Origin of the sequence: Bradyrhizobium sp. CCBAU 11430 (genome assembly GCF_028128855.1) — a bacterium.
Classification (GTDB): Bacteria; Pseudomonadota; Alphaproteobacteria; order Rhizobiales; family Xanthobacteraceae; genus Bradyrhizobium; species Bradyrhizobium ottawaense.
The window spans coordinates 230,687-286,905 of sequence record NZ_LBJV01000074.1 but is presented as its reverse complement, the minus strand read 5'-3'; the positions used below and the strand labels follow the sequence as shown (position 1 = coordinate 286,905).

The 56,219-nt window shown below is 65.7% G+C and carries 54 protein-coding genes (2 of these 54 running past the window's edge); 30 read left to right on the top strand and 24 right to left on the bottom strand.

Features of this window, described 5'->3' with window-relative positions; all coding sequences use genetic code 11:
* Together XI04_RS38060 and XI04_RS38055 are read right to left on the bottom strand one after the other, a co-directional pair.
* Positions 1-472: the 5' portion of a transketolase gene (locus XI04_RS38060; protein ID WP_271609384.1), read on the bottom strand. It extends 374 nt beyond the left edge of the window; the window shows 472 of its 846 coding nt (coding positions 1-472); its start codon is at positions 470-472; its stop codon lies off the left edge, out of view.
* 17 nt (positions 473-489) lie between these two features.
* Positions 490-1,251, bottom strand: a complete 762-nt coding sequence (locus tag XI04_RS38055; RefSeq protein WP_038947833.1) for an SDR family NAD(P)-dependent oxidoreductase — start codon at positions 1,249-1,251, stop codon at positions 490-492.
* Positions 1,252-1,384: 133 nt separating this feature from the next.
* Between XI04_RS38055 and XI04_RS38050 the strand changes: the two genes are divergently transcribed.
* Positions 1,385-2,302, top strand: a complete 918-nt coding sequence (locus XI04_RS38050) for a LysR substrate-binding domain-containing protein (protein WP_049801714.1) — start codon at positions 1,385-1,387, stop codon at positions 2,300-2,302.
* Positions 2,303-2,346: 44 nt separating this feature from the next.
* On the opposite strand, the gene XI04_RS38045 is transcribed toward XI04_RS38050, so the two are convergent.
* Together XI04_RS38045 and XI04_RS38040 are read right to left on the bottom strand one after the other, a co-directional pair.
* Complete coding sequence (locus tag XI04_RS38045; protein ID WP_038947832.1) at positions 2,347-3,108, bottom strand: hypothetical protein; 762 nt, start codon at positions 3,106-3,108, stop codon at positions 2,347-2,349.
* A gap of 15 nt (positions 3,109-3,123) precedes the next feature.
* Entirely contained in the window at positions 3,124-3,312 is a 189-nt protein-coding gene (locus tag XI04_RS38040; protein WP_018315770.1) for a hypothetical protein, read from the bottom strand.
* Positions 3,313-3,565: 253 nt separating this feature from the next.
* Between XI04_RS38040 and XI04_RS38035 the strand changes: the two genes are divergently transcribed.
* Positions 3,566-4,543: a DUF2336 domain-containing protein gene (locus tag XI04_RS38035; protein WP_271623915.1), complete on the top strand. Its 978-nt coding sequence runs from the start codon at positions 3,566-3,568 to the stop codon at positions 4,541-4,543.
* Positions 4,544-4,746: 203 nt separating this feature from the next.
* Here the strand turns inward: XI04_RS38035 and XI04_RS38030 are convergent, their stop codons facing one another.
* The 4 genes from XI04_RS38030 to XI04_RS38015 form a co-directional block, all read right to left on the bottom strand.
* Positions 4,747-5,091 carry a DUF1491 family protein gene (locus XI04_RS38030; protein WP_028142953.1) on the bottom strand — a complete coding sequence of 115 codons (345 nt, stop codon included), beginning with the start codon at positions 5,089-5,091 and terminating at the stop codon, positions 4,747-4,749.
* Between the two features lie 53 nt (positions 5,092-5,144).
* On the bottom strand, positions 5,145-5,354 hold the full coding sequence (locus tag XI04_RS38025; RefSeq protein WP_028142952.1) for a hypothetical protein: 210 nt from the start codon (positions 5,352-5,354) through the stop codon (positions 5,145-5,147).
* Positions 5,355-5,500: 146 nt separating this feature from the next.
* Complete coding sequence (locus XI04_RS38020; protein WP_028142951.1) at positions 5,501-6,211, bottom strand: peptidoglycan-binding domain-containing protein; 711 nt, start codon at positions 6,209-6,211, stop codon at positions 5,501-5,503.
* A complete protein-coding gene (locus XI04_RS38015) occupies positions 6,204-8,069 on the bottom strand; it encodes an ATP-binding protein (RefSeq protein ID WP_271609382.1) in 1,866 nt (621 codons plus the stop codon). The genes XI04_RS38020 and XI04_RS38015 overlap by 8 nt, the downstream gene beginning before the upstream one ends.
* A 411-nt stretch (positions 8,070-8,480) precedes the next feature.
* Between XI04_RS38015 and XI04_RS38010 the strand changes: the two genes are divergently transcribed.
* Positions 8,481-8,915 (top strand): DUF5330 domain-containing protein, encoded by a 435-nt coding sequence (locus XI04_RS38010; protein ID WP_038947827.1) that lies wholly within the window; start codon positions 8,481-8,483, stop codon positions 8,913-8,915.
* 67 nt (positions 8,916-8,982) lie between these two features.
* Positions 8,983-9,411 carry a SufE family protein gene (locus XI04_RS38005; protein ID WP_028142948.1) on the top strand — a complete coding sequence of 143 codons (429 nt, stop codon included), beginning with the start codon at positions 8,983-8,985 and terminating at the stop codon, positions 9,409-9,411.
* 160 nt (positions 9,412-9,571) lie between these two features.
* On the opposite strand, the gene XI04_RS38000 is transcribed toward XI04_RS38005, so the two are convergent.
* Positions 9,572-9,988 carry a MucR family transcriptional regulator gene (locus tag XI04_RS38000; RefSeq protein WP_028142947.1) on the bottom strand — a complete coding sequence of 139 codons (417 nt, stop codon included), beginning with the start codon at positions 9,986-9,988 and terminating at the stop codon, positions 9,572-9,574.
* A gap of 136 nt (positions 9,989-10,124) precedes the next feature.
* Positions 10,125-11,018: a hypothetical protein gene (locus XI04_RS37995; protein ID WP_038947826.1), complete on the bottom strand. Its 894-nt coding sequence runs from the start codon at positions 11,016-11,018 to the stop codon at positions 10,125-10,127.
* 312 nt (positions 11,019-11,330) lie between these two features.
* Here XI04_RS37995 and XI04_RS37990 point away from each other — a divergent pair, with 312 nt between their 5' ends.
* Positions 11,331-12,980 carry a glycosyltransferase family 39 protein gene (locus XI04_RS37990; protein ID WP_028142945.1) on the top strand — a complete coding sequence of 550 codons (1,650 nt, stop codon included), beginning with the start codon at positions 11,331-11,333 and terminating at the stop codon, positions 12,978-12,980.
* Positions 12,981-13,166: 186 nt separating this feature from the next.
* On the top strand, positions 13,167-13,946 hold the full coding sequence (locus XI04_RS37985) for a class II aldolase/adducin family protein (RefSeq protein WP_028142944.1): 780 nt from the start codon (positions 13,167-13,169) through the stop codon (positions 13,944-13,946).
* Positions 13,947-14,181: 235 nt separating this feature from the next.
* On the opposite strand, the gene XI04_RS37980 is transcribed toward XI04_RS37985, so the two are convergent.
* The 3 genes from XI04_RS37980 to XI04_RS37970 all read right to left on the bottom strand — a co-directional run bounded on the left by XI04_RS37980 (position 14,182) and on the right by XI04_RS37970 (position 18,678).
* The gene (locus XI04_RS37980; RefSeq protein WP_028142943.1) at positions 14,182-15,576 is read right to left on the bottom strand and encodes a M20/M25/M40 family metallo-hydrolase; all 1,395 of its coding nucleotides are present in this window, start codon (positions 15,574-15,576) and stop codon (positions 14,182-14,184) included.
* Between the two features lie 25 nt (positions 15,577-15,601).
* Complete coding sequence (locus XI04_RS37975; RefSeq protein ID WP_246554801.1) at positions 15,602-16,885, bottom strand: glycosyltransferase family 87 protein; 1,284 nt, start codon at positions 16,883-16,885, stop codon at positions 15,602-15,604.
* Positions 16,886-17,055: 170 nt separating this feature from the next.
* The gene (locus tag XI04_RS37970) at positions 17,056-18,678 is read right to left on the bottom strand and encodes a helicase HerA-like domain-containing protein (protein ID WP_028142941.1); all 1,623 of its coding nucleotides are present in this window, start codon (positions 18,676-18,678) and stop codon (positions 17,056-17,058) included.
* Positions 18,679-19,029: 351 nt separating this feature from the next.
* Between XI04_RS37970 and XI04_RS37965 the strand changes: the two genes are divergently transcribed.
* The 9 genes from XI04_RS37965 (at position 19,030) to XI04_RS37925 (ending at position 27,225) form a co-directional block, all read left to right on the top strand.
* Positions 19,030-19,395 carry a hypothetical protein gene (locus tag XI04_RS37965; protein WP_018315753.1) on the top strand — a complete coding sequence of 122 codons (366 nt, stop codon included), beginning with the start codon at positions 19,030-19,032 and terminating at the stop codon, positions 19,393-19,395.
* A 26-nt stretch (positions 19,396-19,421) separates the two neighbouring features.
* Positions 19,422-19,829, top strand: a complete 408-nt coding sequence (locus tag XI04_RS37960; protein ID WP_028142940.1) for a DUF4332 domain-containing protein — start codon at positions 19,422-19,424, stop codon at positions 19,827-19,829.
* A gap of 265 nt (positions 19,830-20,094) precedes the next feature.
* Complete coding sequence (gene folP / locus XI04_RS37955) at positions 20,095-20,955, top strand: dihydropteroate synthase (RefSeq protein WP_028142939.1); 861 nt, start codon at positions 20,095-20,097, stop codon at positions 20,953-20,955.
* The gene (gene folB / locus XI04_RS37950; protein ID WP_027533885.1) at positions 20,952-21,320 is read left to right on the top strand and encodes a dihydroneopterin aldolase; all 369 of its coding nucleotides are present in this window, start codon (positions 20,952-20,954) and stop codon (positions 21,318-21,320) included. The genes folP and folB overlap by 4 nt, the downstream gene beginning before the upstream one ends.
* A complete protein-coding gene (folK, locus tag XI04_RS37945) occupies positions 21,320-21,811 on the top strand; it encodes a 2-amino-4-hydroxy-6-hydroxymethyldihydropteridine diphosphokinase (protein WP_028142938.1) in 492 nt (163 codons plus the stop codon). The genes folB and folK overlap by 1 nt, the downstream gene beginning before the upstream one ends.
* Before the next feature lie 81 nt (positions 21,812-21,892).
* Complete coding sequence (locus tag XI04_RS37940; protein WP_271609381.1) at positions 21,893-23,764, top strand: methylmalonyl-CoA mutase family protein; 1,872 nt, start codon at positions 21,893-21,895, stop codon at positions 23,762-23,764.
* Complete coding sequence (locus XI04_RS37935) at positions 23,761-24,225, top strand: GFA family protein (RefSeq protein WP_095425343.1); 465 nt, start codon at positions 23,761-23,763, stop codon at positions 24,223-24,225. Before XI04_RS37940 ends, XI04_RS37935 begins: the two co-directional genes overlap by 4 nt.
* A 16-nt stretch (positions 24,226-24,241) precedes the next feature.
* Positions 24,242-26,398 (top strand): methylmalonyl-CoA mutase, encoded by a 2,157-nt coding sequence (gene scpA / locus XI04_RS37930; protein ID WP_038947823.1) that lies wholly within the window; start codon positions 24,242-24,244, stop codon positions 26,396-26,398.
* Positions 26,399-26,436: 38 nt separating this feature from the next.
* On the top strand, positions 26,437-27,225 hold the full coding sequence (locus XI04_RS37925) for an RsiV family protein (protein WP_028143171.1): 789 nt from the start codon (positions 26,437-26,439) through the stop codon (positions 27,223-27,225).
* Between the two features lie 7 nt (positions 27,226-27,232).
* Here XI04_RS37925 and XI04_RS37920 read toward each other — a convergent pair whose 3' ends face one another.
* A complete protein-coding gene (locus XI04_RS37920; RefSeq protein WP_244439130.1) occupies positions 27,233-27,811 on the bottom strand; it encodes an SRPBCC family protein in 579 nt (192 codons plus the stop codon).
* A gap of 104 nt (positions 27,812-27,915) precedes the next feature.
* Between XI04_RS37920 and XI04_RS37915 the strand changes: the two genes are divergently transcribed.
* From XI04_RS37915 to XI04_RS37890, 6 genes are all read left to right on the top strand, one after another.
* Entirely contained in the window at positions 27,916-28,908 is a 993-nt protein-coding gene (locus XI04_RS37915; protein WP_028143173.1) for a tripartite tricarboxylate transporter substrate binding protein, read from the top strand.
* 224 nt (positions 28,909-29,132) lie between these two features.
* The gene (locus XI04_RS37910) at positions 29,133-29,624 is read left to right on the top strand and encodes a tripartite tricarboxylate transporter TctB family protein (protein WP_038947818.1); all 492 of its coding nucleotides are present in this window, start codon (positions 29,133-29,135) and stop codon (positions 29,622-29,624) included.
* Positions 29,625-29,630: 6 nt separating this feature from the next.
* The gene (locus XI04_RS37905; RefSeq protein ID WP_038947817.1) at positions 29,631-31,142 is read left to right on the top strand and encodes a tripartite tricarboxylate transporter permease; all 1,512 of its coding nucleotides are present in this window, start codon (positions 29,631-29,633) and stop codon (positions 31,140-31,142) included.
* A gap of 51 nt (positions 31,143-31,193) precedes the next feature.
* Positions 31,194-32,183, top strand: a complete 990-nt coding sequence (gene meaB / locus XI04_RS37900) for a methylmalonyl Co-A mutase-associated GTPase MeaB (RefSeq protein WP_038947816.1) — start codon at positions 31,194-31,196, stop codon at positions 32,181-32,183.
* The gene (locus tag XI04_RS37895; protein WP_038971537.1) at positions 32,180-32,836 is read left to right on the top strand and encodes a pyroglutamyl-peptidase I; all 657 of its coding nucleotides are present in this window, start codon (positions 32,180-32,182) and stop codon (positions 32,834-32,836) included. Before meaB ends, XI04_RS37895 begins: the two co-directional genes overlap by 4 nt.
* A 201-nt stretch (positions 32,837-33,037) precedes the next feature.
* Positions 33,038-34,408: a TIGR03808 family TAT-translocated repetitive protein gene (locus XI04_RS37890; protein ID WP_271609380.1), complete on the top strand. Its 1,371-nt coding sequence runs from the start codon at positions 33,038-33,040 to the stop codon at positions 34,406-34,408.
* 128 nt (positions 34,409-34,536) lie between these two features.
* Here XI04_RS37890 and XI04_RS37885 read toward each other — a convergent pair whose 3' ends face one another.
* From XI04_RS37885 to XI04_RS37870, 4 genes are all read right to left on the bottom strand, one after another.
* The gene (locus XI04_RS37885) at positions 34,537-35,283 is read right to left on the bottom strand and encodes a TIGR03809 family protein (protein WP_271609419.1); all 747 of its coding nucleotides are present in this window, start codon (positions 35,281-35,283) and stop codon (positions 34,537-34,539) included.
* Positions 35,284-35,808: 525 nt separating this feature from the next.
* Complete coding sequence (locus XI04_RS37880; RefSeq protein WP_212429503.1) at positions 35,809-37,524, bottom strand: S8 family serine peptidase; 1,716 nt, start codon at positions 37,522-37,524, stop codon at positions 35,809-35,811.
* 16 nt (positions 37,525-37,540) lie between these two features.
* On the bottom strand, positions 37,541-38,236 hold the full coding sequence (locus XI04_RS37875) for a hypothetical protein (protein WP_028143181.1): 696 nt from the start codon (positions 38,234-38,236) through the stop codon (positions 37,541-37,543).
* Positions 38,233-38,802, bottom strand: a complete 570-nt coding sequence (locus XI04_RS37870) for a sigma-70 family RNA polymerase sigma factor (protein WP_018315733.1) — start codon at positions 38,800-38,802, stop codon at positions 38,233-38,235. The genes XI04_RS37875 and XI04_RS37870 overlap by 4 nt, the downstream gene beginning before the upstream one ends.
* A gap of 438 nt (positions 38,803-39,240) precedes the next feature.
* Between XI04_RS37870 and XI04_RS37865 the strand changes: the two genes are divergently transcribed.
* Together XI04_RS37865 and XI04_RS37860 are read left to right on the top strand one after the other, a co-directional pair.
* On the top strand, positions 39,241-40,398 hold the full coding sequence (locus XI04_RS37865) for a GGDEF domain-containing protein (RefSeq protein WP_028143182.1): 1,158 nt from the start codon (positions 39,241-39,243) through the stop codon (positions 40,396-40,398).
* A gap of 63 nt (positions 40,399-40,461) precedes the next feature.
* Positions 40,462-41,565: a DUF2336 domain-containing protein gene (locus XI04_RS37860; protein ID WP_028143183.1), complete on the top strand. Its 1,104-nt coding sequence runs from the start codon at positions 40,462-40,464 to the stop codon at positions 41,563-41,565.
* A 12-nt stretch (positions 41,566-41,577) separates the two neighbouring features.
* On the opposite strand, the gene XI04_RS37855 is transcribed toward XI04_RS37860, so the two are convergent.
* Both XI04_RS37855 and XI04_RS37850 read right to left on the bottom strand, forming a co-directional pair.
* Positions 41,578-42,216 (bottom strand): NrsF family protein, encoded by a 639-nt coding sequence (locus XI04_RS37855; RefSeq protein ID WP_095424620.1) that lies wholly within the window; start codon positions 42,214-42,216, stop codon positions 41,578-41,580.
* Positions 42,217-42,218: 2 nt separating this feature from the next.
* On the bottom strand, positions 42,219-42,764 hold the full coding sequence (locus tag XI04_RS37850) for a sigma-70 family RNA polymerase sigma factor (RefSeq protein ID WP_095424621.1): 546 nt from the start codon (positions 42,762-42,764) through the stop codon (positions 42,219-42,221).
* 291 nt (positions 42,765-43,055) lie between these two features.
* Between XI04_RS37850 and XI04_RS37845 the strand changes: the two genes are divergently transcribed.
* The 5 genes from XI04_RS37845 (at position 43,056) to XI04_RS37825 (ending at position 47,679) form a co-directional block, all read left to right on the top strand.
* Entirely contained in the window at positions 43,056-43,742 is a 687-nt protein-coding gene (locus XI04_RS37845; protein ID WP_038971539.1) for a hypothetical protein, read from the top strand.
* 134 nt (positions 43,743-43,876) lie between these two features.
* Positions 43,877-44,656, top strand: coding sequence for an enoyl-CoA hydratase (locus XI04_RS37840; protein ID WP_271609379.1), 780 nt, complete (start codon positions 43,877-43,879; stop codon positions 44,654-44,656).
* A 220-nt stretch (positions 44,657-44,876) separates the two neighbouring features.
* Positions 44,877-46,274 carry a TolC family outer membrane protein gene (locus XI04_RS37835; protein ID WP_049801717.1) on the top strand — a complete coding sequence of 466 codons (1,398 nt, stop codon included), beginning with the start codon at positions 44,877-44,879 and terminating at the stop codon, positions 46,272-46,274.
* A gap of 106 nt (positions 46,275-46,380) precedes the next feature.
* Positions 46,381-46,665 (top strand): hypothetical protein, encoded by a 285-nt coding sequence (locus XI04_RS37830; RefSeq protein ID WP_370091933.1) that lies wholly within the window; start codon positions 46,381-46,383, stop codon positions 46,663-46,665.
* Positions 46,666-46,716: 51 nt separating this feature from the next.
* Positions 46,717-47,679 (top strand): amidohydrolase family protein, encoded by a 963-nt coding sequence (locus XI04_RS37825; RefSeq protein ID WP_038947807.1) that lies wholly within the window; start codon positions 46,717-46,719, stop codon positions 47,677-47,679.
* Positions 47,680-47,682: 3 nt separating this feature from the next.
* Here XI04_RS37825 and XI04_RS37820 read toward each other — a convergent pair whose 3' ends face one another.
* From XI04_RS37820 to XI04_RS37810, 3 genes are all read right to left on the bottom strand, one after another.
* On the bottom strand, positions 47,683-50,799 hold the full coding sequence (locus XI04_RS37820) for an efflux RND transporter permease subunit (RefSeq protein ID WP_028143190.1): 3,117 nt from the start codon (positions 50,797-50,799) through the stop codon (positions 47,683-47,685).
* A 38-nt stretch (positions 50,800-50,837) separates the two neighbouring features.
* Complete coding sequence (locus tag XI04_RS37815; protein ID WP_038947806.1) at positions 50,838-52,088, bottom strand: efflux RND transporter periplasmic adaptor subunit; 1,251 nt, start codon at positions 52,086-52,088, stop codon at positions 50,838-50,840.
* Positions 52,089-52,233: 145 nt separating this feature from the next.
* Positions 52,234-53,634: a CoA transferase gene (locus XI04_RS37810; RefSeq protein WP_038971542.1), complete on the bottom strand. Its 1,401-nt coding sequence runs from the start codon at positions 53,632-53,634 to the stop codon at positions 52,234-52,236.
* Positions 53,635-53,692: 58 nt separating this feature from the next.
* On the opposite strand from XI04_RS37810, the gene XI04_RS37805 reads away from it, so the two are divergent.
* Together XI04_RS37805 and XI04_RS37800 are read left to right on the top strand one after the other, a co-directional pair.
* On the top strand, positions 53,693-53,980 hold the full coding sequence (locus tag XI04_RS37805; protein WP_008136644.1) for a hypothetical protein: 288 nt from the start codon (positions 53,693-53,695) through the stop codon (positions 53,978-53,980).
* Positions 53,981-54,182: 202 nt separating this feature from the next.
* A complete protein-coding gene (locus XI04_RS37800) occupies positions 54,183-54,953 on the top strand; it encodes an SDR family NAD(P)-dependent oxidoreductase (protein WP_028143193.1) in 771 nt (256 codons plus the stop codon).
* 153 nt (positions 54,954-55,106) lie between these two features.
* Here XI04_RS37800 and XI04_RS37795 read toward each other — a convergent pair whose 3' ends face one another.
* Positions 55,107-56,219, bottom strand: partial view of an error-prone DNA polymerase gene (locus tag XI04_RS37795; protein ID WP_271609378.1) — the end only. It continues 2,268 nt past the right edge of the window; the window shows 1,113 of its 3,381 coding nt (coding positions 2,269-3,381); the start codon falls outside the window, past its right edge; the stop codon is at positions 55,107-55,109.

The window sequence follows — 56,219 nt, the reverse complement described above, 5'->3', positions numbered from 1 at the left end:
CCTCGTCGAGCTCGCCGTCCGAGAACAGGGTGAAGATTCGCGCCGCCGAATTCTTGCGCTTCAGCCCGAGCGCCATGCCGACGGCGATGCCGAGGCCAAGGCCGAGCGAGCCGCCGGACATCTCCATGCCCGGGGTGTAGGAGGCCATGCCCGACATGGGCAGACGGCTCTCGTCGAAGCCATAGGTCGCGAGCTCCGCCCCCGGAATGATCCCGGCCTCGATCAGCGCCGCATAAAGTGCGATCGCATAGTGCCCGTTCGAGAGCAGAAAACGGTCGCGGCCTTCCCAGACCGGATCCTCGGCGCGAAAGCGCATCGCGTGGAAATAGGCCACCGCCAGCACGTCGGCGATATCGAGCGCCTGGGCGATATAGCCCTGGCCCTGGACCTCGCCCATCAGCAAGGCGTTGCGGCGGATATTGCGGGCGCGCTGTGCCAGCGTCGGTGCGTTCGGGAGTGTCGGTCTTGCCATGTATATCTCCTCCTCGCCTAGTGGATCAGCATGCCGCCGTTCACGTCGATGACCGCACCGGTGACGTAGGCCGACAGGTCCGAGGCGAGGAAAGTGTAGATGCCCGCGACGTCGGCGGCCTCGCCGAGGCGGCCGAGCGGTATGCCCTCGAGGATCTTCGTCCGCATCTCGTCGGTGAGCTTGCCCGCGGTGATATCGGTGCCGATCAGGCCCGGCGTCACGCAGTTGACGCGGATACCGTCGGGCCCGAATTCGCGGGCCATCGCCTTGGCGAGGCCGAGCACGCCGGCCTTGGCTGCCGAGTAATGCGGTCCGCCGAAGATGCCGCCGCCGCGCTGGGCGGAGACCGACGACATGCACGCGATCGACCCGCTCCTGCGCTTGCGCATATGCGGGATCACCGCCTGCGACAGGAACAGGATGCCCTTCAAATTGACGTCCTGGATACGGTCCCAATCTTCAGGGGTGATGTCGAGAAGCTTCACCGGCTGCGTCACGCCCGCATTGTTGATGAGGATGTCGATCTGACCGAATTTCGCGATGACCGCTTCAACGGTCTTGATGCAGGCCTGCTTGTCGGTGACGTCCAAGGCGAGGCCAAGATGCGGCTCGCCAGTGCCGGATTCGAGTCCGCGCGCGGCGGCTTCCGCGGCTGAACCGTCGATGTCGAGAATGGCGACCCGGGCGCCTTCGGCCGCAAAGCGGCGGGCCGTTGCAAGGCCGATGCCCCGCGGCGAGGCCGCTCCGGTGATGATGGCTGTCTTGCCGCGTAGCAGCATTGTGATCCTCCCTGAATGGCTGTTGCCGGCACCGACGGCGCCACTGTTCTTGACCCGTTGATTATGCCCCTGCCTCGTTTCCGACAAACGCGCTGTTGTCTTGCATAGGTGAATTTGGTTCACTCGTCGGATGCTGCTGTCCAGTATTCCGATATCATCCATCCGCGCGTTCGAGGCGGCCGCACGCACCGGCTCGTTCCGGGATGCGGCGAACGAACTTCATTTGACGCCGAGCGCGGTGAGCCACGCCATCCGCAAGCTCGAAAGCGCGATGGGCACGATATTGTTCGAGCGGAGCGCCCGCGCCGTCCGTCTGACGCCGGCGGGCGAGAACCTGATGCGTCATGCCGGCGCCGCCTTCGACAATCTGCGCCGCGGGATCGAAGAGGTCGCGGGCCGCGGCCCGCAATTGCTGAGAGTGCACTGCGCGCCGAGCTTTGCCGCGCAGTGGCTCGCCCCGCGCCTTGCCCGCTTCATGGCCGCAGAGCCCCAGCTCGAGGTCCGGCTCGCCGCCAGCACGGAATATGCCCGGTTCAGCAACGACGATTTCGACATCGACATCGTCTACGGGCAGCCGAGAGCCGAGGGAGTCGAGGTCATTCCGCTCGGCGAAGAGACCGTGACGCCGCTCTGCACGCCCGAGCTCGCGAAGAAAATCCGCAAGCCGAAGGACCTGCTCGATCAGGTGCTGATCCGCTCGGAAGTGAAGCAGGTGCAGTGGCACCAATGGTTCACCGCCAACGGGCTCGAGGCGCCTGCCATTCATGGCATGCGCTTCGATCGCAGCTTCCTGGCGATTGCGATGGCGTCGAGCGGCCTCGGCGTGACGCTGGAGTCAACCCGGCTTGCCGAACGCGAGATCGCCACAAGGCGGCTGGTTGCCCCCCTCGCCGGACGCTCCGTCGACATCCGCTATATCGGCCACCATCTGGTGTTCCCGCGCGCGAGCCAGCAGCGGCGACCGATCCGCGTCTTCGCCGAGTGGATCACGCGGGAGGTCGCGGTTGCCGGCCCGGCTTCAAGCCGATCGAGAGTCAAGTCGACGGGCTGACGGCTCCGACCGCTCAATACGTGCCGCCGAAGCGTCTTTTCTGCTCAGCCCTTCGAAACCACCGCGCGCCCATAGGGCGGTTGTGCCTGGACCGGCGGATTGGCGGTCTGGGCGGCGAGCTCGCCGATCAGGCGGTCGGCATCGGCGGCCATGCCGTCGGGGGCCTGGATCACCAGGCGCTCCAGTGCCCAGCGATAGGACGAGATGCGCTGCTCCAGACATTGCTGCACCCACTGCACGATCAGCGAGTTCTCCTGCATCCGCGCGACCGCGTCGTCCCTCTCTCTCGGCGAGAGCGCGGAGACGCGCGCCATGCTGGCGTTGCGCTTTCTGTCGAGGTCGATGACGCGGATCGCGGATGCGAAGAACGGCTCGAAGCGGGTGATGTCGTTGCGGACGTCCTCGATCAGCTGCGCATAGCGCGAGGAATGCGAGCGGTGCGGCTCGTCGATCAGCGTGCGGCCGTACATGGTGCGGTCGAACACGATCTTCTGCCGCCAGGGTGACGGCATCGCCTTGTAGTCGCCGAACACGCTCTTCCAGGCGGGGCGCGACAGCGGCGGCTCGATCATGGGATAGGCGAGGTCGCGCAGCTGGCGCTCCTCGTCGGTGAGCTGGAATTGCGAGGGTTTCAGACCGACGCTGGAGGTGACCTCCTCGCCGAGCCAGCGATGCATGTCGTCGCTGCGCATGTCGGCGCGGGTGCGGCCGAAATCGCCGCCGCTACAGGCACCGAGCGCAGCGCCAAGCATCGTGAGCAGCACGGCCGATCGGACAGACCGGATCTGGCGGATGGTGTCCGGCATTGCAAAAGCCCGGAATCAGCGACGGCGACGACGGCGCCCCGGCGCTGTGCCCTGCTCCGGCCCGTGATCGCCGCTGGTTTCGTCTGCCTCGCGCTCGATACGGATGACGGGAAGGATCAGGATCGTTCCCATGTCCGCGCGCGGAGCGACATCCCCCGACGAGCCCACCCGGCGACCGGCCGGAAATTCAATGATGGTCCCCATGTCAGCTCTCTTCAATTGCCGCGCGACCGAGCGCGCTCATGCAACATGCATTCATTAAGATCAGTTCATGGTTAACGGGGTGTAAACGTCGCGGTCGGACCGTAACCGCACGGGCCGCCCGCGACGTCCCGTTGCGGCACGAGATCGCTTCAAATCGAGCGTTCGGCTTCACGCCTCGTTTTCCTTAACGAGCCTTTAAAGGAGCCTGCGATAGGCTGGCGGGCAGTATCTCTTCCAGGTCGCGTATCTCTCCATGACCAAGTCGCTGTTTCCCGGATTCGACGGGCTGATGTCGCTCTCCCGTCGCGAAGGCGTCGATGTTCGGCCGACGCTGCTGCGCGTGCTGACCGACCTCTATGTGCAGACCCGCATCCACAGCGACGACGAGCAGCGCCAGTTCACCGAGCTTGCAACGCGGCTGATCGACCAGGTCGACGATGCGACCCGCGCGGCCATCAAGGCCAAGCTCGCGATCTATCCGTCGACGCCCGTCCCGGTTCTCCAGAAGCTCGGGCTGGTTGCCGCACATGAAGGCCGCAGGGTTCCGCTCGCCCGCGAGATCCCCATGCCCGCACCCGCCCCCGCGCCGGCCCGCACGCCGACCGACGCCGAGCTGCGCATGGCCGCGAACATGGCGATGCAGCCGAAGGACGCCGCCGAGATCCACGACATGTTCTTCCGCGCCGGCGCCTCCGAGCGCGCGCTGATCGTGCACAACCTGGCGCAGACCCCGCTGAAGGCGGCACCCCGCATTCCGACCGTGCGCGCCAAGCGCGCGATTCAGATCCTGGAGATGGCGGCGATCGCGGGCGACGTCGAGAATTTCACCCTCGAGCTCGGCGACAGCCTGATCCTGCCCTCGCGCGTCGCGGCCCAGATCGTCGACGATGCCGGCGGCGAGGCGCTCGCGGTCGCCGCGCGCGCGCTCGACATGCCGAGCCCCAACTTCCAGCGCATCCTGCTGTTCTTCAAGCCGGAGATCGGCACGTCCGTGAACGAGGTCTACCGGCTATCGCGGCTCTACGATCGTCTCAACGACCGCTCGGCGCTGGTGATGCTGGCAGCCTGGCGCGGCTCGACGCTCGCCGTCACCCGCGCAAAGTACCAGTCGTCACTGCATGACGGCGAACGCCAGCGCGCCCGCGCGGGCGCAAGCCAGACGCGGCCGGGCGTGCAGCCCGGCGCAATGCCGCCGCGCCGCACCGGCACCGACGGGTCGTCGGAGCGTTGAACGACTCGCGCTGAGGGAGATCCCGCGTCGTCCAAGCTCGTCATTGCGAGCGCAGCGCGCAGTCGTGCCCCGGACGCAGCGAAGCGCCCCTCCGGCGATGCGCTGCTGAGCCGGGGCCCATCTCTCCGCCTTCGTTGATGCAGCCTTATGGGTCCCGGCTCTGCACGGCAACGCTGGCGCGTCGCCGCTTGTCCGGGACACAGCTACGCCTTCGCAAGCTCGAGGAAATGCCGTCCGGCACGATCCTCGGTCTCGACGATCCAGGCGTCCGGATCGAAGCGGATTTCCTTCGTCAGCCGCTCCTCGATCGTGTGCTCGGGCAGAGGTTGCTGCGCGACCGGCACGAAGAAGCGATCGACGGGGCGGCCGTCGTCGTAAGAGGTCTGCGGCGCCGGCGCGTACAGCATCGCATGGCCGTCGAGCAGCGACACTTTCACGAACACCGCGCCCGCCTCCTCGGCACCGCGACGGCGCACCGCGCCGAACACGCCCTCGGTCTGGCACCGGCGCAGGTAAGCCGCCACCCATATGTTGGATTTCAAACGCATGAGTCGAACGATAGGCCAGCGTGACGCGCGCCGCCAGTCTCAGCGTCCGATTGTCACGCCTTGCTTACACCTTGCCCGCCGTTGATCTGGCGTGCGACGAGGTATGACAGCGGCATCGCAAGTGCGAATCCCACGGCGACCGCATAGGGGATGTTCCTGATCGCGTCGGCGGCGAAGCTCGGCACCATCAGCACGACGATCAGACTGACGCCCGCCAGCACCGTACCCAGCATGATCCAGACCAGAACCGAGACCTTGAACATGACAACCTCTCTTCTTCGTTGAAGATGAGCGATCATGTTCCCCGAAGCCGTCGGCCGTCATTGATCCCAAGCAAATCGCCCGCGCGCGGGCGCGGCGGCGCGCGATGCCCGGAATTGATCGGTGTCAATGACAGCGGGCGGTGGGGTTATTCGACGGGATGGCCGATCGCGGCGCCGAGCTCGCGCAGCAGCCGGTCGGAGAGCTGGCCGGTGACCTGCATCTTGTGCTCGCGCTCGAACTTCTGGATCGCGGCCTGGGTTTCGCCGCTCATCGTGCCCGTGATCTTCAAATTCCCGTAGCCATATTCGGACAGCGCGCGCTGAACGCCGGCGATACGCCGGGCGGCGGGGCTCTGCGGCACGGGAATCGGCGCGGGCGGACGCATGGCGGACGGCGGCGTCGAGGTCGTCGCCTTGACCAGATTGGTCATGGGATCACTGCCCGCGCGCGGCGTCGATGCGGTCGCCTCGACGGGTTTCTCCGGCGGCTTCTCGGCGGCTCGCTCGGCAGGTTTCGGCTCGGCGCGGAACTCCGTCGCGCGCGGCTCCAGCGGCGAGGTATCGGCGCCGACCGGGCGCGGACGCGGCATTGGGTTCGACAGCGCCACGGAGGACGGTGCGGGAAGATTGATCACGGTGCCGAACATCGGCGCCGGATGGCGGCCGGTCTGCAGGAACAGCGCATTGGCAACGATCGCGCCGATCGCGGCGACGGCGACGAGACCGGCCAGCGTGTCCTTGGGGCTGTGCAGCAGCACGCGCATCACGAGGTTGCGCTCGGTCTCGACATCGACAACCGCGGCCTTGGCGCCACGGCGGCGCGGAGCGGCTTCGTCCTTGGTAGACTTCCTAGGCACTTTTCTTCACCAGAGCGGGTTGGTCCTGAGACTGGTCGTGAGTTTGGTCCTGAAGATCCTGGCGCAGCACCGGCGTCAGCGTCGCGACCTTGCTTTCGACCGGCTTGACTTGCGGCGGCGTGTAGACGAGCGGCAGCCTGACGGTGACGGCGGTGCCCTCTCCCAAACTGCTTTGTACCGTCAATTCGCCGAGATGCAACGCCACGAGACTCTTCACGATCGAAAGTCCGAGACCGGTTCCCTCGTGACGGCGCTGATAGGTCTTGCCCGCCTGGAAGAACGGCGCGCCGATGCGCTTGAGATCGTCGGGCGCGATGCCGACGCCGGTATCGCTGATGCGCAGCGTCAGCTGCGAACCCGACACCGAAGCGGTCACGGAGACCTGACCGCCACGCTCGGTGAACTTGATGGCGTTGGCGACGAGATTGAGCACGATCTGCTTGAACGCCCTGGAATCGCCGGTCATGACGGGCAGATCCTGCGGCGCATCGGTGATGAGATCGATGCCGTTCTCCCGCGCCTTCAGCGCCAAGAGATTGCAGCAATGCAACAGCGAGGCCCGCGGCGCGAACGGCTCGGACGCGATCTCGAAATTGCCCGACTCCATCTTCGACATGTCCAGGATGCCGTTGACGACCGACAACAGGTGCTGGCCGGAATCGTTGATGAGCTGCGCGTATTCCTGGCGCTGGGCCGCACCCAGCATCAGGGTCTGCTCCTGCGCGATCATCTCGGAGAAGCCGATGATGGCGTTCAGCGGCGTGCGCAGCTCATGGCTCATGGTGGCGAGGAAGCGGGTCTTGGCGGCATCGGCAGCTTCCGCGGCGCTGCGCGCCTGATCCAGCGCCTGCTCGGACAGCTTGTGGTCGGTGACGTCGCGCATCACGGCGACGACCTCGGCCTCGCGCGTGACGTCACTGTGATAATTGTGGCCGATATCCCGGTCGAGCGGGCGGCAGCGCATCTCGACCCAGAGGAAATCGACCTGGCCGCGCTCCGAGCCGTCGGGCTCACGCCGCAGCCGGAACTCGATGCTGCGCACGTCGCCGCGCGCGGCATCGGAGAGCGCGGTGAGATAGGCCGGGCGATCGGCGACATGGACGCGGTCGAACAGGCCATGCCCCAGCAGTTGCGCCACCGGCATGCCGAGCATGGCTTCCGCCGCCGGCGAGATGAACTGCACCGCACCGTTGCGCTGATGCCGCGAGACGACGTCGCTCATGTTGCGGGCGAGCAGGCGATAGCGCTCCTCCTCGCGCGACAGCAGCGCAACGCTGGTGCGCGCCAGCGATTCCGCGCCGAAGGCAAGGCCGGCGGCATAGAGCGTCGCCGAGACGACGCCGCACGCCATCAGCACGCCGCGTTCAGCAGTGCTGGTGTCTGCAACCGGCAGCCAGCCGAGCTGGCCGACGAGAATCAGGAGTCCCGCACAGGACAGCGCGAGCAAGGAAGCAAAGGCCGCGACGCGGCGCGAGGCCGACAGCGCGGCTTCGAGGGGAACCACGACCAGCCAGACCGCGGCGAATGATTCGATGCCGCCCGTGGTGCCCGCGACCGCCATGATCAGGCCGGCGAGCGCCAGCGACGACAGCACATGGGCGCCTTCATAGCGGCCGGTGCGCGACAGGAACCAGGACAGCAGGATCGGCGCGATCAGCCAGGCGAACGCGGCGACCTCGACCGCGCTCGGCGCGCCGCGCATGGCGAGATAGACCGGGAATGCGGCAAAGGCGGCCAGGCTGCCGAGCAGCCGCGGCGCCATGAAGGCACGATGACGCGCCCGCATCAGCGCATCGTAACGCGCGGAGGGATGCAGCAGTGCATCGAGACAATCGCGGATGATACTCAAAACTGTCACGGGTCTCGCGCTTCGGCTCAATCGTCTTTGGAAGACGCGCCGCAACGCCTCCTTGTCGTTGAGCCACCGTGTCAGAGCGACCTTAAACGAGTGCTAAGGCGGCTCGGTGTGCGGCCGGACGCCGAGACATCGCGGGGCTTTTTAGACGATTTGGCGACGTCTTCGGCGAGGATGGTGAACACAGGGTTTCACACATCCCGGCATGGTTTCGAATTGGTGGATACGCATGCCAGCAGAATCACGGGCGCCGGCGTCAATCGAAAATTTACGACACCGTCGATCTCGAAGAATTTTGCGTAAATTTTCCGCGAATTAAGCTCAAGGCAATCACTTGCGATTTATCGAGAGTTGCTAGGTCGAAACGCGCGCGGACCATCGCCGCGGGCGGGATCTAACGAACAGGTCGATAAGATGCGCTTTCTGCTCCGCATCACATTCTGGCTCGGGCTGGTGCTGGTGCTCCTGCCCAGGGACAAGACGCCCGAATCGGAGAAGCTGCCCCAGATCGGTGCCGCCGACGCGGTGCAGGCTGCGACCGCGGCCGTCTCCGACATGACCCAGTTCTGCAAGCGCCAGCCGGCGGCCTGCGAGGTCGGCGGACAGGCCGCGACCATCATCGGCCAGCGCGCCCAGGACGGCGCGCGCAAGATCTACCAGATCATCAACGACAAGAAAGAACAGATCTCCAACGACAAGAACGAGAAGAACGACAAGAAGGCGCCCGACCATACCGGCTCGATCGCGATGGCCGGCGAAGGCGATGCCGCATCGACCGAGGCACCGCGCGATACCCTGAGCCAGGACGACCTCGCGCTGGAATGGCGCGGCCCGGCGGCGGCGAATTAGCGCCCAAACCCTATCGATTTCATCTCCTCGCATCCTTATATTGGCCCTAACGGGAACACGGGCCAACATGACGACGATCGACGAAATCAGGGACAATTTCGAGCTTCTGGACGAGTGGGACGACCGCTACCGGTACGTCATCGAGCTCGGCCGCACCCTGGAACCGATGCCGGAGGCGGAACACTCCGCCGAGAACAAGGTCAACGGCTGCGTCAGCCAGGTCTGGCTGCAGAAGCTGGTCGACCGCGGCCATGGCGCGCCGATCCTGAAATATCGCGGCGACAGCGACGCGCATATCGTGCGCGGGCTGGTCGCGATCGTGCTCTCGCTCTATTCCGGCCGCACGCCGCAGGAGATCATCGATACCGACGCGATCGCCGTGTTCAACGAGTTCGGCTTTCGCGATCATCTGACGCCGCAGCGCTCCAACGGCCTGCGCTCGATGGTCGAGCGCATCAAGACCGATGCGAAAGAGGCGCTCGCGGAAGCGTCGTGAGATGCTCTCGTAGGATGGGCAAAGCGGCTTGTCCGCCGTAGCTCGAAGAGCGAAGGCGGAAGCGTGCCCACGATCTGCGTGTGACTGGTTGAGAATTCGTGGGCACGTCGCGCAAGAGCGCGCCTTTGCCCACCCTACGAGAGCTGGCCGAGCGGACGAGCTACTTCCGCTTCCGCTGCTGCTGTCCGAGACCCATCTGCTTGGCCAATTGCGAGCGCGCCACCGCATAGTTCGGCGCGACCATGGGGTAGTCGGCCGGCAGGCCCCATTTCTCGCGGTATTGCTCCGGCGTCATGTTGTACTGCGTGCGCAGATGGCGCTTCAGCGACTTGAAGCGCTTGCCGTCTTCCAGGCAGACCAGATAGTCGGGCGCGATCGACTTCTTCAGCGAGACGGCCGGCTTGGCCGGCTCGAGCGGCGCGGTCTCGGTGCGGCCTGACGACACCCGCACCAATGCGCCATGCACCTGGCTGATCAGGTTCGGAATCTCCGCCGCAGGCGTCGGATTGTTGCCGAGATAGGCCGACACGATGCTCGCCGTCAGCTCGATGAAATTCTTAGCCCCGGCATCCGACATGGGCCCGCCCTCTCTGCACCTTGCGCTTCACGGGATAGACGACGCCGAACCTTTCCGTGTCAACAATACGTTCGGCTGAAACAAGGGACTGACGAGGCGACGACGATTGCGGCGCTTGACTGCTGCGCGGCAGAGCTCAGGACCGCTGGTCGAGATGGGCACGCAACTCGTCGATCGACGCAAAGCGCATCATGCCCTCCGGCATCTGCGCTTCGATCGAGCCGTCGGAATAGAGCGAATAGGCCATGCCGTCGACGATGCCGGATTTGAGGACGGTCACGGGCGCCTGCTCGACGGGTGGTGGTGGGGGCGGCGGCTCGGGTGCAGGCGGCGGAGCGGCCTCCGCAAAGGTCGATGGCGAGCGCGGCGGCGGCCGGCGCAGGGCGGCCGGCGGCTCCGACGGACGCATGCGGTCCGGCTTCGGCCAGGCATCGTCAAAGCTTGCAGGCGGAGTATCCAGGGCCTCACCGGGCTCCGCAGGTAGCTGCGGCGGCGCGTCCTCGATGGCCTTCGCCTCCGCACGCTCCCGCTCCTTGCGCGAGGTCGATGCGAACAACAGGTTGCGCCGGCGCGGCGCTTCCGGAGCCGCGGGCGGCGTTGGAGCTTCCGGCACCGGCGGAGCCTCGACGCGCGGACGCTCGCGCGCGGCAGCTTCGCTCTGCCACGGCGGCGGGCCTGCAGCAGGTGGCGGCGGCGGTGGCTGCTCGATCTTTCCTTCGGCCCTTCCCTCGATCCTTGCCGCCGCAGCGGCAGGCATCGGTTCGGGCGCAGCGCCTGATGCGGCGAGGCCCGGCAGCACGGGCCTGACCCGAACCTCGGACGGCGCACCGGCCAGCCGACGCGCGAGGCCCTTCAGTTCCGTGACCACGACATAGAGGCCGGCCAGTAACATTCCGGAGCAGACGGCGATCGTGCCCGAGATTATGAGGGGGCTGCCGAGGCTGAACTCCCTGACGGAGAAGCCAAACAGGATCGAAAGGAAGCCCGCCACGACGGCGAAAATCCCCGCGATCAACAATGCCAGATTCATCGAACTCACCCCCGGTCGCCATCCACACGCGACAACCGCTACGCCACGATACCGTCATCCGGTGTTCCACGCCAACGAGGAATCGTCGGTAGCGTTCCTAAAGGGAAGGAAATCAGGGACTTATTCACATTCCCTTCAGCTACGGCTCGCTACTGCTTAGACTGCTCTCAAGTAACCGGAATTGCTGCGTCGCATCAGGAATTTAGCCATAATGCCCAATTACTTGGTAATGGAACTGCGCTATAGGGAGTCCGGGGAACAGGCCCGCGCGCACCAGCAGGGCCAAGAGGGGATTCCGGGGCACCGATAGCCATGACATCCATCACGACTTCGGCGATCGACACGCCTCTGCGGCGCTCGGTCGAACGGACTTGCGACGATCTCGCCATGCTGGTGCTGGCCGCGGTCGCGGTCGTTGCAGGCCTGACGTTCCGCGACTACGGCCTCGGCTGGGACGACTACACCCACGCTGAATATGCCGATTTGCTGCTGCGCATGTTCGGTTCCGGCTTCAAGGATACTGCGGCGCTCTCCTTCGCCAATCTCTACATGTATGGCGGCGGCTTCGACATGGTCGCGGCCCTCCTGCACAAAATCATTCCGCTCGAGCTGTTCGAGACGCGACGTCTGGTCGGCGCCATTGTCGGCGTGGTCGGACTTGCGGTGACGTGGCGGCTCGGCCGTCGCATCGGCGGGCCCCTTGCCGGTCTTGCCTCGCTGCTGCTGCTCGCGCTGTGCCCGATCTTCTACGGCCACATGTTCATGAATCCGAAGGATGCACCCTTCGCGGTGGCCATGATCATCCTGATGCTCGGCCTGGTCCGGCTCGCCGAGGAATATCCCAAGCCGTCGCCGCGCACGATCCTGATCGTCGGCCTGGGTGCCGGCCTTTCACTGGGCTGCCGCGTTCTCGGCGGGCTCGCGCTGGTCTACGCCGTGCTCGGCTTCGTCCCGCTGTTCCTGGAGGAACTGCGCAGCGAGGGCCTGCGCGAGTCGGTCCGCCGCTTCGCCCATGTCGTCTATGTGCTGCTGCCCGGCTTGGCGTTCGGCTACCTCGTGATGGGCCTGATTTGGCCGTGGTCGATCATGGAGCCCGGCAATCCCTTCGAGGCGCTGACCTACTTCTCGCACTTCTTCGAGAAGCCGTGGAAAGAGATGTTCGACGGCGCGATCGTGTCCGTGCCGGACATGCCCTGGTCCTATCTGCCGACGCTGTTCGCGCTGCAGCTGCCCGAGGTGATGCTGGTGCTGATGGCCGGCGCCGTGGTCAGCACCTTCGCCATGCTGCCGCGAAGCGAGGTGCCAGCGCGGCGCAAGACCATCATGCTGATGCTGACGCTGGCTGCGACCCTGCCGCTCGCGATCGCGATGGTGAAGCGGCCGGCGCTGTACAACGGCATCCGCCATTTCGTGTTCGTGATCCCGCCAATGGCGGTGCTCGGCGGCGTCGCTTTCGCGTGGGCCATGGAGCGCCTGCGCGCCAATCACCGCACCTGGCAGCCGGTCGTGCTCGCCACGTTCTGCTTTGGCCTTGCGCTCTCGCTCGCCGAGATGATCCGGCTGCATCCCTATCAGTACACCCACTTCAACCATATCGCCGGCACCGTGCGCGGTGCCGACGACCGCTTCATGCTGGACTATTGGGGTCTCGCGCTGAAGCAGGCCTCGGACGAGCTGCGCGAGCAGATCGTCGAACGCCAGGAAGTGCCGCCGACCAATCGCAAATGGAAGGTCGCGGTCTGCGGTCCGCAGCGCCCCGCCCAGGTCGCGCTCGGGCCCGACTTCACCATCGGCTGGGATTCCAACGCGGCCGATTTCGCGATGACGCTCGGCGAGTTCTACTGCAAGGGCCTCACCGCGCCCGTGATGGTCGAGATCAAGCGCGACGACGTCGTGTTCGCCCGCGTCTACGACATCCGCGGCCGCAGCATTTCCAGCCTGCTCTCGATCCCGGCGCCGTAATAATTTTCTCTAGGGCGTAGCCCGGATGAGCGAAAGCGACATCCGGAATCCCCCTCAGAGCGGCCCCGCATGTCGTTCCGCTCATGCGGGCTGCGCTTGACTGCCGCGCGCTTGTCGCGCCTTGCTGCTTGCCACGAGCGGTACTACGCTCCCTCCCCGCAACAACGATGTTCGGAGAGATCAGCCATGTCGCCAGCGGAAGCGCGCCTGAAGGAAGTGCCGTCTGATATGACGGAGGCTGAGTGGCAGCAACGGGTCAATCTCGCCGCCTGCTACCGCCTTGTCGCGCTGTACGGCTGGGACGATCTGGTCGATACCCACATCTCCGCGCGCGTGCCCGGCCCCGACCATCATTTTCTCATCAATCCCTATGGGCTGATGTTCGACGAGATCACCGCCTCGAGCCTCGTCAAGGTCGATTTGCACGGCAACCAGCTCTCCGAGAGCGAATACAGCATCAACCCGGCGGGTTTCACCATCCATTCGGCGATCCACGAGGTGCGCGAGGACGCGATCTGCGTGCTGCATCTCCACACCCTCGACGGCACCGCGGTGTCGAGCAGCGCGGAGGGCCTCTTGCCGCTGAACCAGACCGCCCAGCTCGTCACCCACGACCTCGCCTATCACGACTATGAAGGCATCGCGCTCGATCACGACGAGCGGCCGCGGCTGCAGAAGGATCTCGGCGACCACAACCACATGCTGCTGCGCAATCACGGCACGCTCACCGTCGGCCGCTCGGTCGCCTCCGCCTTCGAGCGCATGTATCACCTCGAGCGCGCCTGCTCGATGCAGGTGCGCACGCGCGCGCTCGGCACGCCGGTCTATCCGGTCGACGATATTGCTATCGACAAGAACACCGAGCTGCTCGCAAACCGCGACCGCGCCGAGCTGCGCGCCACCAACCTCGTGTGGCCGCCGCTGCTGCGCAAGCTCGACCGCGAGCTTCCGGGCTACCGGTCTTGAGATTTTCGGGATTTGGTGTAGGGTAGCGCCCAACGAACCTCTACGCCTTTTGGAATGAAACGCCGCCCAATTCCGGGCGGCGTTTTTATTTTGGGGCGGTGGTCGCCACGACAACAGAGCCGTAGGGTGGGCAAAGCGGAGCGTGCCCACGTTCTTTCATAATCACTGAGAGATTGGTGGGCACGGCGCTGCGCGCCTTTGCCCACCCTAATGCAGCTCCCTACGGCCCCGTGCCCTACTTCACCTCCGCCAGCGCCGCGAGGATGCGGGCCCAGGAGCGGATGCCCTTCTGGAAGCTGCGAAGATCGTACTTCTCGTTCGGCGAATGGATGTTGTCGTCGTCCAATCCGAATCCGACCAGCAGCGAGTCGAGGCCAAGCGTGCGCTTGAAGTCGGCGACGATCGGGATCGAGGCGCCGGAGCCCATCAGCACGGTCTCCTTGCCCCATTCCTCCGTCAGCGCCTTGCTGGCGGCGGCGAGCGGCTTCATGTTCCAGTCGAGCGCGACAGCGGGCGCGGCGGAATGGTCGCCGAACTCGACCTTGCAGTCGCCGGGAATGCGCGCCGTCACGTAGTCGCGGAACGCCTTGCGGATCTTTTGCGGGTCCTGCCCCTCGACCAGGCGGAACGAGACCTTGGCCGAAGCATGCGACGGGATCACCGTCTTGGAGCCCTCGCCGATATAGCCGCCCCAGATGCCGTTGACGTCGCAGGTCGGGCGCGATGAGGCCTGCTCGATCAGCAGGCGTCCCTTCTCGCCAGCGGGGATCGACAGGCCGATCGGCTTGAGGAACATCTCCGGCGTCAGATTGAGCTTCTTCCACTGCTCCAGGATATCGGGCGGCAGGTCCTTCACGCCGTCGTAGAAGCCGGGAATGGTGATGCGGTTGTCGTCGTCGAACAGGCCGCCCAGAATTTTGGTGAGCACCCGGATCGGGTTCATCGCGCTGCCGCCGAACACGCCGGAATGCAAATCGCGATTGGCGGCGGTGATCTTCAGCTCTTCGTAGAGCAGGCCGCGCAGCGAGGTCGTGATCGCCGGCGTGTTGCGGTCCCACATGCCGGTGTCGCAGACCAGCACGTAGTCGGCCTTGAACTCGTCCTTGTTGGCCTCAATGAAGGGCACGAAATTCTTCGAGCCGACCTCCTCCTCGCCTTCGATCAGGAAGGTGATGTCGACCGGCAGCGAGCCCGTCACCTTCTTCCAGGCGCGGCAGGCTTCGACGAAGGTCATCACCTGGCCCTTGTCGTCCTCGGCGCCGCGCGCGACGATGATCTTGCGGCCGTCGGCATGATCGGTGACGACGGGCTCGAACGGCGGACGGTGCCAGAGATCGAGCGGGTCGACCGGCTGCACGTCGTAATGGCCGTAAAAGATCACATGCGGCCGTCCACCGGCACCGGTCTTGCCGACGATGGCGGGATGCCCGGCCGTCGGCCTCACTTCAGTGGCGACGCCGAGGCTCGCGATGTCCTTGGCGAGATGCTCGGCCGCCGCCTTGCAATCCCCGGCGAAGGCCGGATCGGCGGAGATCGACTTGATCCGGAGCAGCGCGAACAGGCGCTCCAGGCTGTTGTCGAAATCCTTGTCGATGTGGTCGAGCACGGATTGAAGCTGCGCATTGGCCATGGTTGTGGGTCCTGACATTCGAGTCTCAAGAGGTACCGGGTTTTAGCGCCGTCGCAGGCTCGGAGCCAGCCGCAACGGGCGGATGCCGGATGTGCCATGCAAGACTACCTGCAAGTACGGCGGTCGCGAGGAGATTGTTGCCCCAGGCCTGGAGGACAGTTGGAAACCACGGCAGCGCCAGCAGCATGAGAATGCCGGCCGCGCCGAGCGCGAGCCAGGTTCCGAGACGCACATTCGCCCGCTCGTCGAAGGCGGCGCGATGCATCAGCACCGTCATCGGGAAGAACAGCCACATGAAGTAGTATTGCCGTGCCAAAGGCGAGGCCACCGTGATCAGGCAGAACAGGATGGCGAGCTCCTCCGCATCCGAGCGCGCCGTTCGCCGTGCTTGCTGCGGCATGATCGCGACGAAGCCGAGCCCGAGCAAGGCCGACAGCACCAGCACGATCCAGTTCGCCGTCCTGTAGTCGACGTCGATGATGTTCATCGTGCGCGGCGGCTTGCCGGGATCCTCCAGATTGAAGTTGATCGGACGGACCAGGCGGTGCGTGACGGCGATGAGGGACTGGTTGACCCACGACCAGTTCTGCTCGTCACGCTGGCCAAAGCCCTTTTCCGAGCTCGTTCCGACCATGCCCTGATACCAGGTCGCAAGCTCGGCCGCGTTGCGCTCGAAGCCGCGGATCGGCGCCGGCACCACATAGAGAAGGATGCCGGTGAAGGCGACCGTGGCGGCGGCCGCCGCCCATTTCCGCCGCCAGACCAGATACGGCAGGACCGCGATCGGAAACACCTTGATGGCAGCGGCGAGCGCGAACATGAAGCCCGCAAGCCAGGGACGTTGGTGCCGCAAGCTCCAGAAACCGTAGAGCATCATGGCCAGCAGGACGAGGTTCGGCTGGCCGAGGTCGAACATGTCGAACACGAAGGGCACGGTGACGACGGCGGGCAGCGCCTCCAGCCAGCGGCCGGGGCTGCGCCCCGAGCCGGCCATGACCTGGGAGAACGTCCCGGTGTACCACCACGCTACGGCGTTCAGGATCGACAGGACGACATAGAGCGGGATCTTGCCGAACCAGCTCGGGATCGCCAGCAGGATCGCCGGCAACGGCGGATAGATGAACTCGAAGTACTCGACGGCCGTGGCGGGATAGAGTGGCTCACCCTGCAGGACCTGCTGCCCGGCCCACAGCCACAGCGGGTAATCCTTGGTCTTGCCGCTGCCGAAGATCTCGGGAACGAGCACGTCGGCGGCGAGCAGGACGCAGCAGAACAGAAACAGCAGATCCAGCGGCGCGCGCAGCGACAGGTGTCGGGGCGCGTCAGGCTTGGCTAACGGGGCGGGCGGGTCACGGAGTGGTCCTGTGCGGCGGCGAACAGGACGTAGCAGACCGGCGCAGGCTTGGAGAGCCCCTCACCTGAAATTGTACCGGTGGTGGCCTCGGGCAACGGCAAGCGGAATTGCCCAAAGCGGCCTGCCTACCGCCGCAGCAATCCGCCGAGCGCGCCGCGAACCAGCGTACGGCCGATCGAGCCGCCGAGCTGGCCACCGACCGACTTGCCGATATTGGCGGCCATCCCGCCGATCACCTGGTTGGTGACCGATCGCGTCACGTCCCGCGCAATGACCTGGCCGGTCGACAGGCGGCCGCGCTTGACGTTGGTGCCGAAGATGGTGCCGACGATCGAGCCGATCTGGCCGAGAAGGCCGCCGCCATTTCCGCCAGCCGGGCCGTCCGCGGTGGCCGCCGTGCCGGCAATGCGCTTCTGGATCATCTCGTAGGCGGATTCTTCGTCGACGGCGGTGTCGTATTTGCCCTTCACCGGGCTCGCAGCCATGATCGCCTTGCGCTCGTCCGGCGTGATCGGCCCGATGCGAGCCGACGGCGGCCGGATCATCACCCGCTCCACCATCGCCGGCGTGCCGTTGCCCTCGAGGAAGGACACCAGCGCCTCGCCCTTGCCGAGCTCCATGATCACCTTGGCAGTGTCGAGCTTCGGGTTGGGCCGGAAGGTCTGGGCCGCAGCGGCGACCGCCTTCTGGTCCCGCGGGGTGAAGGCGCGCAGTGCGTGCTGCACCCGGTTGCCGAGCTGTCCGAGCACGCGGTCGGGGACGTCGACCGGGTTTTGCGTCACGAAGTAGACGCCGACGCCCTTGGAGCGGATCAGGCGGACCACCTGCTCGATCTTGTCCATCAGCGCCTTGGGCGCATCGTTGAACAGCAGATGCGCCTCGTCGAAGAAGAACACGAGCTTCGGCTTGGGCAGATCGCCGGCCTCGGGCAGCTCCTCGAAAAGCTCCGACAACATCCACAGCAGGAATGTCGCGTAAAGCCTGGGGTTCTGGAGCAGCTTGTCGGCCACCAGAATGTTGACCATGCCGCGGCCGTCGCGGTCGGTCTTCATGAAGTCCTTCAGCGTCAGCGCCGGCTCGCCGAAGAATTTGGTGCCGCCCTGGTTCTCCAGCACCAGCAGCTGGCGCTGGATGGTGCCGACGGTGGCCTTGGTGACGTTGCCGAACCCCTGCGCGGCCTTGCGGATGGCTGCGAGCGGATCCTCCTCCGCGTCCGCCCCCTTCTTCCCGCTATCGGGCACGATGGCATCGAGCAGCGCGCGCAGATCCTTCATGTCGATCAGGGTCAGCCCGGCGTCGTCGGCGACGCGGAAGGCAACGTTGAGCACGCCTTCCTGCACGTCGTTGAGGTCGAGCATGCGTGCGAGCAGAAGCGGCCCCATTTCCGTGACGGTCGCGCGCACCGGATGGCCCTGCTCGCCGAACACGTCCCAGAACACCGTCGAGAACTGATCGGGCTGGAAATTCAGCCCCATTCCGGAGGCGCGCTTGACGATGAAGTCTTTGGCTTCGCCGACCTCGGAGATGCCGGAGAGGTCGCCCTTGATGTCGGCGGCGAAGACCGGAACACCGGCGCGCGCAAATCCTTCCGCCATCACCTGCAGCGTCACAGTCTTACCGGTTCCGGTTGCACCTGTGACGAGGCCGTGGCGATTGGCGAGCGCCAGCGTCAGCCAGGCCTGCTCCTCTCCCTTGCCGACGAAGATCTTGTCGTCGGTATCGCCGAGCTTGCTGTCCTGTGCGGTCATTATTCTCTCTGATCTCTTCTTGCCGGGTTTCGCGTACCGAAACTCGAATGCTCCAGTTCCGTAGTTTAACGCATGTCGCGCACCGATTAAAACGGTTCAACGCGCTCCAAGCATGCGACATTGTCGGAAACAGACGGACGGTATCAGCCGAAAGTAGGAACGAGCTGTTCGCAACGCGGCAATTTTTCGCCGATTCCATCTCCGCTCTTGCACCGCTGCAACACCTTTCGCGCGTTCGAAGGTGAATCGCCACGGCGCGTGCGTTCATCGCTTGAATTTCACATCACACCGGCTCAAGATCATTTTCGAAAGAAATACTCCGGCAAGCAAACCGGCTGAGGGGCGGGCCTTATGGACGAGCTGATCGGGCGGCTGGCGACAAACGCCAGCATAGATAGTGCTGTCGCTGAAAAGAGCGTCGGCATTATCCTGGGCTTCCTCCGCAACGAGGGTCCTTCCGATAGCGTGCAGGCCCTGATCGACCAGATCCCTGGAGCGGAAGCCGCGATCGAGGCATCCAGGAGCGGCGGCGGACTGTCGCGGCTGATGGGCGGCGGCTTGATGGCGGTCGGCACGCGCCTGATGGGCCTGGGGCTCGGCATGTCCGAAATTCAAAACGTCGCCCGTGAACTTTTCCGCTTCGGCCGAGACAAAATCGGAGCAGATCAGATGGGCAAGATCGTTGCGGGGACGCCAGGCCTCAGCCAGTTCGCCTGAAGCTTTGGCAATTCATATCGAGTATCATGACATATCCGATCTCCGAGATTGAGGGCCTGTCGGTCTTTGCCGCCAACAAGTTGAAGGCGCAAGGTATCCGCACCACCGACGGGCTGCTCGAGGCGGCCGGCACGGTGAAGGGCCGCAAAGCGCTTTCCGCCAAGACCGGCATCAGCGAGCAGCTGCTGCTGGAATGGGCCAACGTCTCCGACTACATGCGTATCCCCGGCATGGGCCGGGCCAAGGTCGGCCTGGTCCGCGCCGCCGGCGTCACCACCGTGCGCGAGCTCGCCTATCGGAATCCGGCAAGGCTCGCCCAGAGCATGCGCGACGCCAACGAGAAGAAGAAGCTGCTGCGCATCCTGCCTTCGGAGAAGTCGGTCGGCGACATCATCGCCAAGGCGAAGAAGCTGCCGCCGAAGATCACGTATTAGGGGTCTTTCGAGAACGGATTCCCGCGCCACCTTTTCGGTGTCGTCCCGGCGAACGCCGGGACCCATACCGCGGAATCTATCGGTCACAGACGGTGGCAGTACCGGACTACGAGTCTTCGCCAAACTTTACCCTGGGGGTATGGGTCCCGGCGTTCGCCGGGACGACAGCTGGGGTGATGCGCGAGAGTGCCACAATATCGATGCCGCCCGCCGACACCGCCATCCCGCCTTGACTCCCCCTCGCCGACCGCGCAAAGCCACCCACATGAATGCCTCGCCCTCCCCATCCGTCCCGCCGGCCGGCTCGGCCGGGCCAGATGCGCTGCGGAAACTGCTGGAACGACCGATCCCGGCGGTGATGGGCGTGCTCAACATCACCCCGGATTCCTTCTCCGACGGCGGCGAGTTCATCGGGCCCGAGCAGGCGCTCGCGCGGGCGCGGGCGATGATCGCGGATGGCGTCGACATCATCGATATCGGCGCCGAGTCCACCCGGCCCTACAAGGGTGCGAAGGCCGTCACGGCGGAAAGCGAGCTGGCCCGGCTCAAGCCGGTGCTGGCGGGCGTCGTGGCCCTCGGCGTGCCCGTGTCGATCGACAGCATGAAGGCGGAGGTGGTGGCCTATGCGCTCGACCAGGGCGCGGCGATCGCCAATGACGTCTGGGGTCTGCAACGCGACGCCGCGATGGCGCCGCTGGTGGCCGCAAGAGGCGTTCCCGTCATCGTCATGCACAACCGCGACGACGCCGATCCCGCCATCGACATCATCACGGACATGAAGACGTTCTTCCTGCGCTCGCTGGACATCGCCGCAAAGGCCGGCATCGCGCGCGAAAAAATCGTGCTCGATCCCGGCATCGGCTTCGGCAAGACCGCCGAGCAGAGCATGACCGCGCTGGCACGCTTGCGCGAATTCGAGATGTTCGGCCTGCCGATCCTCGTCGGTGCCTCGCGCAAACGCTTCATCGCCTCGGTGTCGCCGTCGGAGCCGAAGGAGCGGCTCGCCGGCTCGATCGCCGCGCATCTGATCGCCGCGCAACGCGGCGCGAAGATCATCCGGACTCATGACGTCGCCGAGACCCTGCAGGCGCTGCGGGTAGCGAACGCAATCGAGGGCAAGCAATGACCGATACGATCTTCGTCACCGGCCTGTCGATCCACGCCCGCCACGGCGTGATGGATCACGAGACCGAAGTCGGCCAGCGCTTCGTCATCGATCTCGAACTCTATACCGACCTGTCGGAGCCCTCGCGCAGCGACCGGCTCGCCGACACGGTGTCCTACGCCGACGTCGTGGCGACGACGACGGCGGCGTTCAAGAATACCAATTACAAGCTCCTGGAGCGCGCGGCCGGCGCGGTGGCCGACGCCATCCTGTCGCACTTCCCGCGCATCCGCGCCGTGAAGATCACCGTGCACAAGCCGCATGCGCCGATCGCCGCGATCTTCGACGACGTCGGCATCATGCTGACGCGCTCGCGGCACCCCTGATGGCAAGCGTGCTGATCGCACTCGGCGGCAATGTCGGCGATGTCCGCGCGACATTCGCCAAGGCGATCGCCCATATCTGCGGCATGGCGCAAGCTGCGCTAATCGCGCGATCCTCGGATTATGCGACGCCGCCGTGGGGCGACGAGGAGCAGGCTCCCTTCATCAATGCCTGCATCGAGATCGAGACCGGCCTCGATCCGCACGCTCTGCTGTTCGTTTTGCAGAAGGTCGAGCAGAAATTCGGCCGCACGCGGGACAAGGAGCGGCGCTGGGGCCCGCGCACGGTCGATCTCGACATGATCGCCTATGACGATGTCAGCTTGCAGAAGCCGGATCTGACCCTGCCGCATCCGCGCCTGTTCGAGCGCGCTTTCGTGCTGGTACCGCTGGCCGAAATCGCGCCGGACCGCGTGATCTCGGGCATTCCAGTGCGTGACGGGCTCGCCAGCGTCTCGACGCAAGGCATTGAGCGGCTTCCGGATACCGGTTAACCAAAAACAACCGTTTGCAGGGGCGGCCCGCCGTGGCAATTTCGCCTGCGAATAACGATACGTTTGGGAGCCCTTGGCCGCATGACCTCCGTGACCGACGACCTGCCGCTGGCGGCCGATTTTCCCAAGGCGAGCGTCGAGGACTGGCGCAAGCTGGTCGACGGCGTGCTGAAGGGCGCGCCGTTCGAGAAGCTGGTCGGCAAGACCTACGACGGAATCAAGATCGAACCGCTCTATCCGCGCGCCAAGGGCGTTGCGCCCGTGATGGGACGGCCGGCGGCGGCGCCCTGGCAAATCGTGCAGCGGATCGACCATCCCGATGCGGCGCTCGCGAATGCGCAGGCTTTGCAGGACCTGGAGAACGGCGCGACGGGGCTCGCGCTGGTGTTCGCCGGCGCCAATGGTGCTCGCGGTTTCGGTCTGGAACCGTCGGCCGAGGCCGTAGCAAAGGTGTTGAAGGACATCCATCTCGATGCCGGCATCGGCCTCGATCTCGAGATCGGTCCGCAATCGCGGATGGCCGCGATCCGCGTCGCGGAATATGTGAAGAGCAATGGCCTCGATCCCGCCGCCTGCAACATTCGCTTCGGCCTCGATCCGCTCGCGGCCGGCGCGGTGTGGGGCCACAGCCCCTATACCTGGGAGGAGATCGCTCCCGCCGTCACCGGCGCGATCAAGGGCCTCGCCGGGCTCGGCTTCAAGGGACCGTTCGCGTCCGCCGACGGACGCGTGATCCACGATGCCGGCGGCTCCGAGGTGCAGGAGCTCGCCTTCGTGCTCGCCTGCGGCGTCGCTTATCTCCGCGCGATCGAAGGCGCCGGCATTCCGCTGGAAGCCGCGCAAGGCATGGTCTATGCGCGGCTTGCCGCGGATGCCGACCAGTTTTTGACCATGGCCAAATTCCGCGCGCTGCGGCTGTTGTGGGCGCGTATCGAAACAGCGTGCGGGCTGACGCCCAAGCCATTGTTCATCGCCGCCGATACGGCCTGGCGCATGCTGACGCAGCGCGATCCCTATGTGAACATGCTGCGGGCGACCATCGCGACATTCGCGGCAGGGCTTGCCGGTGCCAACGCGATCACCGTGCTGCCGCACACGCTGGCGCTCGGCCTGCCCGACCCGTTCGCACGCCGCGTGGCGCGCAACACGCAAGCCCTGCTGCTGGAAGAGAGCAACCTCGCCAAGGTCTCTGATCCCGCCGCCGGCGCAGGCGGCATCGAGACGCTGAGCGCGCAGCTTTGCGAGGCGGCCTGGGCGCTGTTCCAGGAGAGCGAGACAGCCGGCGGCGCCTTCGCCGCGCTTCAGCAAGGCGTATTCCAGAGCAAGGTCGCGGCCGCGCGAAAAGCGCGTGACGCCAACATCGCAAAGCGCCGCGACGTGCTGACCGGCGCCAGCGAGTTTCCGAACCTGCACGAGAGCGAAGCCACGGTGCTGAAGGCAACGCCGGTTGCGCTCGCGCCTTACGGGGAACAGAAATACAAGTTCGATGCGCTGCCGCCGATCCGGCTGGCGGAACCGTTCGAGGCGCTGCGCGACAAGTCGGATGCAGCACTCAAATCGCGTGGTGCGCGGCCAAAAGTGTTCCTGGCCAATCTCGGCACGGCCGCCGATTTCACGGCGCGCGCGACTTTCGCCAAGAGCTTCTTCGAGGCCGGCGGCATCCAGGCTGTCGACAGCGAGGGCTTTGCCGATCCGGCCAAGCTCGCCGCCGCCTTCAAGACTTCGGGCGCCGAGCTTGCCTGTCTTTGTTCCAGTGACAAGGTCTATGCGGAACACGCCGAAGCTGCAGCGAAGGCCCTGCAAACGGCCGGCGGGCGACATATCTATCTGGCAGGCCGCCCGAGCGAGACCGAGGCGGCGTTGCGGGCCGCCGGCGTCACGGGTTTTGTCTTCGCCGGAGGCGATGCGCTTGCCACGCTGCAAGACGCCTATCGACGGATGGAGCAGACATGACCGAACCAGGCAAACCAGTTCTCAGCGGCGGCTGCCAATGCGGGGCCGTGCGCTTTGGCGTCACGACGGCGCCAACCAGGATTTCGATCTGCCACTGCCGCATGTGCCAGAAGGCGGCCGGCGCGCCGTTCGCTTCCTTTGCCGACATCAACAAGACGGACTTTGCCTGGACCAAGGGGCAGCCGTCGTTCTTCCGCTCCTCCACCATCGCCGAGCGCGGCTTTTGCGCGGCCTGCGGCACGCCGCTGAGCTTCGGCCGCATCGGCGGCGACCGGATCGAGATCATGACCGGCGCGTTCGACCGTCCTGACCAGATCATTCCGACGCGACAGTTCGGCACAGAATCCCGTCTCGGCTGGGTGGTCGGCATCGCCAATTTGCCGAGCCAGACCACGCAACAGAATTACGGACCGGAGAAGATGGCAACCATCGTCAGCCATCAGCATCCGGATCATGATTGAGGATATGGTTGAAACCATGAGCCGCATTCCCAATTTCGCTGATGTCGCCTTCGAGCGCGCCACGACCGCCGCGCCGTCAGGCAGCGCCGAGCCGTGGCTGACGCCCGAGGGCATCTTAGTGAAGCCCGCTTATGGCGAGGCCGATCTCGCCGGGCTCGATTTCCTCGAGACCTATCCGGGCATCGCGCCGTTCCTGCGCGGCCCCTACCCGACCATGTATGTCAACCAGCCCTGGACGGTCCGGCAATATGCCGGCTTCTCCACGGCGGAGGATTCCAACGCGTTCTATCGCCGCAACCTGGCGGCCGGACAGAAGGGCCTCTCGGTCGCTTTCGACCTCGCCACCCATCGCGGCTACGACAGCGACCATCCGCGCGTCGGCGGCGATGTCGGCATGGCCGGCGTCGCCATCGATTCCATCTACGACATGCGCACGCTGTTCGCGGGGATTCCGCTCGACCGGATGAGCGTGTCCATGACCATGAACGGCGCGGTGCTGCCGATCCTCGCGCTCTACGTCGCGGCCGCCGAGGAACAGGGCGTGCCGCCGGAAAAGCTCTCAGGCACCATTCAGAACGACATTCTGAAAGAGTTCATGGTGCGCAACACCTACATCTACCCGCCCGCGCCCTCGATGCGGATCATCTCGGACATCTTCGCCTACACCTCGCAGAAGATGCCGAAATACAATTCGATCTCGATCTCCGGCTATCACATGCAGGAGGCCGGCGCGACGCAGGACCTCGAGCTCGCCTATACGCTCGCCGACGGCGTCGAATATCTGCGCGCCGGCCTTGCCGCGGGCCTGGATGTCGACCGCTTCGCGCCGCGGCTGTCGTTCTTCTGGGCGATCGGCATGAACTTCTTCATGGAAGTCGCCAAGCTGCGCGCCGCGCGCCTGCTCTGGGCAAAGCTTCTGAAGCCGTTCAACCCGAAGGACCCGCGCTCACTGTCGCTGCGCACGCATTCCCAGACCTCGGGCTGGTCGCTGACAGCGCAGGACGTCTTCAACAACGTGATGCGCACGACGGTGGAGGCGATGGCGGCGACACAAGGCCACACCCAGTCGCTGCACACCAACGCGCTCGACGAAGCGCTGGCGCTGCCGACCGATTTCTCGGCGCGCATCGCCCGCAACACCCAGCTGTTCCTGCAGCAGGAGAGCGGCACCACCCGCATCATCGACCCCTGGGGCGGCTCCTATTATGTCGAGCGTCTCACGCGCGACCTCGCGGCGAAAGCGTGGGGCCACATCCAGGAGGTCGAGGAGCTCGGCGGCATGGCGAAGGCGATCGAGGCCGGCCTGCCGAAGCTGCGCATCGAGGAAGCCTCGGCCAAGACGCAGGCCCGGATCGACGCCGGCAAGCAGGCGGTGATCGGCGTCAACAAGTACAAGCCCACCGACGAGGACAAAATCGAAATTCTGAAGGTCGACAACACCAATGTTCGTCGGCTGCAGATCGACAAGCTGACGCGGCTGAAGTCCGAGCGCAACCAGAACGACGTCGATGCCGCCCTCGCTGCGATCACGCGCTCGGCCGGCGAAGGCAACGGCAATCTGCTGGCGCTCGCGATCGACGCGGCGCGAGCGAAAGCAACCGTCGGCGAGATTTCGGACGCGATGGAGAAGGTGTTCGGCCGGCACCGCGCCGAGATCAAATCCATCACCGGCGTCTACAAGCGGGAGGCGTCCAGCATGGGCAATCAGGTCGAGAAGGTTCAGGCGCTGATCGATGCCTTCGAGGAAGCCGAGGGTCGCCGTCCGCGCATCCTCGTCGCCAAGATCGGCCAGGACGGCCACGACCGCGGCCAGAAGGTGATCGCGTCGGCATTCGCAGACATCGGCTTCGACGTCGACATCGGGCCGCTGTTTGCGACCGCCGACGAGGCCGCGCGACAGGCCGTCGAGAACGACGTGCACATCCTTGGCGTTTCCTCGCTCGCCGCGGCCCATCTCACCGCCGTGCCGGAGCTGAAGGCCGCGCTGAAGAAGCAGGGCCGCGACGACATCATGATCATCGTCGGCGGCGTGGTGCCGCCGCAGGACTACGACGCGCTCTATGCCGCCGGCGCCGAAGCGATCTTCCCGCCGGGCACCGTGATTGCGGACGCCGCCGAGGAGCTGATCCGCAAGCTGAATGCGCGGCTCGGGCATAGCGAGGCGGCGGAATAGCTTCGCCGTCTACTTCCCGACAAGAAGGAATTTGCGTGATGTTTTTCGCGCCCACGTTCATGCGCGCGCTCGCTGCTGCCGCAGTTTGCAGCGCATTGTTCGGTCCCGCCCACGCCGCCGACCCCAAGCCAGACGCCGTCATCAAGACCAAGAGCATCGAGGCCCGCGTGTTCCTCGACGACAAGATCAAGGCGGATGCGGCGCTGGCGGCGGATTGCCTGGCCGAGGGCAAGAAATGGCTCGACAAGAACGCCGCCGAAGCGGCCGCCTCGCGCAAAGCCGATCCGCAGTTCTTCAAGGACGGCGGCTGGGATTTCGAGCGCAAATATGAGATCCGCTCGGTCGTCGCCGACCGCTACGTCAGCATCCTCCGCAACGACTACATGAACACCCATGGCGCCCATCCCAATTCGAACGTGGATACGATCCTGTGGGACAAGGCCGACAACAAGCGCATCTCGATCCGCCCGCTCTTCACCGAGACCGCCGATAACGGGGCGACGATGAAGGCGATGGTGAAGGCCATCATCGCCTCGCTCCGCACCGAGAAGAAAAAGCGCGATGCCGGCGAGACCGCGACTGACGAATGGTTCAAGGGCGTCGCGCCGAGCCTGCTCAAGGTCGGTGCGGTGACGCTCGCGCCCTCGACCGAGGCGGGCAAGAGCTCCGGGCTGACCTTCCACTATCCGCCCTACGCCGTCGGCCCCTACGTCGAGGGCGAGTATGTCGCCTTCGTGCCGTGGGAAACGCTGAAGCCTTATTGGACCGCGGAAGGCGCGCGCATCTTCGGCGGCGCGCGGCCGAAGGGTGACGCCGAGGAGCCGTGAGCGGTCGCTAACTGGCCCGCGCCAGCGTCCGCGCAAGTGAGTCCGTCCAATCGGGAATCCAGGAGGCGAATAGCGCCTGCCAGCGATCGGCATCCGCCGGCTCGGTATCAAGGGAGACCGACCATTCGATGAGGGTACGATCGCCCTCGACGATCGGGCGCAGATGCATGGTGCCTTGATAGCGCGTCGGCGCCGGCGTCTGGCTTCCGTCATCTTGCGGATACGGCAGCGCTTCGAGACCGGCATAGGTCAGGGTATGCTGCCGGTCCGAGTGATCGACCAGGCGCTGGCGGATCCAGTTTCCGAGATAGCAGAAGCGTCTGACGGCGCCGACTTCATCGCCGCGCTTGTCGTCTTCGATCTCGCTCTCGCTCACGCCGTCGATGTAAGCGGGATAGTTGTTGAAGTCGCGGATCAGCGACCAGACTTCGTCCAGCGGGCGGTCCAGCACGGCGCTGTAATAAGCTTGGGTCATCGGTGGCTTGCCTTTGGATTTCGTTACGCGCAGAGGTTGGCGAATTGCGCGGGCAAAACCCACCCGATTTCCGACTGCCCATCCGATGGGCATGCTGTTTTCACACAACATGGCGATCTCGTTGGTAGCGCTACCTTGCGGGGGCGCTGCAAAGCCGACTAGAATGGCGCATTGAGAAGAGCACCCGACGTCACGGGCGCCGCTGGGAGGATTCAATGTCCAAGATTTCGCGCCGCACCTTTGCGGCTTCGACCGCCGCAGTTGCGGCATCCGCCGCTTTCGGCTTCAAGCCAGCGCTTGCGCAAGCCTATCCGGCCCGGCCGGTCACCGTGATCGTGCCATGGGGCGCGGGCGGCGGAACCGATGCGACCGCGCGCATCGTCGCAGCGCTGCTGGAAAAGGACCTCGGCCAGCCCTTCAACGTGGTCAACCGCACCGGCGGTTCCGGCGTGGTCGGCCATAGCGCGATCGCGACCGCACAGCCCGACGGCTACACCATCGGCATGCTCACCGTCGAAATCTCGATGATGCACTGGCAGGGCCTCACCGAGCTGACGCCGAAGAGTTACACGCCGCTGGCGCTGATGAACGAGGACCCCCCGGGCATCCAGGTCTCCTCCTCGTCGCCCTACAAGACGGTCAAGGAACTCGCCGAGGCGATCAAGGCGGCGCCTCCCGGCAAGTTCAAGGCCTCCGGCACCGGCCAGGGCGGCATCTGGCATCTGGCGCTGGTCGGCTGGATGCAGGCGATGGGCCTGCCCGCCAACCAGGTCGCCTGGGTGCCCTCGAACGGCGCGGCGCCTGCAATGCAGGATCTCGCCGCCGGCGGCCTCGACCTCACCACCTGCTCGGTGCCGGAGGCGCGCGCCATCATCGAGGCCGGCAAGGCCAGGAGCCTCGCCATCATGGCCCCCGCGCGCAACCCGATCTTCAAGGACGTGCCGACGCTGAAGGAAGCGATGGGCATCGACTATGCGACCGGCGCCTGGCGCGGCATCGGCGCCCCGAAGAACCTGCCGCCGGAGATCGCAACCAGGCTCACTGCGGCGCTGAAGAAGGTCTACGAGTCCGCTGAGTTCAAGGACTTCATGAGCAATCGCGGCTTCGGCACCGTGTGGGGCGATGCCGGCCAGTTCGCAGGCTTCATGGACAAGGGCGACGCCCAGATGGGCGAAGCGATGAAAGCGGCGGGCTTGAGCAAAGCGTGACGTTTCACATAGCTCACGCGTGAGATGACTTTGATTGATGGTCACGGCACTTCTTCAACCTCTCCCCGCTTGCGGGGAGAGGTCGGATCGCATCGCAGATGCGATCCGGGTGAGGGGGAGTCTCCGCAAATCCAATTCTCACCTCCCCCGCGGAGAGCCCCCCTCACCCCAACCCTCTCCCCGCAAGCGGGGCGAGGGAGAACATCGTACGTAGGACTTCTCCCATGCGTCTTCCCGACTCCGTTACGGGATCGTTTCTCGTCGTGCTTGGTGCTGCGGCTGCCTATGGCGGCTGGATCTTGCCGCCGGTGCCGGGCCAGCCGGTCGGCCCCAACGTGTTTCCGCTCGTGATCGGCAGCGGCCTTGCGCTGTGCGGGCTCGCGATCGTGTTCGGGATCGGCCATTCCTTCGAGGAGGAGGAAGAGCTGATCCCGCTGGAGGACGGCCAGGCCGCCGCTCCACCGCCGCAGGGCACGCTCTACGGCCTGCGCGCCTTGCTGCCGCCGGCGCTGCTGCTGTTCTACGTCGTCGCCGCCGACCGGCTCGGCTTCATCATCACTGCGGCGATCATGGTCTATGTGACGTCCACCGCGCTCGGTGCGAAGTGGAAGCTGGCGCTGCCGCTTGCCGCGCTGTCGCCGTTCGCCATCCACCTCATCTTCGGCAAGCTGCTGCGCGTGCCGCTGCCTGCCGGCCTGCTGCCGACGCCCTGGTAATCCCCCATGCTCAAGACCCTGATTGAAGCATTCGCGCTGATCTCCACCTGGGAGGTCATCATCGCAATGTTCGCAGCCTCCGTGTACGGGCTCGTGATCGGCTCGCTGCCCGGCCTGTCGGCGACGATGGCGACCGCCCTGCTCGTCCCCGTCACCTTCTACCTCTCGCCGATCGCGGCGATCGCAACCATCGTCGCGGCGTCCTCGATGGCGATCTTCTCCGGCGACATTCCCGGCGCACTGCTGCGCATTCCCGGTACGCCCGCCTCGGCCGCCTATGCCGACGAGGCCTATGCCATGACGCGCAAGGGCCAGGCCGAGCTCGCACTCGGAGCCGGCGTCTGGTTCTCCGCGGTCGGCGGCATCGCCGGCGTGCTGTCGCTGATGATCCTGGCGCCGCCGCTCGCCGAGATCGCGTTGTCGTTCTCGACCTTCGAATATTTCTGGCTGGCTCTGCTCGGCCTGATGTGCGCCACCTTGGTGGCGCGCTCCTCCCCGGTGAAGGCGATCGCCGGCATGTTCCTCGGCCTGCTGGTGTCCTGCATCGGCATCGAGAATCCCGGCGGCGTGCCGCGCTTCACCTTTGGCCTAACCGATCTGTTCGGCGGCATCGAGCCGATCCCGGCGCTGGTCGGCGTGTTCGCGGTGGCGCAGGTGATGCGCGCGATGCTGACGCCGGAGCCGCCGCCGCTGCCGCGGCGAAAATTCGGAAGCATCATGGCCGGCCAGTGGAGGCTGACCAAGCTGTATCACTGGCAGATGACGCGCGGGAACATCGTCGGCATCATCATCGGCGTGCTGCCCGGCGCCGGCGCCGACATGGCCGCCTGGGTCTCCTACGCGATGTCGAAGCGCTTCTCCAAGGAGCCGGAAAAATTCGGCACCGGCCATGTCGAGGGGCTGGTCGAGGCCGGCGCCAGCAACAATGCCAGCATCGCTTCGGGCTGGGTGCCCTCGCTGCTGTTCGGCATCCCCGGCGACACCATCGCCGCGATCGCGATCGGCGTGCTCTACATGAAGGGCCTCAATCCGGGCCCGACGCTGTTCACCGAGAAGGCGTCGAGCATGTACGCGATCTACCTGATGTTCATCATCGCCAACATCATGATGATCCCGCTCGGTATCGCCATGATCCGGATCGCGGCCTACATCCTGCTGGCGCCGCGCTCGGCGATCATGCCGGTCATCATGCTGTGCTGCGCGGTCGGCTCGTTCGCGATCGGCAACAACATGTTCGGCGTCGTCACCGTCGCCGCCTTCGGCGTGATCGGCTACGTGATGGAGGCGAACGGCTACCCGGTCGCCGCCATGGTGCTCGGCATCGTCATGGGCACCATGGTCGAGCAGGCCTTCGTCACGTCGCTGATCAAGTCCGACGGCAGTATCCTGCCGTTCTTCGAGCGTCCTGTCGCGGCCATCCTTGCCGCGATGGCGATCGGCGCCCTGCTGTGGCCGGTGATGGTGTGGGTCTGGCGCAAGATGAAATCGGCGCAGACGGCGGTGGCGACAAGCAGGTGATTCCGGGCGAGCGGCCCTCGCCTGCCCCGCCTCGGCGTTGTAAAGCAGGGCATGACTGAGAAGAAGGCCTCGCTGGACATCAAATCCCTCGCCCGCGACCTGCGCGACGGCAGCCGCGCGGCGCTGGCGCGGGCCATCACGCTGGTGGAGAGCCGGCGCGGCGACCACCAGGCGCTGGCGCGCGAGCTGGTGCAGATGCTGCTGCCCGACACCGGCAAGGCGTTCCGCGTCGGAATCACGGGATCGCCTGGCGTCGGCAAGTCCACCACCATCGATGTGCTCGGGACCTATCTGATCGAGCAGGGCCACAAGGTCGCGGTGCTCGCGGTCGATCCGTCCTCGGCACGCAGCGGCGGCTCGATCCTCGGCGACAAGACGCGGATGGCGCGGCTCTCGGCCTCCGACGATGCCTTCATCCGCCCCTCGCCGTCCTCGGGCACGCTCGGCGGCGTCGCGGCAAAAACGCGCGAGGCGATGCTGCTCTGCGAGGCGGCGGGCTTCGACGTCGTGCTGGTCGAGACCGTCGGGATCGGCCAGTCCGAGACCGCGGTCTGCGACATGACGGATTTCTTCCTCGCACTGATGCTGCCGGGCGGCGGCGACGAACTGCAAGGCATCAAGAAGGGCCTGGTCGAGCTCGCCGACATGATCGCGATCAACAAGGCCGATGGCGACAATCTCAAGCGCGCCAAGATCACCGCCGCCGATTATCGCGGCGCGCTGCATATTTTGGCGCCGCGGTCCGAACATTGGCACCCACCCGTCGTCACCTATTCGGCGCTGGCCGGCACCGGCATCACCGAGCTCTGGCAGAAGGTTCTGGATCATCGCAAGGCGATGAACGCGTCCGGCGATTTCGCCGTGCGGCGGCGTCAGCAGCAGGTGAAATGGATGTGGTCGATGCTGGAGCAACGGATGCTGGCGCGGCTGCGCAGCGAGGCCTCGGTTCGCAGCAAGGTCCGGAAGATCGAAACCGAGGTCGCCGACGGCCATCTCACGCCGGCCCTCGCCGCCGAGCAGATCCTGGAGTTGCTGCAATGAGCGAAAAGCTCCGCATTCTCCTCACCGGCTTCGGCCCGTTTCCCGGCGCGCCCTTTAACCCGACCCGGCCGCTGGTCGCGCGGCTCGCGCAACTGCGCCGTCCGGCCCTCGATGATGTCGCGCTCTCCAGCCACATCTTCCCGGTCACCTATGCCGCAGTCGACCGGCAATTGCCGGAGGTGCTCGCGAAGGTGAAGCCGGATGCGCTGTTGATGTTCGGCCTCGCCGCGCGCACGCCTTACCTGCGGATCGAGACCCGCGCCCGCAACGCCGTCACCATGCTCTGGCCCGATGCCGCCAACACCCGATCGAGCAAGCGCGGCATCGCCGGCGATGCCGACGCGATGAATTTCGGTCCGCACACGGCAAGGCTGCTGCGCGCCGCGCGCCTCACCGGCATCGATGCGCGCGCCTCGCGCGATGCCGGCGCCTATCTCTGCAACTATCTGAGCTGGCGCGCGATCGAGAACGTGAAGGCGGGCGGGCCGCAGCTTGCGGCGTTCATCCACATTCCCCTGCTCGCGCGCGGCGGTGCGATGCGGCGCAAGGGCGCGCCGCGGATCACGCTGGACGAGCTGGTGGATGCGGGGGAAGCGATGCTGATGGAGATGGTGGCGTTGGCACGGAAGGGGCGGAACGCACAGGTTTCGTAGGGTGGGCAAAGGCGCGTAGCGCGGTGCCCACCATCTCGTTCCAATTGCCGTCAAGTCGTGGGCACGCTTGCGCTTTGCCCACGCTGCGGCACCGTCTCTGCGTAAACATTTAACCCTACCGCGAACAATCCTCACGACCCCGGTCGCGCTGCGCTACCTAGTCGGCGCGGATGCCCTCCCGCGTCCGCCGGAGGACGCGTCATGGACCTCAATCGCCGCCATCTCATCGGAGCTTCGACCGCAGGCATCGCGGGCGCCCTCGCCATGCCGGCCGACGCCGCGCGCGCGGCGCCGCTGACATCCCTGCTGGGCCGCGATGCCACGCAATACGGCGTGCGGCCCGGCAGCAGCGAGGATCAGACCCGCGCGCTGCAACGCGCGATCGATGAGGCTGCACGCGCACAGCTGCCGCTCGCGCTGCCGCCCGGCGTCTATCGCAGCGGGCTGTTGCGGCTGCCCAACGGCGCGCAATTGATCGGTGTGCGCGGGGCAACGAAACTCGTCTTCACCGGCGGGGCTTCGGCGATCCAGAGCGACGGTTCGGACTCCCTTGGCCTCACCGGCATCACTTTCGACGGCGGCAACATCCCGCTGCCGGCGCGGCGCGGGCTGATCCATGTCCTCGGCGGGCGCGATACGCGCATCACTGATTGCGAGATCACGAATTCAGGCGGCAGCGGCATCTGGCTCGAGCAGGTGTCCGGCGACATCTCCGGTAACATCTTCACTGACATCGCGGTGACCGCGGTGGTCTCGTTCGACGCCAGGGGCCTCAGCGTCTCCCGCAATACGATCATCGGCACCAACGACAACGGCATCGAGATCCTGCGCACGGCGATCGGCGACGACGGCACGCTGGTTGCCGACAACCGCATCGAGAACATCAAGGCCGGCCCCGGCGGCTCCGGCCAGTACGGAAACGCCATCAATGCCTTCCGCGCCGGCAACGTGATCGTGCGCGGCAACCGCATCAGGAAATGCGATTACTCCGCCGTGCGCGGCAACTCCGCCTCCAACATCCACATATCAGGCAACAGCGTCAGCGACGTGCGCGAGGTCGCGCTCTATTCGGAGTTTGCGTTCGAGGCCGCGGTGATCGCCAACAACACGGTCGACGGCGCGGCTGTCGGCGTCTCCGTCTGCAATTTCAACGAAGGCGGCCGCATCGCGGTGGTCCAGGGCAACATCATCCGCAACCTGATCCCGAAGCGCCCGATCGGCACCGCGCCCGACGACGACGCCGGCGTCGGCATCTACATCGAGGCGGATACCTCGGTGACCGGGAATTTGATCGAGAACGCGCCGTCCTACGGCATCGTCGCCGGCTGGGGCAAATATCTGCGCGACGTCGCGATCACGGGCAACGTGATCCGCAAGGCCCTCGCCGGCGTCGGCGTCTCCGTCGTGCCGGGCGCCGGCATGGCGCTGGTCAACAACAACATGATCTCCGAGACCCCGCGCGGCGCCGTGGTCGGCCTCGATCACGCGCGGGCCGTAACCTCGGATCTGTCAGCCGACGGCGCGCAACGATTTGCGCAGGTGGTGCTCGGCGGCAATGCAGTGCGAAGGTAGGCATCGGCCTGCAGCTGGGCCGTTCATCCTTCGAGGCTCCCCACGCGGCGCGTTGCGCCACGTGTCTCGCACCTCAGGATGACGGAGCAAGAGAGCCGGCTGCCTCTCCTCCATCCCCACCTTAACGGCTAGAACGCGTTCCTGAGCAGCGGGTACTTGGCTTCAAGGCCGTCGAGGCTGAACGTGAATTCGACGACGCGCTCGGGGGCTGCGACGATTTCGGCGGCCGGCGGGGCGAACTGCGGCAGGAGCGATGCCATCGCGGCAGGCGCGGCCTTCGGCGGCTTCGCGGCAGACACAGCCAGCGGCGGCCTCACTTCAGGCGCAGCGCGCGGCGCCATTGCGGCAGGCGCGGCGAGCGGTGACCTCACGGCAGGTGCGGTCAGCGGCGCCCTCGCAGCCGGAGCCTTGAGCGGCGGCATCTCGGCAGGCGCGATGAACGACGCCATCGCAGCGGAGGCTGCGGGCGCGGCGAGTGGCGCGATCGGGGCTTCGGTGATCTCGGCGAGAACGTCCGGCTTCGGGTCGAGCCTGACCGGCACGGCGGTCTCGGGGGCGATGTGGACGGCCTTTGGGTGCAGGGTCTTGGGCTGCACGATCTGCGCCTGCTGCTCGCGCGGAAACACACGGGGCATGGTCGCCGGCGACCAGCCGAATGCCGGCGTCACGCTTGCAGCGGCCTCGGCGACGTCAGCACCGGTCGCAAGCGCGCGCCAGGTCTGGACCGCGCGCTTGGCTTCCTGGATATTTTCGAGGAATGCGATCTCTGAGTGATAACGGCGCCAGCGGCCGGTCTCGAACATTTCGGAGAGATGTTGCAGCCGCTGCTCGGCGAGAGCGCACCAGCGCGCCGCGACGTCGCGGCCAGCAACCACGGCACGCGCAGACGCGCAATAAGACTCTTGGCGATGTGTCATGAACCAGCCCGTCAGGGGAAAACACGGACGCGGGGGACGCAACGCACACGAATCAATTTAGACGCGACATGAATATTTTGTGGAAAAGTTTTGACTTGTCCAGCAACGACACGCCAGTCGTCGTCAATCACCGTAGTCGTGCGGAGATTTGCTGTGTTTTCGAGTCAAGCCTCGCACAAGCATAGCGGAGGTGCGACGCGCTGAGCGAACAGCCGACTCGAACACAGGGGCGTCCGATCAACCGCAAGCTGAACGAACGCGAGGCTTCGAAGAATCGGATGCCCAAAAGAAAAGACCCGTCCGGGGGGACAACCGGACGGGTCAAGCCATATGGGCGCTTGGGGTGGATGGGCGCTCGCGCCTGATATGACTGATGGGGAGGGATGACCGCTCCCACATAATTTGGTCGTGGCAGCTGGCTGAACGTTCAATGCGGGGTTCGCTTTTTTGAGCTTGGACGTGCGCGCATCTTTGTCGCAGCCGCTATCGCGTCGCCGGCCTATCCGCCTGAGAAATCGTGGATTTATCGTCCGCACTCGACAGCGAGGGTTGTTCGATCGCGCGGGTGCCAGGCTCATCGCGACGCTTCCCGGCATCTTCACGTTTTGTTGTACCGGACGCAGCCGCAACCGGCGTCGCGCTGTCGGCGGGAACAGCCATGACCGCGGCAAACGCATCGGTCTGGCCGTCGCCGAAAAGCTCGTCACGCCCGGGGGAGCCGAGGTCGCGCGCGGTCTTCGCCAGCGTCATGCGCAGCGCCTCCGGCTTCAAGGTGTAATTGCGCTCGAGCAGCAACGCCGCGACGCCGGAGACATAGGCAGCCGAGAACGAGGTTCCCGACGTCATCTGGTACTTGCCGTCCGGCGCCGGCAGGAAGATGTCGACCCCGGGCGCCGAGACGGCGATGTAATTGCCGCGGTTGGATGCCGTAAACAGCCTGTCCTGCTGATCGGTCGCGCTGACCGCGATCACGTTGGGATTGGCGGCCGGATAGAGCGGCGGCGATTTTGCCCCGGCATTGCCGGCGGCGGCGATCAGCACGAGACCGCGCGCGGCGGTCGCCGCGATGGCGCGCTCGATCACGGCGTCCTTCGGACCGGCAAAGCTCATATTGACGATCTGCGCGCCGTGCTCGGCGGCGTAATTCAGCGACCGCAGGATGATGTAGGACGAGCTCTCGGCGCCGCCATTGCTGCCACCGAAGGCACGGATCGCGATGATGCGCGCCTGGGGGGCGCTGCCCATCAGCCGGTCATGCGCCACGATGGCGCCGGCGATGCCGGTGCCGTGGACGTGCGGCCCCTCCGCGCTGCCGAGCGCATCGAAATTGTCGGCGACGGAATTGGCCAGCTCTGGATGCTTGGTGTCGATGCCGGAGTCGATCACGGCGACCGTGACGTTGGCGCCGTGCGCCAGCGTATGCGCCTGCGGCAGGCGGAGCTTTGTCAGTGCATATTGCGCAGGATCGCCTTCGCTGGGCGGCGTCGATTTCTGGTCCTGCAGCACATAGCGGAAGTTCGGCTGGAGCGAGCGCACGCTGCCGTCGGCCGCGAATTCGCGCCGCACCGCCTCGTACGGCCGGCCATCCGTGACACGAAACAGACCGAACGTAGCCCCGATCAGCGGGAAGCTCTCCGACGAGATCCGCGTCAAGCCGTGCCGGCGGGCCAACGCGTCAGCATCATCGGGCGACAATGTGCCGTCGATCTCGGCCACGAATTCGTTGGCGAAGCTGCGAAGATTGGCGGCGGCCGGCGTGGCGTTGCCGCGGCCCTTGCCGGCGCTCTTCTTGGCGGGTTTGCCCGAGCCACCGCCGCCGGCATTCGGCTGCGCCAGGCATTCGCCCTCGGCATCGCGATAGGGAGCGGTGCAGGCCGGATACAGGTTCGGCGAGTAGCGCGCATAGGGCAGCACCGTCGTCGTCGGCCGCAGGCGCGACGTCGTGGTGTGGGGAATGGTCGCCATCGTCCGCGGGCCGCGGTCGACGGACACCGCCCTGGCCGAGATGGTCGGAGCGATGCGCGGGGCGATGCTCGGAGAGATGGTCGGCGTTCGCGTGGGCACGCTGATCGTCGGCGTGCGCATGATCGCCTGCGCCTGCGCAACCTCGACGCCGAGACAGGCGGCGATCAAAAGCGCCGCGCCGACCGATGAAGCGTAGGCCCCGGCGCGCACCCTGCTCTCGGACTTGCCTGTCATCGGATCAGCGGCGCGCTTAAGGCGCCGCGACGGCGAGGTTGACGAACTTCTCGCGCTGCATCTTGCCGAGCAGCGAGGCGAGTTCGTCCTGGCTCATCGCCTTGTCGAACTGGAGGCGGAACATGCCGCCCTTGGCATCGCCGATGATCGAGGCCTGATAGCTGTCGAGCAGCGCGGTGATGTCGGCGACGCGGGCCTCGGGCGTGAAGCGCACCAGCGCGCGCGCCGGCGGAACAGTCGTACCGAGTTCGCGTGTGATCGGACCGCTGGTCGAGAGCGAAGCGGTCTGGAAGGTCGCGGGCTGGTTCTTCATCAGCACGGCGCCGATGATTCCGGCTTGCAGCATCAGCGCGATGGCGCCGAGGCTCGCCGACCACGCCAGCGTGCGCGGCGACAGGCTCGCGAAGAAGGTCGAAATGCGCGCCGACAGCGGCAGCGAGCCGCTTGCCCGCGCAGGCTCGGCGTCGATCGAGGCGAACAGCTTCTGCAGCGCGCGCGCCGACGGAGCCCCCAAGCTCTCGTTCAGATGAATGGTCTCTTCGTACTCGCCGCGGATTGCCGCATATTGCCTGGCAAGCCCGGGATCGCGCGCCAGCGCTTCCTCGACCCGCCGCGCATCGCGTGCGTTCAGCGTGCCGGCCGCGTGCCACGGCAGCAGCAGTTCAATTTCACTGGGCTCTTGCTCCAGCATCTTCTTGCTCAAAGCCATCATGGCCAGCCTCGCTCAACGCCGGCTGCCTTCAGCAGTTCGGCCAGTTTCTTGCGCGCATAGAACAAGCGCGTCTTCACAGTGTTCTCCGGTATTCCGACGATTTCGGCCACCTCTTCCACGGACTTCTCGTGGTAGTAGACGAGATCGACGATTTCCCGATGGTCCGGCGAGAGGCCCGTCAGACACTCCCGCAACGCTTCACTGGTATCCTTTTTCTGCACCACCGTTTCCGGATTGTCGGACGTATCCTCGATCGCGTTGGCGGCGTCTTCGTCCAGCTCGAAATCCTTCCTGCGCCGGAGCGCAGACAGGGCCTTGAAACGGGTGATTGCCAGCAGCCAGGTAGAAACGGCGGATCGGCCCTCGAACTTGCCGGCTTGACGCCAGACGTCGAGAAACACCTCGCTGATGAGGTCTTCCGCCGCCTGCTCGTCCCGCACGAGCCTCAGCCCGAACCTGTAGACCCTGACATGGTGCCGCCCGTACAGCACCTGCATGGCGAGCCGGTCACCTTGGGCGATCCTGGCGATCAGGACCTCGTCCGAAGCCGCCTGTGTCACGCTCAATGCCCGTCTCGCAAAGTTGGTCGGGTCGGCGCGGCGGACGGTTCGACCGGGGGTGCAAAATTGTTCAGCGTACCGCAGTCATACGGTGGCCTATGTGACCTACCCCACATACGCGTATTTTTCTTGTCCCATCGGCGGCCGTCGGCCGTCTTCATCCAGATCGGTAACATAATACTGCGATACTTCCCTGCGGAATGCCTGTCCGGCACAGGCGGCCCGGCCTCGTCCGGTTCCATAGCAGCCCTGCACGACATATGTCTCGCCAAGCCCGGCTTAGGCTCGATCGCATCGCAAACGGATACCTGATCGCCGGCAAAATTTCTCCCGCCAGCCGACCGCCTTGTTCCGCGCTGCACGGTTCGGATTCGGTTTCCAAGGATACCAAACCTAAAGGCTTGCCACGTAGATTTTTACGCTGACATCACCATTGGCGGGACCATGAGCACGGCCGCGACGTCCTTTCCCGAGAGGAATGCCGCTGAGGTCGCGGATCTCGTGCTCACGCCCGAGGCGGCGGCTTCCGAAGTGCTGGCGCGCCGGGCCCGGCAGCGCCGCCAGATGTATATCGGCCAGGTGGCGAGCTATTCGCTGGGCGCCTCGGTCCTGCTGCTCTACGCCTATGGCGGCGCCGTCTCCATGGCCGTTCCATCGCTGTTCTGGCTCGGCGGCCTCCTGATCATCGGTACGTTCACCGTGCTCTCGGAAGCCGGCTTCGGCGACCGGTTCGAGGATCATTACCTCACCGTCTTCCAGATCTCGGCGCATATGGCGTTGCAGCTGCTGTTCCTGCTCGCAGTGCCGACGGTCGGGGTCGCGTTCATCGCCGTGCTGTTTCTGATCTTCGCGTTTGGCACGCTGCGGATGACCTCGAGCCAGGCGATGGTGACCTGGGGCCTTGCCACCTGCGGGCTCGCCCTGGTCTTCCTGGGCTCGGACCTGCCGATCGGACTGCCGGTTGCAACCCGCCTGGAGCGAACCGCCTCGATGCTCTGCTTCGTGCTGGTGATCGGCCAGTGCGCCTTCCTCGGCCTGTTCGGCGCCACCCTGCGCAAGATCCTGTACCGGCGCAGCATCGAGCTGAAGGCCGCCTATCAGCGCATCGAGGAGCTGGCCGAGCTCGACGAGCTCACCGGCTCCTACAACCGCCGCTGCATCATGCGCCTGCTCGACGCCGAGATCGAAAAGTCGCGGCAGACATCGATGCCCTGCGCGATCGCACTGATCGATCTCGACTGGTTCAAGCGCATCAACGACGCCCACGGCCATCCCGTCGGCGACGAGGTGCTGCGCACCTTCGCGATCACCATGTTCGCCAACATCCGCCCGGCCGACTGCTTCGGCCGCTACGGCGGCGAGGAATTCCTCCTGCTGCTGCCGGACACGTCGGACGACGCCGCACAGCGCATGCTCGAGCGCTTGCGCGGTATCATCGCCGATCTCGACTGGAGCGCATTCTCCCTGAATATGCGGGTGACCATTTCCGCGGGCGTGGTGACGCTGCGCGACGTCGATACTGCCGACACGTTTCTCGCGCGCGCCGATCGCGCGCTCTATTCCGCCAAGGCGCAAGGGCGCAACCGCATTGCAACGAGCTGACCAATCCATTTTTTCCCGCTGCGACAGAAGCCGCCGCCGGACCGAGCGCTCCAGGACAGGGCCATGAGATCCAGATCCACAAAAACATCCGAGAATCTGCTGGAGGAACTGCAGGCTGCGCTCTCGCACGGCACGGTCGCGCGCCGGGTCGAGACGCTGCGCCGCGTCACCGATCTGTTCGTGGGCAATTCGGTGGACTATTCCGACGACCACATCCGCGTGTTCGACGACGTGTTCCAGTGCCTGATCGAGCAGATCGAGACGTCGGCCAAGGCGCTGCTCGCCGACCGCCTCGCACCGATCGCGGCCGCGCCCCCGAAAATCATGCGCACGCTCGCGCTCGACGAAGTCATCGAGGTCTCCGGCCCCGTGCTGTCGAAATCGGAACGGCTGGACGAGACGACCCTGATCGAGATCGCGCGCACGAGGGGCCAAGCCCATCTCAAGGCGATCTCGCTGCGGCGGGTGCTGTCGGAAGCGCTGACGGACGTGCTGGTGACGCGCGGCAACGAGGACGTGGTGCAGTCGACCGTTGGCAATCCGGGCGCGCGGCTCTCCGAGGGAAGCCTCACCGATCTCGTCACCCGCGCCGAACGCGACGACGACCTCGCCACCTGCATCGGTCAGCGGCCGGACCTGCCGCGCCATCACTATTTGAAGCTGGTTGCGAAGGCGTCCTTGAGCGTGCGCAGGAAGCTCGAGGCCGCGCATCCGGAGCTCGTGGACGAGGTGTCGAGCGTGGTGCAGGAAGTGGCCCAGAGGGTCCGCGCCGCCGCCATGACGAAGCAGACCGAGATGGCGCGCGCGCTGGTGAAGTCGCTGCACGAGGACGGCCGCCTCAACGAATTCCAGGTCACCAGTTTCGCCGAGCAGGGCAAGTTCGACGAAACCAATGCGGGGCTCGCGGCGCTCGCCGGCGTCGCGGTCGAGACCGCCGAGACCATGATGATCGAAAGCCGCACCGAGGGCGTGATGATCCTCGCCAAGGTCGCCGGCATGTCCTGGCCGAGCGTGCGGGCCATCATCGCGATGCGCGAGAAGCTCTCCGGCGGCTCGCAGACCGACATGCTGACGCTGCGCGACGTTTACGAGGCGCTGCGCTCATCGACCGCGCAGCAGGTGCTGCGCTTCCACCGCATGCAGCTGGGCACGACGCCGGCGGCGTGAGGCCCGGCGCGGTCAGTATCTCAGGACCCTCGCCCCGACCGCCGCGCCGATCGCCGTCACCAGCGCGGTCGCGAGCGTGTACCAGGTCGCGACGAACAGGGGCGAATCGTCGGTGCAGTGCGAGGCATAGAGCGTCGCAGCAAGGCCGGCCGACACCAGGCCGGCGAGCGCTCCGGCAAGCGCCGGGCGCGACGGCGCGCCATGGCGCAGGCCGAACAGCGCCCCCGCAAGCAGCGGCAGCGACATCGCCGGAATTGCGACCAGGCACACCCTGGAGTTCTTGCCCATCAAGCGCATCGTCATCGGCATGGCCGGCGCCATCATCGCCTCACTGCCGATCGCGACCGCGAGCAGCCCGACGGGAAGCAGCAGCAGCCAGCCCCAGCCGCGCAGCAGGGCCTCGGGACGCGACAGATGCAGGCTGACGATGATGGCGGGAATCGCGAGCGACAGCGTCACCGCGAACTTCATATCGAAGAACGGGTTGTGCATCGCGCTCATCACGTCGTGACGCACGCCGAGGAACGTCGCGAAGATCAGGATCGACAAGGGCGCGGCCACCAGGAGCGCCATGGTCAGCACCGCGCCGACGCGCGGCGCGCGATGCGCATTGTCGGCTGCGAGCGAACGGATGAGTTGATCGGTGTCCATGACTACTGGTCCCGCAGTTTAGTCGTCAGCGCCGCAAGTCCGCGATGCAGCGCGACGCGCACCGCGCCCTCGCTCATCGAAAACTTCGCCGCCGTATCCTTGATCGAGGCGCTCTCGACCGCGATCGACTGCAGCACGTCGCGCTGGCGCTGCGGCAGGGTGTTGAGCTGGGCTGCGACCTCGCCCGCGGAGGCGGTTTCCTCGGGCGCCTCGCCCGGCAGGGTTTCGGCGAAATCGTCGATATTGACGAAGACGCGCCTGCCGCGCCGGCGCAGCGAGTCGATCAGCTTGTTGCGGCCGATGGCAAACAGCCAGGGCGCGAAGGGGGCTTCGCTGTCCCAGGTGTGCCGCTTCAGATGCACCGCCAACAGAATCTCCTGCACGATATCCTCGGCCTGGTCGGGAGGCTGGCCTGCCCGTGCCAGGCCTCGCCTCGCTGCAGCGCGCAGCACCGGCGTGACCGCCCTCAACAGGCGATGATAGGCCGCATCATCGCCAGCCATGGCCGACCGCATCAGGCCGGTCCATTCGTCCTCACTTCCGCGCACGCGCGCCCCTCACCATGCAATTCGGCCGTCCGTTCAATTTGTTACGCGGGTTCGACGAAATCACGAATTCGTGATATGCCCTGGACCGCGCGACCGATCCGGCCGTAAACGTCTGCGACGGCTCATAACACCGATCGGCCCGTCCCGCACCCGGCGGCTGGCTTCAGGGGGTCCGGTCTGCCCCGGTTTTGCCCGTTGTGGCCCGAAGATTCCCATTTTCTGCCCCGCTGTCGTCACGCCCCGGGGTCTCTGTTCGTGTCCGGGACGGGCGGAATTGGGGAGATCATCACCATGATGAAAGCCAGCGGGCGCGCGGCCCTGATTGTTCTTGCCGGCCTTTTGTTGCTGTTCGGAGGCCTTGCACAGGCGGCCCCAAACTCGGCCACAAGCAATTCGGACAGCGCGGGCAAGCAGGCCGACGCGGCCAAGCCGAGCAAGCACCGGCGCCATGAGTCACGCCGCACCACCACCAGCGGCAAGACAGCACAGAAATCCGACGACAAGGCCGACAAGAACGCCGCTCCGGCCAAGGCCGACAACAAGGCCGACGAGACGAAGGCCGACAGCACGGCCGACAATAACGTCCCGGCCTCGACCCAGATGCCGCCAGCGGTCGCCAACGCCAATGCGCAGCTCGCCACCACCGACACCCCGACTGCGGCAGCGGCCTCGGCAATGACAGACCGCGCCAACACCAATGTCCAGGCAGCGGCCGATAATACCAACGCTGCGAACGCCGAGAGCCAGGTGGTCGCCCCCGATCAGCTCAACGACATCGACCGCGCCGCGCAACAGGACAACCCGCCCGCGCAGAAGGCGGTGATTGCCGCAACCGAGGCCCAGCCCCGGCCGGCACCGGTGATGGCAAGCACCCAGCAGAGCTCTGCCTGGGACCAGAGCTCCCTGATCGGCAAGATCTTCATCGGCGTCGGCACGCTGCTGACGCTGGCGTCCGCCGCCCGCATGTTCATGGCGTGATTGCGGGCCCGATCCTGGCCCGAGAGACCTCCCCGGAACGCGCATCTCGCTGCGTGTTCCGGCGGCCTTTAGCCCCTTGAAGCCCACCGCGCCAGCGGGCACATTGCCCGCCCAATCAAAAGCGTGGGTGGAGCATGAGCACGTTCGAACACATCATCGTCGAAAGCAAAGGCGCGGTCGGCATCATCAAGCTGAACCGGCCGAAGCTGCTCAACGCGCTCTCCTTCGGCGTCTTCCGCGAGATTGCCGCCGCCGTCGACGATCTCGAGGCCGATGACGCTATCGGCTGCATCGTCGTGACCGGCAGCGAGAAGGCCTTTGCCGCCGGCGCCGACATCAAGGAGATGCAGCCGAAGGGCTTCATCGACATGTTCTCCGAGGATTTCGCCGCGATCGGCGGCGACCGTATCGCGCGTTGCCGCAAGCCGACGGTTGCGGCGGTTGCCGGTTATGCGCTCGGCGGCGGCTGCGAGCTCGCCATGATGTGCGATTTCATCGTCGCCGCCGACACCGCAAAGTTCGGCCAGCCCGAGATCACGCTTGGCACCATTCCCGGCATCGGCGGTACCCAGCGCCTGACGCGCGCGATCGGCAAGTCCAAGGCGATGGACCTGTGCCTCACCGGCCGCATGATGGATGCGGCGGAGGCCGAGCGAAGCGGGCTCGTCAGCCGCATCGTGCCCGCTGACAAGCTGATGGACGAAGTGATGGCGGCGGCCGAGAAGATCGCTTCGATGTCGCGCCCTGCGGCCGCGATGGCCAAGGAAGCGGTGAACCGCGCCTTCGAGACCACGCTCGCCGAGGGCATGAGCGTCGAGCGCAACCTGTTCCACTCGACCTTCGCGCTGGAGGACCGCTCCGAGGGCATGGCGGCGTTCATCGAGAAGCGCAAGCCGGTGAACAAGAATCGGTAACGTCAGGGAACGGGTCAGGCTGGTGTAAGGCTCGGCCGCGTTCCCGTGAGATCCTGTGACGCACCTGCAACAAGCACGGAATACATGGGGGTTTCCCCCGCGGCAGTTTGCCTGCGGGACCTCGGCTGGCTAAACAGTTAAGAGGCCACCGTCGGCGGGGGCGGACAGCCGGGGTAAGCGGGATTTCATGATTGGGCGTACCGCCAGAGCTGGTCGCGAGATGACGCGGCATCGATCGGGCGTGGGTCCTGTGCTTGCGACATGGACCACGCTGGCGCTGTGTTGCGCCCTGCCCTCCGCCGCCTGGGCCGAAGCCCTGCCGGAGGCGCTCGCCAAGGCCTACCAGACCAATCCACAGCTCAATGCCGAACGTGCGCGACAACGCGCCACGGACGAGAACGTGCCGCAGGCCCTCGCCGGTTACCGGCCGCAGATCGTGGCGAGCCTCAGCGCCGGCCTGCAATCGGTTCGCAATCTGCTGCCCGACAACACAATCCAGACCGGCAATTTGAAGCCATGGATCATCGGCGTCACCGTGACGCAGACCCTGTTCAACGGCTTCCGCACCGCCAACAACGTGCGGGCCGCCGAGCTCCAGGTGCAGTCGGGCCGCGAGGCGCTGCGCAATGTCGGCCAGGGCGTGCTGCTCGACGCGGTCACCGCCTACACCAACGTGCTCGCTAACCAGTCGCTGGTCGAAGCGCAGCGTTCCAACGTCGCCTTCCTGCGCGAGACGCTCTCGGTCACCCAGCGCCGCCTCAACGCCGGCGATGTCACGCCGACCGACAGCGCGCAGGCCGAAGCGCGCCTCAACCGCGGCCTTGCCGATCTCAACGCCGCCGAGGTCGCGCTTGCCGTCAGCCAGGCGACCTATGCGCAAGTGATCGGCAATGCGCCATCGCAGCTTCGGGCCGCCGAGGCCGTCGATCGCTATCTGCCGAAGAGCCGCGAAGACGCCATGACCATGGCAATCCGCCAGCATCCGGCGGTGATGGCCGCCAGCTTCGACGTCGATGTCGCCTCCACCAACATCCGCATAGCCGAAGGCTCATTGCTGCCGAGCGCCACCATCCAGGGCAGCGCCAGCAAGAGCCGCAACAACGACCCGACGCTCGGCACCTTCGCCGAGGACCAGGCCTCGATCGTCGCCAATGTCACCGCGCCGATCTACGACGGCGGCCAGGCCGCCGCGCAGACCCGGCAGGCCAAGGAGATCACGGCGCAGAGCCGGCTCGTGCTCGACCAGGTCCGCAACCAGGCTCGCACGGCGGCAGTGAGCGCCTGGGTCGCCAATGAAGGCGCCAAGATCACCGTGTCGGCCTCGGAATCCGAAGTGAAGGCTGCGACCGTCGCACTCCAGGGCGTGCAGCGCGAGGCCGCCGGCGGACAACGCACCACGGTCGACGTCTTGAACTCGCAGGCCGATTTGATCCAGGCCAAGGCCCGCCTGATCGGCGCCAACCGCGACCGCGTCATCGCATCCTACACGCTGCTCAGCGCCATCGGCCATCTCGACGTCAAGACGCTCAGCCTGAACACGCCGGATTATTTGCCCGAGGTTCACTACCACCAGGTCCGCGACGCCTGGCACGGGCTGCGCACGCCGTCGGGGCAGTAGTTTCAATCTATCGGGCCGGTGCCCATGAAAAGCCGCCGCATCCATCTGACGGGCGCTTCGGGCTCCGGCGTGACGACGCTCGGCCGGGCGCTCGCGGGCCGGCTTCGTGACCGCGCCGCGCGAGATCCGGATGAAGCGATTGCGCGCCCGCGAGGCCGCCCATTTCGGCGCTGACGCCGTCGCGCCGGGCGGCTGGCGCCACGACGAGACCGAAGACTTCGTCGAATGGGCCTCTCATTACGAAGCGGGGGATCGCGAAGGTCGCAGTCTCGCCAAGCATGAAGCGTGGCTCGCGGGCCTGCCCTGCCCGGTCGTGCGCGCGGACGGCTCACGTCTGCTTGCGGACATTGTCGAGCAGCTATGCAACGAAGCGCAGCTTCGATCCGGCTGATGTGGTACCGTCCCGGCACACTGCCAAATAAAACAACCAGGGAGAGAAACCGTGCTCGATCGACGCAGCGTCCTGCTTGCCTCCCTCGCCGCCGGAGTAGCCATGACCAACAGAGCCCACGCCCGCGCGGCGCAGCCTGCGACGCCGGTCAATTTCGACGTCCCCGCGCATGCCTGCGACTGCCACACTCACATTCATGGCGACGTCGAGAAGTTTCCGTTCTTCGCCGGGCGCGTCTACACGCCCGAGCCGGCAAGCCCCGAAGAAATGGCTGCACTGCACAAGGCGCTGCATATCGAGCGCGTGGTGATCGTCACCCCCAGCGTCTACGGCACCGACAATTCGTCGACCTTGTTCGGCATGAAGGCACGCGGCGCCAATGCGCGCGGCGTCGCCGTGATCGACGACAAGACGACCGAGGCACAGCTCGATGCGATGCAGGCGGACGGTTTCCGCGGCATGCGCCTCAATCTCGCAACCGGCGGCGTCAACGACCCCAATGTCGGCAGGTCACGCTTCACCACCGCCGTCGAGCGCATGAAGGCGCGCGGCTGGCACGTGCAGCTCTACACCACGCTTCCTATGATCTCGGCGATCAAGGACCTCGTCGAGACGGCGCCGGTACCTGTCGTGTTCGACCATTTCGGCGGGCTGGAAGCTTCGCTCGGCCTGGAGCAGCCGGGTTTCTCCGATCTCGCTGCGCTGGTGAAGTCCGGCAAGGCCTATGTGAAGATCTCCGGCGCCTATCGCTCGTCAAAGCTCGCGCCCGACTATCAGGACATGGCGCCTTATGCACGTGCGCTGATCGCGGCGAATCCGGACCGCATCGTCTGGGGCACCGACTGGCCGCATCCGGATTCGAGCCGTGTCGAGGGACGCAAGCCGACCGACATCGCGCCGCTCTATCAGATCGACGACGCCCGCCTGCTCAACCAGCTTCCGGTGTGGGCACCGGATGCCGATGTGCGCAAGAAGATCCTGGTCGACAACCCGGCACGACTCTACGGATTCTGACGGTCAGCGCGCGCGGCGCGAGAAGAACGAGATCAGGACCGGCAGCGTGACGAGGATCACGACCGGCGCCAGCATCATGCCGGTGACGACGACGACCGCGAGCGGCTTCTGCACCTGCGAGCCGATTCCTTCCGACAGCGCCGCCGGCAGCAGGCCGACGCCGGCGACGACGCAGGTCATCAGCACCGGCCGGAGCTGAAGCTCGCCGGTGCGCACCACCGCACTCATGCGGTCCATGCCCTCTTCGATGAGCTGGTTGAACTGCGACAGGATGATGATGCCGTCCATCACGGCGATGCCGAACAGCGCGATGAAGCCGATCGCCGCGGAAACGCTGAATGCCGTGCCCGATATCAAAAGTCCCAGCACGCCGCCGAAGATCGCCATCGGGATCACGCTCATCGCGAGCAGCGTGTCGGTCATCGAGCCGAAATTGAACCAGAGCAGCACGCCGATCAGCGCCAGCGAGATCGGCACCACGATCGACAGCCGCCGGATCGCGTCCTGGAGATTGCCGAACTCGCCGACCCAGTCCATGTGCGAACCGGGCGGCAGCTGCACCTGCTCGGCAATCTTCTGCTGCGCCTCGCGAATCGCACTGCCGAGGTCGCGCTCGCGCACCGAGAACTTGATCGGCAGATAGCGCTCCTGCTGCTCGCGATAGATGTAGGCCGCGCCAGAGACGAGGCTGATGGTGGCGACCTCGCTCAGGGGAATCTGCGTGACGGTGCCGTTCGGCCCGGGTGCGCCGATGCGCAAATTCTGGATCGCCTCGGCACTCCTGCGGTATTCCGGCGCGAGGCGGACGATGATCGGGAAGTGACGATCGGAGCCGGACTCGTAGAGATCGCCCGCCGTGTCGCCGCCGATCGCGACCTTGATCGTGGCGTTGATGTCGCCCGGCGCAAGGCCGTAGCGCGCGGCCTTGGCGCGGTCGATGTCGATCTGGACGGTCGGCTGGCCGAGCGAGGTGAACACCGCAAGGTCGGTGACGCCCTGCACCGTGGCCAGCACCGACTTGATCTTGTTGGCGGTGTCGGTCAGCGCCTGCAGGTCGCTGCCGAACAGCTTGATCGAGTTCTCGCCCTTCACGCCGGAGACGGCCTCGGAGACATTGTCCTGGAGATATTGCGAGAAGTTGAACTCGACACCGGGGAAGCGATCGTCGAGCTGCTTGAGCAGTTGCGCGGTCAGCTCTTCCTTGTCGCGGGTACCGGGCCACTGACTGATCGGTTTGAGCGGCGCGAAGAACTCGGCATTGAAGAAGCCGGCGGCGTCGGTGCCGTCGTCGGGACGGCCGTGTTGCGACACCACGGATTCCACCTCGGGCCGGGCGCGGATCACCTTGCGCATCTCGTTGACGTAGCTGTTGCCTTCCTGGAGCGAGATGGTCGGCGGCAGCGTGGCGCGAATCCAGAGATTGCCCTCTTCCAGCTTCGGCAGGAATTCGAGGCCGAGCATCCGGCTGAGCGCCACCGTCATCAGCACGAGGCCGACCGCACCGCCGAGCACGATGTTGCGGTTGGCGACCGCCCACTGCAGCAACGGCGAGTACAACCGGTGCAGGATCCGCATCACCCTGGTCTCGGTTTCCTCGACATGCGCGGGCAGGATGATCGCGGACAGCGCCGGCGTGACGGTGAAGGTCGCAAGCAGCCCGCCGGCCAGCGCATAGGCATAGGTGCGGGCCATCGGCCCGAAGATGTTGCCCTCGACGCCCGACAGCGTGAACAGCGGCAGGAAGGCCGCGATGATGATCGCCGCGGCGAAGAAGATCGAGCGCGAGACGTCGGCGGCCGCGCTGAGGATGGCGTGGCTCTTCATGCCGAACAGAGTCTCATTGGACATATGTTCGGTCTCGGACATCGGCGTCGTCTGGGTCAGACGGCGGAAGATCGCCTCCACCATGATGACGGTGGCATCGACGATCAGGCCGAAATCGATCGCGCCGACCGACAGCAAATTGGCCGATTCCCCCCGCAGCACCAGGATGATGACGGCGAAGAACAGCGCGAACGGAATGGTGGCGCCGACGATCAGCGCGCTGCGCAGGTCGCCGAGGAAGATCCACTGCAACAGCACGATCAAGAGAATGCCGACCACCATGTTGTGCAGCACGGTGTGGGTGGTGAGCTCGATCAGGTCGCCGCGGTCGTAGATGCGTTCGATGCGCACGCCGGGCGGCAGGATGCTGGAATTGTTGATGGTCTGAACGAGCTGGTGGACACGCTTGATGGTCGGCGAGCTCTGCTCGCCGCGGCGCATCAGGACGATGCCCTGCACGATGTCGTCGGACTCGTCGAGGCCGGCAATGCCGAGGCGCGGCTTCTGGCCGACGGTGACGGTGGCGACGTCCTTGACCAGCACCGGATTGCCGCCGGTCTGCGCCACCATGGTATTGGCGAGATCGTCGATCGACCGGATCAGGCCGACGCCGCGCACGACCGCCGATTGCTGGCCGATATTGACGGTGTTGCCGCCGACATTGACGTTGGAATTGCCGACCGCCTGGAGCAATTGCGGCAGCGTCAGACCGTTGGCGACCAGCTTGTTGAAGTCGACCTGGAGCTCATAGGTCTTGCTCTTGCCGCCCCAGCCGGTGACGTCGATGACACCAGGCACGGCGCGGAAGCGGCGCTGCAGGATCCAGTCCTGGATGGTCTTGAGATCGAGCACGCTGTAGTTCGGCGGACCCACGAGACGGTAGCGGAAGATCTCGCCGATCGGGCTGAGCGGCGAGATCTGCGGCTGCACGTTGCCCGGCAGCGGCGCGAGCTGCGCCAGGCGGTTCAATACCTGCTGCAACGCCTCGTCATAGGTGTAGGCGAAGGAGAACTGGAGTTTGACGTCGGAGAGGCCGTAAAGCGAGATCGTGCGGATGGTCGTCAGGTTCTTCAGACCTGCGACCTGGGTCTCGATCGGGATCGTGATGTAGCGCTCGATCTCCTCCGCCGACAGCCCCGGGCTCTGCGTCACGATGTCGACCATCGGCGGGGTCGGATCGGGATAGGCCTCGATGTTGAGCTGGTTGAACGCGATGACGCCGCCGATCAGCACGGCGACGAACATCCCGACCATCAGGAAGCGCCGGTTGACGGCAAGGGCGACGAGACGATCCATCAGGTCTTCAATTTGTCTTCAGTTTTTTGGGTCGTCGATCAGCTGCCGGACGCCGCGCGGTCGATGAACAGGCTGCCTTTGGTGACGATCTGCTCGCCGGGTTTCAGATTGCTGGTGACCTCGACGAGGTTGCCGTTGATGAGGCCGATCTTGATCTGGCGCAGCTCGACCGACTTGTCCTCGCGCGCGACCCAGATGCGGACCTTGTCGGCTTCATAGATCAACGCCTGCTTCGGCACAGCGGGCGCGGCGCGATCGCCGGCCGAGTAGATCGTGACGTTGGCGAACATCTCGGGCTTGAGCAGCCCGTCCTTGTTGTCGATGGTGGCGCGGACCTGCAGGCGGCGGGTGTTGGGGTCGATCGCGGCAGCGACGTAATTGATCTTGGCGGTCAAGGGGCGGCCCGGCAGCGCCATCACGTTGACGGTGATGTCCTGGCCGATGCAGACCGCGGCGGCGTCGCTCTCGCGCACGAAGGCGGTGAGCCAGACCGTGGAGAGATCGCCGACCACGAAGACTGGATCGCTGGCGCCGGAATTGACGTACTGGCCGGGGCCGATCTTGCGCTGCACGACCGTGCCGGAGATCGGCGAATAGATCGTGACTTCCGGATTGATGGCGCCTTTGTCCTGGAACGCCTTGATGGTCTCGTCGGTGAAGCCGAGGATGCGCAGCTTGTTGCGCGCGGCTTCCAGCGCGGTCCCCGAGGAGCGCATGTCGTTGCGCGCCTGAACCTGGGTCGCTTCGGCCTGCTGATAATCCTTCAGCGGAATGGCATGGCCCTCGTAGAGGTCCTTGGCGCGCTTGAACTGGATGTCGGAGAGCTCGAGCGCCGACTTCGCCTTGTTCTGCGAGGTCATCGCCGCGATGAAATCGTTCTGGGCCTGCACGGTGTCGGCGGCCTCGATCGTGAACAGCGGTTGGCCCTGCTTCAGCATCTCACCCGGCTTGGCCAGCAGCTTGGTGACGCGGCCGGCATAGGGCGAGAACACCGGTGTCGAGCGGTCCTCGTCGACGGCGACCTTGCCTTCCGTGACATATTCGGCGCGGAAGGCCTTGGCCTTGACCGGCTCGATCGTCAGCGTCGCCCATTCGGACGGCGTCGGCGTGAAGTTCTGCGCATTCCTGCGCGACTGGCTGGAGATCTCGGAGTGCTTCTTTTCCTTGGACCCGGAAGAGAGGAAGCCGTAGGCACCGGCGCCGACACCGGCAAGAGCTAGTAGAACTACGGATGTGATCACCCGTTGTTTTGTAAACACCTGCAATCGCTTGGTATTTTCAACTACCATGGAGCCCGGTCGTGTCTGCGACGATCTCGGCAGATGCCTGCCTTATCGGTTGCGCTAATAGTGCCGAATTGGGAGTTCAAACAACCTAAAAAACGCCGGGCGCCTTTCGGTTTGCGTTAAAATTTCGCGACATGTCAGCTTCACGTCAGCTTCGCGCCGGCCACTGTGCCGGATGACTGCCGAGCGGCATTGCCGGACGGCTCCATTGCGCCGGCGTCTTCGACAGCATCGCCGAATGGCGCACCGCCTTCAACATGCCGAAGCCAGATGGCACGCTCTCGATGAACGCAGCATGTACAGCGTCGCCCGTAAGATCCGGGGTGTTCAGTCCGCCATCGAGCCGGCCGAGATTCCAAAGCCAGCGCCCGGTCTGCGCCAGCGACACACGCACGTGCCAGCTGCCGCCTTCGCGCGCCTGACGCGCCTTGGCCATCATCGCGCCGAACGCCATCAGATAGCCGGTGGCGTGATCGAGCATCTGCGCCGGCAATTCCTTGGGGCCATCGAGACCGGCAGCGCGTCCCTCGGCGTGATTGAATCCGGTCGTGGTCTGCACGAGGGAATCGAAACCGCGCCGCTCGGCCCAGGGGCCGGCGTGGCCATAGGCCGACAGCGTCACATAGACGATGCCGGGATTGATCTGCGCTGCATCCTCGGGCGCAAAGCCGAGGGCGGCGAGCGCGCGCGGGCGATAGCCCTGCGAGAAGATGTCGGCGTCCCGCAACAGTTCGCGCAATTGCGCCCTGCCCGTCTCGCTCTTCAGTTCGATGAAGGTGGTGAGCTTGCCGCGGCCGGTGTCGATGGTGAGCCAGGGAATGGCGGGCAGCTCCGGCCCTGACACCAGCAGCACATCCGCACCATGCGCAGCGAGCGTGCGGCCGGCGACGGGCCCCGCGATGACTCGAGAGAGATCGAGCACGCGCAGGGCTGCAAGCGGACGATCGCCTTTTGGCCACGGCTTTGGCGGGGCCTCGCCGATCTTCTCGATCGAGAGCAGCGGCAACCCGGCGAGCGCACGCGCCTGCGGCAGCGCGGACCATTCGTCGTGGGAGCGCATGAGCGCGACGACGCCGCCCGCCGCGTAAGCCGCAGTCTCGAAATCCTCGCCCTTCCATTGCATCAGCGCGGCCTGCACCTTGTCGCGCTCCGCCTCGCAGCCGAGCACCTTGCAGACGGCGTCGCGATGATGCGGGAAATTGGTGTGGCAGCGAACGAAGCGATTGTCGCCGGTCCTGTAGACGCCGGCGATGGCGTCCCAGGCCGGGGGCGGCGGCTTGTCGTCGAGAAGCAGATAGCGCTCGGAGCGGCATTCGGCAACGGCGTGGCGCATGTCGACGGAGACATCCTGCGTCTGCCCGCTGCGCAGTCGCCAGATCTCCGCGGCGGCGAGGCCGGCCGCGGCGATGGTCGTCTGTCCGGCAATTGCGACGCGGAACGAGGACGGAAGCTGAGGCTCTTCGCCGCTCAGCCGTACGCGTTCGAGCGCTGGTGCATCGCCCCCGGCGGAGGTCCAGATGTCCTTGAGAATGTCGGCAGGGCTTTGCATGGCCGCTTCTCTCCCTTAGTTTTTCAAGCGACCATCCATTAGCCCATAAGGAAATGCAATGGCCGCCATCGACCCCCTTACCGCAGGCGCCGTGTTCATCGCAACGGCGGCCACAGACGCGGTCTATGTCATGTTCACCTCGGCCGTGATCGCGCGAAAACGCGTGCCGGCCGCGAACTGGAGTGCGGTCTGGTACCTGCTCTCCTCCTACGCCGTGATCAGCTACACCGAAAACGCCTTTTACGTTGCCTTCGCCGCGATCGGCTCCTGGGCCGGCGCTTATGCCTCGCTGACCTTCCTGCACCGCCCGCCCGGCGGCCCGCCGGTGGGCGCCGCGCCGGAGTGAGGAGGCCCCACCTCTCTCCACGTCATTGCGAGGAGCTCGCGACAAGATTGCGTGGCAATTTTGTGCTGATGCGACCAAGCCAGTCTATTTCCGCAGATGCATTTCCGGATTGCTTCGCTGCGCCCGCAATGACCATGTGGAGGCTTCTGGGCGTCTTCCGAAACAGCTACACTCCCGCGACCAACAAAAAGGAAACCCAACAATGGATCTCGGTCTCAAAGGCAAGAACGCCATCGTGCTCGGCGGCACGCGCGGCATCGGGCGGGCGATTGCGGAGACGCTCGCCGGTGAAGGCACCAATGTCGCGGTGTGCGCGCGCAATGCAGATCAGGTTGCGGCTACCGTTGCCGAGCTGAAGGCGAAGGGCGCCAACGCCACCGGCGGCCCGGTCGACGTGACCGACGGCGCAGCGCTGAAATCCTGGATCGAGGGTGCCGCAAAAGAGCTCGGCGGCGTCGACCTGTTGTTCTCCAACGCCGGCGCGATGGCGCAAGGCCACGATCCCGCATCGTGGGAGCAGAACTTCCGGCTCGACCTGCTTGGCGCCGTGCACGCGTTCGACGCCGCGCGGCCGTTCCTCGAAGCGAGCGGCGAGAGAAGCGGCGACGCCGCCTTCGTCATCATCTCCTCGATCTCGGCGGCGCAGGCGGACACGGCCAGTTCCTACGGCCCGATCAAGGCGGCGCTGATCCACATGGCCAAGGGGCTGGCGCGGCAATATGCAAAGAAGAAGATCCGCGTGAATGTCGTGTCGCCCGGCACGGTCTATTTCAAGGGCGGCGTCTGGGAGATGGTCGAGAAGAACATGCCCGAGCGTTACGCCGACGCGATGAAGCGCAATCCGACCGGCCGGATGGCCACGCCGCAGGAAATCGCGAGCGCCGCGGTGTTTCTGGCAAGCCCGGTGTCGGGGTTCACGACGGGATCGAATCTCGTCGTGGACGGCGCGATCTCGAACCGGGTGAATTTTTAAGGCGCGACGTCATCATCGAGGAGCTCGTAGGGTAAACAAAGCAAAGCGTGCCCACGTCTTCGCGACGAGCCGCAAAAGGAGGTGGGCACGGCGCTTACGCGCCTTTGCCCACCCTACGGCAGCCGTGCGTGTGGCAGCACTTCGCCCCACCCCTCAATGAAAATCCCGCGACGGCGGCAGGATGCGGACGTTGCGGGGGTGGCGGATTTTCTGCGCCGGCATGTCCGCAAGCGCGCGAGAGTCTTCGTTGAGCGGCTCGACCACGGTGGCACCTGCCGGCACCGGATGCTTGCGGCTCAGCGCGTCGTTGGCGAGGCCGACCAGATCATGCGAGCGATCGATCATGCGTTGGGCGATGAGATGCGTCACCTTCTCGGGACTGCTCTGGATATAGCCTTCGACCAGGATGAGGCGCGCGCCCATGACTTCTTTCCGGTACTGCTCCATGATCTTGGGCCACACCACGACATTGGCGATGCCGGTTTCGTCCTCCAGCGTCATGAACACGACGCCGCTGGCGCTGCCCGGCCGTTGCCGCACCAGCACCACGCCGGCGCAGCGGACGCGGCGACGCTCGTTCTCGTGACTGATATCCTTGCAGGCGACGACGCGCTCGCGCGAAAACATTTCGCGCAAGAATTCCATCGGGTGCCCCTTCAGCGATAGCCGGATGGTCTGGTAGTCCGCGACCACCTGCTCGGAACGCGGCATCACCGGCAGCGGTTGCGCGTGCTCGTCCGGCTGCTCGCGCGCGGTCGCCGCCTCGAACAGCGGCAGCGGCACGTCGTCGGGCAGCCGCCGCACCTGCCACAGCGCCTCGCGGCGGTCGAGCCCGAGCGAGCGAAACGCGTCGGCATCGGCCAGCAGGATCAGCGCGCGCTTGGGCAGGCCGGTGTCGCGGGCGAAATCCTCCAGCGAGGTAAAGGGGCGGCGGTTGCGGGCGGCGATGATGCGGTCGCCCCAGTCTTCCTGAGTGACATAGATCTTGCCTTGCCGCTTCGCCTGCTCCTTCTTGAGGGCCTCCTCATCGGGATCGAGCCAGTGGAAGCCGTCGATCTGGCGAAAGCCAAGGCGGACGGCACAATACCTGCCGTCAGTATTCTCCAGCGTGTTCTGCGCAAAACTACAGGACACGTCGATGTCGCGCACCTCGACGCCGTTCTTGCGGGCGTCGCTGACGATCTGTGCGGGCGCATAAAAGCCCATCGGCTGCGAGTTCAGGAGGCCACAGCAGAAAGCGTCGGGGTGATGATATTTCAGCCATGA

Coding starts and splice junctions, on each gene's coding strand:
- XI04_RS37880 (WP_212429503.1), bottom strand. CDS start 37,524: ATGACAGGCAAGTCCGAGAGCAGGGTGCGCGCCGGGGCCTACGCTTCA.
- folB (WP_027533885.1), top strand. CDS start 20,952: ATGACCGATACGATCTTCGTCACCGGCCTGTCGATCCACGCCCGCCAC.
- XI04_RS37875 (WP_028143181.1), bottom strand. CDS start 38,236: ATGATGGCTTTGAGCAAGAAGATGCTGGAGCAAGAGCCCAGTGAAATT.
- XI04_RS37810 (WP_038971542.1), bottom strand. CDS start 53,634: ATGCAAAGCCCTGCCGACATTCTCAAGGACATCTGGACCTCCGCCGGG.
- XI04_RS37980 (WP_028142943.1), bottom strand. CDS start 15,576: ATGGCCAATGCGCAGCTTCAATCCGTGCTCGACCACATCGACAAGGAT.
- folP (WP_028142939.1), top strand. CDS start 20,095: ATGAATGCCTCGCCCTCCCCATCCGTCCCGCCGGCCGGCTCGGCCGGG.
- XI04_RS37840 (WP_271609379.1), top strand. CDS start 43,877: ATGAGCACGTTCGAACACATCATCGTCGAAAGCAAAGGCGCGGTCGGC.
- XI04_RS38035 (WP_271623915.1), top strand. CDS start 3,566: ATGACCAAGTCGCTGTTTCCCGGATTCGACGGGCTGATGTCGCTCTCC.
- XI04_RS37935 (WP_095425343.1), top strand. CDS start 23,761: ATGACCGAACCAGGCAAACCAGTTCTCAGCGGCGGCTGCCAATGCGGG.
- XI04_RS37865 (WP_028143182.1), top strand. CDS start 39,241: ATGAGCACGGCCGCGACGTCCTTTCCCGAGAGGAATGCCGCTGAGGTC.
- XI04_RS37905 (WP_038947817.1), top strand. CDS start 29,631: ATGCTCAAGACCCTGATTGAAGCATTCGCGCTGATCTCCACCTGGGAG.
- XI04_RS38045 (WP_038947832.1), bottom strand. CDS start 3,108: ATGCCGGACACCATCCGCCAGATCCGGTCTGTCCGATCGGCCGTGCTG.
- XI04_RS37910 (WP_038947818.1), top strand. CDS start 29,133: ATGCGTCTTCCCGACTCCGTTACGGGATCGTTTCTCGTCGTGCTTGGT.
- XI04_RS37995 (WP_038947826.1), bottom strand. CDS start 11,018: ATGAATCTGGCATTGTTGATCGCGGGGATTTTCGCCGTCGTGGCGGGC.
- XI04_RS37860 (WP_028143183.1), top strand. CDS start 40,462: ATGAGATCCAGATCCACAAAAACATCCGAGAATCTGCTGGAGGAACTG.
- XI04_RS37895 (WP_038971537.1), top strand. CDS start 32,180: ATGAGCGAAAAGCTCCGCATTCTCCTCACCGGCTTCGGCCCGTTTCCC.
- XI04_RS38000 (WP_028142947.1), bottom strand. CDS start 9,988: ATGTCGGATGCCGGGGCTAAGAATTTCATCGAGCTGACGGCGAGCATC.
- XI04_RS37920 (WP_244439130.1), bottom strand. CDS start 27,811: ATGTTGTGTGAAAACAGCATGCCCATCGGATGGGCAGTCGGAAATCGG.
- scpA (WP_038947823.1), top strand. CDS start 24,242: ATGAGCCGCATTCCCAATTTCGCTGATGTCGCCTTCGAGCGCGCCACG.
- XI04_RS37965 (WP_018315753.1), top strand. CDS start 19,030: ATGGACGAGCTGATCGGGCGGCTGGCGACAAACGCCAGCATAGATAGT.
- XI04_RS37970 (WP_028142941.1), bottom strand. CDS start 18,678: ATGACCGCACAGGACAGCAAGCTCGGCGATACCGACGACAAGATCTTC.
- XI04_RS37800 (WP_028143193.1), top strand. CDS start 54,183: ATGGATCTCGGTCTCAAAGGCAAGAACGCCATCGTGCTCGGCGGCACG.
- XI04_RS37915 (WP_028143173.1), top strand. CDS start 27,916: ATGTCCAAGATTTCGCGCCGCACCTTTGCGGCTTCGACCGCCGCAGTT.
- XI04_RS38040 (WP_018315770.1), bottom strand. CDS start 3,312: ATGGGGACCATCATTGAATTTCCGGCCGGTCGCCGGGTGGGCTCGTCG.
- XI04_RS37815 (WP_038947806.1), bottom strand. CDS start 52,088: ATGGTAGTTGAAAATACCAAGCGATTGCAGGTGTTTACAAAACAACGG.
- XI04_RS37990 (WP_028142945.1), top strand. CDS start 11,331: ATGACATCCATCACGACTTCGGCGATCGACACGCCTCTGCGGCGCTCG.
- XI04_RS37940 (WP_271609381.1), top strand. CDS start 21,893: ATGACCTCCGTGACCGACGACCTGCCGCTGGCGGCCGATTTTCCCAAG.
- XI04_RS37805 (WP_008136644.1), top strand. CDS start 53,693: ATGGCCGCCATCGACCCCCTTACCGCAGGCGCCGTGTTCATCGCAACG.
- XI04_RS37845 (WP_038971539.1), top strand. CDS start 43,056: ATGATGAAAGCCAGCGGGCGCGCGGCCCTGATTGTTCTTGCCGGCCTT.
- XI04_RS38055 (WP_038947833.1), bottom strand. CDS start 1,251: ATGCTGCTACGCGGCAAGACAGCCATCATCACCGGAGCGGCCTCGCCG.
- folK (WP_028142938.1), top strand. CDS start 21,320: ATGGCAAGCGTGCTGATCGCACTCGGCGGCAATGTCGGCGATGTCCGC.
- XI04_RS38025 (WP_028142952.1), bottom strand. CDS start 5,354: ATGTTCAAGGTCTCGGTTCTGGTCTGGATCATGCTGGGTACGGTGCTG.
- XI04_RS37820 (WP_028143190.1), bottom strand. CDS start 50,799: ATGGATCGTCTCGTCGCCCTTGCCGTCAACCGGCGCTTCCTGATGGTC.
- XI04_RS38030 (WP_028142953.1), bottom strand. CDS start 5,091: ATGCGTTTGAAATCCAACATATGGGTGGCGGCTTACCTGCGCCGGTGC.
- XI04_RS37985 (WP_028142944.1), top strand. CDS start 13,167: ATGTCGCCAGCGGAAGCGCGCCTGAAGGAAGTGCCGTCTGATATGACG.
- XI04_RS37890 (WP_271609380.1), top strand. CDS start 33,038: ATGGACCTCAATCGCCGCCATCTCATCGGAGCTTCGACCGCAGGCATC.
- XI04_RS37835 (WP_049801717.1), top strand. CDS start 44,877: ATGACGCGGCATCGATCGGGCGTGGGTCCTGTGCTTGCGACATGGACC.
- XI04_RS37855 (WP_095424620.1), bottom strand. CDS start 42,216: ATGGACACCGATCAACTCATCCGTTCGCTCGCAGCCGACAATGCGCAT.
- meaB (WP_038947816.1), top strand. CDS start 31,194: ATGACTGAGAAGAAGGCCTCGCTGGACATCAAATCCCTCGCCCGCGAC.
- XI04_RS38010 (WP_038947827.1), top strand. CDS start 8,481: ATGCGCTTTCTGCTCCGCATCACATTCTGGCTCGGGCTGGTGCTGGTG.
- XI04_RS37960 (WP_028142940.1), top strand. CDS start 19,422: ATGACATATCCGATCTCCGAGATTGAGGGCCTGTCGGTCTTTGCCGCC.
- XI04_RS38005 (WP_028142948.1), top strand. CDS start 8,983: ATGACGACGATCGACGAAATCAGGGACAATTTCGAGCTTCTGGACGAG.
- XI04_RS37925 (WP_028143171.1), top strand. CDS start 26,437: ATGTTTTTCGCGCCCACGTTCATGCGCGCGCTCGCTGCTGCCGCAGTT.